The organism is Thiomonas sp. SCN 64-16 (assembly GCF_001725585.1).
GTDB lineage: Bacteria > Pseudomonadota > Gammaproteobacteria > Burkholderiales > Burkholderiaceae_C > Thiomonas > Thiomonas arsenitoxydans.
In genome coordinates, this window is sequence record NZ_MEGQ01000020.1 from 1 (window position 1) to 56,271 (window position 56,271).

At 64.5% G+C, this 56,271-nt stretch carries 55 protein-coding genes and 1 pseudogene (1 of these 56 only partly in view); 27 read left to right on the top strand and 29 right to left on the bottom strand.

Annotated features, from left to right (window positions below):
* Window positions 1–406: 406 nt before the first annotated feature.
* On the bottom strand, window positions 407–844 hold the full coding sequence (locus tag ABT24_RS06900; protein WP_276730459.1) for a hypothetical protein: 438 nt from the start codon (window positions 842–844) through the stop codon (window positions 407–409).
* Here ABT24_RS06900 and ABT24_RS15645 point away from each other — a divergent pair.
* Window positions 843–971: pseudogene (locus ABT24_RS15645) on the top strand (4-hydroxythreonine-4-phosphate dehydrogenase PdxA); the annotation flags it as partial. The gene ABT24_RS06900 and the pseudogene ABT24_RS15645 overlap by 2 nt on opposite strands.
* 136 nt (window positions 972–1,107) lie before the next feature.
* On the opposite strand, the gene ABT24_RS06910 reads toward ABT24_RS15645, so the two are convergent.
* From ABT24_RS06910 to ABT24_RS06940, 7 genes are all read right to left on the bottom strand, one after another.
* Entirely contained in the window at window positions 1,108–1,404 is a 297-nt protein-coding gene (locus ABT24_RS06910) for an ATP-dependent Clp protease adaptor ClpS (protein WP_276730457.1), read from the bottom strand.
* A gap of 38 nt (window positions 1,405–1,442) precedes the next feature.
* Window positions 1,443–2,828, bottom strand: a complete 1,386-nt coding sequence (locus ABT24_RS06915) for a DUF4352 domain-containing protein (protein ID WP_276730455.1) — start codon at window positions 2,826–2,828, stop codon at window positions 1,443–1,445.
* A gap of 97 nt (window positions 2,829–2,925) precedes the next feature.
* Window positions 2,926–3,936 (bottom strand): helix-turn-helix transcriptional regulator, encoded by a 1,011-nt coding sequence (locus tag ABT24_RS06920; protein WP_276730453.1) that lies wholly within the window; start codon window positions 3,934–3,936, stop codon window positions 2,926–2,928.
* Between the two features lie 77 nt (window positions 3,937–4,013).
* Window positions 4,014–4,304 carry a hypothetical protein gene (locus ABT24_RS06925; RefSeq protein WP_276730450.1) on the bottom strand — a complete coding sequence of 97 codons (291 nt, stop codon included), beginning with the start codon at window positions 4,302–4,304 and terminating at the stop codon, window positions 4,014–4,016.
* A 13-nt stretch (window positions 4,305–4,317) separates the two neighbouring features.
* Entirely contained in the window at window positions 4,318–4,986 is a 669-nt protein-coding gene (locus ABT24_RS06930; protein ID WP_276730448.1) for a hypothetical protein, read from the bottom strand.
* Between the two features lie 73 nt (window positions 4,987–5,059).
* Entirely contained in the window at window positions 5,060–6,529 is a 1,470-nt protein-coding gene (locus ABT24_RS06935; RefSeq protein ID WP_276730444.1) for a DUF2779 domain-containing protein, read from the bottom strand.
* Between the two features lie 80 nt (window positions 6,530–6,609).
* Complete coding sequence (locus ABT24_RS06940; RefSeq protein WP_276730439.1) at window positions 6,610–8,727, bottom strand: AAA family ATPase; 2,118 nt, start codon at window positions 8,725–8,727, stop codon at window positions 6,610–6,612.
* A 439-nt stretch (window positions 8,728–9,166) separates the two neighbouring features.
* Here ABT24_RS06940 and ABT24_RS06945 point away from each other — a divergent pair, with 439 nt between their 5' ends.
* From ABT24_RS06945 to ABT24_RS06980, 8 genes are all read left to right on the top strand, one after another.
* Window positions 9,167–10,282, top strand: a complete 1,116-nt coding sequence (locus tag ABT24_RS06945; protein ID WP_276730438.1) for a hypothetical protein — start codon at window positions 9,167–9,169, stop codon at window positions 10,280–10,282.
* A gap of 74 nt (window positions 10,283–10,356) precedes the next feature.
* A complete protein-coding gene (locus tag ABT24_RS06950; protein WP_286737584.1) occupies window positions 10,357–11,190 on the top strand; it encodes a P-loop NTPase family protein in 834 nt (277 codons plus the stop codon).
* An 11-nt stretch (window positions 11,191–11,201) separates the two neighbouring features.
* Window positions 11,202–11,801, top strand: coding sequence for a hypothetical protein (locus tag ABT24_RS06955; protein WP_286737585.1), 600 nt, complete (start codon window positions 11,202–11,204; stop codon window positions 11,799–11,801).
* A 54-nt stretch (window positions 11,802–11,855) separates the two neighbouring features.
* Complete coding sequence (locus tag ABT24_RS06960) at window positions 11,856–12,107, top strand: hypothetical protein (protein WP_276730428.1); 252 nt, start codon at window positions 11,856–11,858, stop codon at window positions 12,105–12,107.
* Between the two features lie 31 nt (window positions 12,108–12,138).
* Window positions 12,139–12,312: a hypothetical protein gene (locus ABT24_RS06965; protein WP_276730425.1), complete on the top strand. Its 174-nt coding sequence runs from the start codon at window positions 12,139–12,141 to the stop codon at window positions 12,310–12,312.
* Window positions 12,309–12,647 carry a hypothetical protein gene (locus ABT24_RS06970; RefSeq protein WP_276730422.1) on the top strand — a complete coding sequence of 113 codons (339 nt, stop codon included), beginning with the start codon at window positions 12,309–12,311 and terminating at the stop codon, window positions 12,645–12,647. Before ABT24_RS06965 ends, ABT24_RS06970 begins: the two co-directional genes overlap by 4 nt.
* A complete protein-coding gene (locus ABT24_RS06975; RefSeq protein ID WP_276730418.1) occupies window positions 12,641–12,967 on the top strand; it encodes a hypothetical protein in 327 nt (108 codons plus the stop codon). Before ABT24_RS06970 ends, ABT24_RS06975 begins: the two co-directional genes overlap by 7 nt.
* A 229-nt stretch (window positions 12,968–13,196) precedes the next feature.
* Window positions 13,197–13,643 carry a pilin gene (locus tag ABT24_RS06980; RefSeq protein WP_276730416.1) on the top strand — a complete coding sequence of 149 codons (447 nt, stop codon included), beginning with the start codon at window positions 13,197–13,199 and terminating at the stop codon, window positions 13,641–13,643.
* A gap of 78 nt (window positions 13,644–13,721) precedes the next feature.
* On the opposite strand, the gene ABT24_RS06985 is transcribed toward ABT24_RS06980, so the two are convergent.
* Genes ABT24_RS06985 through ABT24_RS06995 form a run of 3 tightly spaced genes read right to left on the bottom strand, consistent with a single transcriptional unit; the run spans window position 13,722 to window position 14,633 of the window.
* On the bottom strand, window positions 13,722–14,030 hold the full coding sequence (locus ABT24_RS06985; protein WP_276730413.1) for a hypothetical protein: 309 nt from the start codon (window positions 14,028–14,030) through the stop codon (window positions 13,722–13,724).
* Window positions 14,031–14,043: 13 nt separating this feature from the next.
* Window positions 14,044–14,382, bottom strand: coding sequence for a type II toxin-antitoxin system HicB family antitoxin (locus tag ABT24_RS06990; protein WP_276730409.1), 339 nt, complete (start codon window positions 14,380–14,382; stop codon window positions 14,044–14,046).
* Window positions 14,379–14,633, bottom strand: a complete 255-nt coding sequence (locus tag ABT24_RS06995) for a type II toxin-antitoxin system HicA family toxin (protein ID WP_276730406.1) — start codon at window positions 14,631–14,633, stop codon at window positions 14,379–14,381. The genes ABT24_RS06990 and ABT24_RS06995 overlap by 4 nt, the downstream gene beginning before the upstream one ends.
* A 105-nt stretch (window positions 14,634–14,738) precedes the next feature.
* On the opposite strand from ABT24_RS06995, the gene ABT24_RS07000 reads away from it, so the two are divergent.
* Window positions 14,739–15,980: a carbon-nitrogen hydrolase family protein gene (locus ABT24_RS07000; protein WP_276730404.1), complete on the top strand. Its 1,242-nt coding sequence runs from the start codon at window positions 14,739–14,741 to the stop codon at window positions 15,978–15,980.
* Here ABT24_RS07000 and ABT24_RS07005 read toward each other — a convergent pair.
* From ABT24_RS07005 to rfaE2, 9 genes are all read right to left on the bottom strand, one after another.
* Window positions 15,965–16,495, bottom strand: a complete 531-nt coding sequence (locus ABT24_RS07005; protein WP_276730401.1) for a hypothetical protein — start codon at window positions 16,493–16,495, stop codon at window positions 15,965–15,967. The genes ABT24_RS07000 and ABT24_RS07005 overlap by 16 nt on opposite strands.
* Window positions 16,473–19,415 (bottom strand): hypothetical protein, encoded by a 2,943-nt coding sequence (locus ABT24_RS07010; protein WP_286737586.1) that lies wholly within the window; start codon window positions 19,413–19,415, stop codon window positions 16,473–16,475. Before ABT24_RS07010 ends, ABT24_RS07005 begins: the two co-directional genes overlap by 23 nt.
* A gap of 9 nt (window positions 19,416–19,424) precedes the next feature.
* Window positions 19,425–19,844 (bottom strand): hypothetical protein, encoded by a 420-nt coding sequence (locus ABT24_RS07015; protein WP_276730395.1) that lies wholly within the window; start codon window positions 19,842–19,844, stop codon window positions 19,425–19,427.
* A gap of 88 nt (window positions 19,845–19,932) precedes the next feature.
* Complete coding sequence (locus ABT24_RS07020) at window positions 19,933–20,508, bottom strand: hypothetical protein (RefSeq protein ID WP_276730394.1); 576 nt, start codon at window positions 20,506–20,508, stop codon at window positions 19,933–19,935.
* Window positions 20,509–20,806: 298 nt separating this feature from the next.
* Window positions 20,807–21,190 (bottom strand): hypothetical protein, encoded by a 384-nt coding sequence (locus tag ABT24_RS07025; RefSeq protein ID WP_276730391.1) that lies wholly within the window; start codon window positions 21,188–21,190, stop codon window positions 20,807–20,809.
* 31 nt (window positions 21,191–21,221) lie between these two features.
* Entirely contained in the window at window positions 21,222–21,617 is a 396-nt protein-coding gene (locus tag ABT24_RS07030) for a phage holin family protein (protein ID WP_276730387.1), read from the bottom strand.
* A 12-nt stretch (window positions 21,618–21,629) separates the two neighbouring features.
* Window positions 21,630–21,932, bottom strand: a complete 303-nt coding sequence (locus ABT24_RS07035) for an ElaB/YgaM/YqjD family protein (RefSeq protein ID WP_013106777.1) — start codon at window positions 21,930–21,932, stop codon at window positions 21,630–21,632.
* Between the two features lie 91 nt (window positions 21,933–22,023).
* Window positions 22,024–22,518, bottom strand: coding sequence for an HAD family hydrolase (locus ABT24_RS07040; protein WP_276730384.1), 495 nt, complete (start codon window positions 22,516–22,518; stop codon window positions 22,024–22,026).
* Window positions 22,515–22,991, bottom strand: a complete 477-nt coding sequence (gene rfaE2, locus ABT24_RS07045; protein WP_276730381.1) for a D-glycero-beta-D-manno-heptose 1-phosphate adenylyltransferase — start codon at window positions 22,989–22,991, stop codon at window positions 22,515–22,517. The genes ABT24_RS07040 and rfaE2 overlap by 4 nt, the downstream gene beginning before the upstream one ends.
* Before the next feature lie 164 nt (window positions 22,992–23,155).
* Between rfaE2 and ABT24_RS07050 the strand changes: the two genes are divergently transcribed.
* Window positions 23,156–24,580, top strand: coding sequence for a chloride channel protein (locus ABT24_RS07050; protein ID WP_276730378.1), 1,425 nt, complete (start codon window positions 23,156–23,158; stop codon window positions 24,578–24,580).
* An 8-nt stretch (window positions 24,581–24,588) separates the two neighbouring features.
* Here the strand turns inward: ABT24_RS07050 and ABT24_RS07055 are convergent, their stop codons facing one another.
* On the bottom strand, window positions 24,589–25,566 hold the full coding sequence (locus ABT24_RS07055; RefSeq protein WP_276730376.1) for a MerR family transcriptional regulator: 978 nt from the start codon (window positions 25,564–25,566) through the stop codon (window positions 24,589–24,591).
* 248 nt (window positions 25,567–25,814) lie between these two features.
* Here ABT24_RS07055 and ABT24_RS07060 point away from each other — a divergent pair, with 248 nt between their 5' ends.
* The 11 genes from ABT24_RS07060 to ABT24_RS07110 all read left to right on the top strand — a co-directional run bounded on the left by ABT24_RS07060 (window position 25,815) and on the right by ABT24_RS07110 (window position 35,848).
* A complete protein-coding gene (locus tag ABT24_RS07060) occupies window positions 25,815–26,420 on the top strand; it encodes a glutathione peroxidase (protein ID WP_276730373.1) in 606 nt (201 codons plus the stop codon).
* Window positions 26,421–26,461: 41 nt separating this feature from the next.
* The gene (folE2, locus tag ABT24_RS07065; RefSeq protein WP_276730369.1) at window positions 26,462–27,277 is read left to right on the top strand and encodes a GTP cyclohydrolase FolE2; all 816 of its coding nucleotides are present in this window, start codon (window positions 26,462–26,464) and stop codon (window positions 27,275–27,277) included.
* Between the two features lie 21 nt (window positions 27,278–27,298).
* Window positions 27,299–28,603 (top strand): NAD(P)/FAD-dependent oxidoreductase, encoded by a 1,305-nt coding sequence (locus ABT24_RS07070; protein ID WP_276730366.1) that lies wholly within the window; start codon window positions 27,299–27,301, stop codon window positions 28,601–28,603.
* Window positions 28,600–29,418: a DUF1365 domain-containing protein gene (locus ABT24_RS07075; RefSeq protein WP_276730363.1), complete on the top strand. Its 819-nt coding sequence runs from the start codon at window positions 28,600–28,602 to the stop codon at window positions 29,416–29,418. The genes ABT24_RS07070 and ABT24_RS07075 overlap by 4 nt, the downstream gene beginning before the upstream one ends.
* On the top strand, window positions 29,415–30,686 hold the full coding sequence (locus ABT24_RS07080) for an SAM-dependent methyltransferase (RefSeq protein ID WP_286737591.1): 1,272 nt from the start codon (window positions 29,415–29,417) through the stop codon (window positions 30,684–30,686). The genes ABT24_RS07075 and ABT24_RS07080 overlap by 4 nt, the downstream gene beginning before the upstream one ends.
* Window positions 30,670–31,281 carry a chalcone isomerase family protein gene (locus ABT24_RS07085; RefSeq protein WP_276730355.1) on the top strand — a complete coding sequence of 204 codons (612 nt, stop codon included), beginning with the start codon at window positions 30,670–30,672 and terminating at the stop codon, window positions 31,279–31,281. Before ABT24_RS07080 ends, ABT24_RS07085 begins: the two co-directional genes overlap by 17 nt.
* A complete protein-coding gene (locus ABT24_RS07090; protein ID WP_276730354.1) occupies window positions 31,278–32,618 on the top strand; it encodes an MFS transporter in 1,341 nt (446 codons plus the stop codon). Before ABT24_RS07085 ends, ABT24_RS07090 begins: the two co-directional genes overlap by 4 nt.
* A gap of 15 nt (window positions 32,619–32,633) precedes the next feature.
* On the top strand, window positions 32,634–33,212 hold the full coding sequence (locus ABT24_RS07095) for a DUF3833 domain-containing protein (RefSeq protein ID WP_276730352.1): 579 nt from the start codon (window positions 32,634–32,636) through the stop codon (window positions 33,210–33,212).
* Window positions 33,212–33,979 (top strand): SDR family NAD(P)-dependent oxidoreductase, encoded by a 768-nt coding sequence (locus ABT24_RS07100; protein ID WP_276730348.1) that lies wholly within the window; start codon window positions 33,212–33,214, stop codon window positions 33,977–33,979. Before ABT24_RS07095 ends, ABT24_RS07100 begins: the two co-directional genes overlap by 1 nt.
* Window positions 33,980–34,123: 144 nt before the next feature.
* The gene (locus tag ABT24_RS07105; protein ID WP_276730344.1) at window positions 34,124–35,401 is read left to right on the top strand and encodes a molybdopterin-dependent oxidoreductase; all 1,278 of its coding nucleotides are present in this window, start codon (window positions 34,124–34,126) and stop codon (window positions 35,399–35,401) included.
* 15 nt (window positions 35,402–35,416) lie between these two features.
* Window positions 35,417–35,848, top strand: a complete 432-nt coding sequence (locus ABT24_RS07110) for a sulfide dehydrogenase (RefSeq protein ID WP_276730342.1) — start codon at window positions 35,417–35,419, stop codon at window positions 35,846–35,848.
* A gap of 33 nt (window positions 35,849–35,881) precedes the next feature.
* Here the strand turns inward: ABT24_RS07110 and ABT24_RS07115 are convergent, their stop codons facing one another.
* Window positions 35,882–36,913, bottom strand: coding sequence for an isocitrate/isopropylmalate dehydrogenase family protein (locus tag ABT24_RS07115; protein ID WP_276730339.1), 1,032 nt, complete (start codon window positions 36,911–36,913; stop codon window positions 35,882–35,884).
* Window positions 36,914–37,033: 120 nt separating this feature from the next.
* Here ABT24_RS07115 and ABT24_RS07120 point away from each other — a divergent pair, with 120 nt between their 5' ends.
* Window positions 37,034–37,492: a LapA family protein gene (locus tag ABT24_RS07120; protein WP_276730337.1), complete on the top strand. Its 459-nt coding sequence runs from the start codon at window positions 37,034–37,036 to the stop codon at window positions 37,490–37,492.
* Window positions 37,493–37,547: 55 nt separating this feature from the next.
* Here ABT24_RS07120 and ABT24_RS07125 read toward each other — a convergent pair whose 3' ends face one another.
* A complete protein-coding gene (locus ABT24_RS07125) occupies window positions 37,548–39,911 on the bottom strand; it encodes a thioredoxin domain-containing protein (protein ID WP_276730335.1) in 2,364 nt (787 codons plus the stop codon).
* 5 nt (window positions 39,912–39,916) lie between these two features.
* Window positions 39,917–41,185, bottom strand: coding sequence for a multifunctional CCA addition/repair protein (locus ABT24_RS07130; protein ID WP_276730332.1), 1,269 nt, complete (start codon window positions 41,183–41,185; stop codon window positions 39,917–39,919).
* Between the two features lie 1,065 nt (window positions 41,186–42,250).
* Here ABT24_RS07130 and ABT24_RS07135 point away from each other — a divergent pair.
* Entirely contained in the window at window positions 42,251–44,773 is a 2,523-nt protein-coding gene (locus ABT24_RS07135; protein WP_276730330.1) for a sensor domain-containing protein, read from the top strand.
* Between the two features lie 106 nt (window positions 44,774–44,879).
* On the opposite strand, the gene ABT24_RS07140 is transcribed toward ABT24_RS07135, so the two are convergent.
* The 5 genes from ABT24_RS07140 to ABT24_RS07160 all read right to left on the bottom strand — a co-directional run bounded on the left by ABT24_RS07140 (window position 44,880) and on the right by ABT24_RS07160 (window position 52,761).
* On the bottom strand, window positions 44,880–46,550 hold the full coding sequence (locus tag ABT24_RS07140) for a long-chain-fatty-acid--CoA ligase (RefSeq protein ID WP_276730327.1): 1,671 nt from the start codon (window positions 46,548–46,550) through the stop codon (window positions 44,880–44,882).
* A 109-nt stretch (window positions 46,551–46,659) separates the two neighbouring features.
* Window positions 46,660–48,669: an ATP-dependent helicase gene (locus ABT24_RS07145; protein ID WP_276730325.1), complete on the bottom strand. Its 2,010-nt coding sequence runs from the start codon at window positions 48,667–48,669 to the stop codon at window positions 46,660–46,662.
* Between the two features lie 93 nt (window positions 48,670–48,762).
* Complete coding sequence (locus ABT24_RS07150; protein WP_276730322.1) at window positions 48,763–49,422, bottom strand: glutathione S-transferase family protein; 660 nt, start codon at window positions 49,420–49,422, stop codon at window positions 48,763–48,765.
* Between the two features lie 117 nt (window positions 49,423–49,539).
* Entirely contained in the window at window positions 49,540–50,532 is a 993-nt protein-coding gene (locus ABT24_RS07155; protein WP_276730317.1) for a complex I NDUFA9 subunit family protein, read from the bottom strand.
* Window positions 50,533–50,661: 129 nt separating this feature from the next.
* Window positions 50,662–52,761 carry a lytic transglycosylase domain-containing protein gene (locus tag ABT24_RS07160; RefSeq protein WP_276730314.1) on the bottom strand — a complete coding sequence of 700 codons (2,100 nt, stop codon included), beginning with the start codon at window positions 52,759–52,761 and terminating at the stop codon, window positions 50,662–50,664.
* Window positions 52,762–52,783: 22 nt separating this feature from the next.
* Between ABT24_RS07160 and ABT24_RS07165 the strand changes: the two genes are divergently transcribed.
* The 3 genes from ABT24_RS07165 to ABT24_RS07175 all read left to right on the top strand — a co-directional run.
* On the top strand, window positions 52,784–53,404 hold the full coding sequence (locus ABT24_RS07165; RefSeq protein ID WP_276730311.1) for a 5-formyltetrahydrofolate cyclo-ligase: 621 nt from the start codon (window positions 52,784–52,786) through the stop codon (window positions 53,402–53,404).
* On the top strand, window positions 53,401–55,521 hold the full coding sequence (gene mnmC1, locus ABT24_RS07170; protein WP_276730308.1) for an FAD-dependent 5-carboxymethylaminomethyl-2-thiouridine(34) oxidoreductase MnmC1: 2,121 nt from the start codon (window positions 53,401–53,403) through the stop codon (window positions 55,519–55,521). Before ABT24_RS07165 ends, mnmC1 begins: the two co-directional genes overlap by 4 nt.
* Window positions 55,522–55,625: 104 nt before the next feature.
* On the top strand, window positions 55,626–56,271 hold the 5' portion of the coding sequence (locus ABT24_RS07175) for a transcription factor jumonji JmjC domain-containing protein (RefSeq protein ID WP_276730306.1). Its footprint extends 287 nt past the window's final position; only the first 646 of its 933 coding nucleotides appear in the window; the start codon lies at window positions 55,626–55,628; the stop codon falls past the right edge of the window.

The window sequence follows — 56,271 nt, forward strand, 5'->3', positions numbered from 1 at the left end:
CGCAAAGTGAGGTGAGGCCCAGTGATGCGGTGGCGGCACGTTCGTGCGAGCGGCACTGGGCGGTCTGCTGCTGGTCATTTCGGCGTCTCCGAATGTGTTGGGATACTCGGATATACGCTGGCGCGGCAAAGCGCCGATCAGAACGTCATCGCGTAACCGATGCGGTATTCAGCCGTTTTGATGTGAAGCCCGCCGTCCTGGCTGATCGGCAGGTTCACCAGGCGCGCGCCGACGGTCAGTGCGCCGGGGCCAAAGCGCGTATTCGCATCAAAGCCACCGCTGATTCCAGACGGTTTTCAGCAGCATGTTTACCTTGATGGACCCCGGCCAACGGCGGCACAGCGGACGGAGCCTGTAGGGGACCGGCCGCTGTGCTGCAGTGCCGTTTCAGCGATGGGGGACGTACTCATGGCGCGATCCCCGGCTCTTTTCGCTGTGCAAGGAATGCCTCCAACGTGATCGCGCCGTCTGGGGCGTGCTCCGTGCACCGGGTCATGTGCCCGTGCTTATGCACCAGCGTCCGACCCGGCCTGCCGCACTGGTCACAGATGCGGGCAGACATGGCCTCGGCCATGTAGATCATTCCCCGCTGCGTTTCGTTAGCTTCGCGAGAGTAGAAGCGCAAGGTGCCGAATTTTTCCTTCACCTGACGGGCGACTACCTGCGGTGCATTGTTGTGATCCGTCCAAAATTGCAGGCGCTCGCAGAGGGCGTCGATCAGGTCGAACCAGCCATCGCCACAGGCGATCCCCCAGCACATGCAGGTTTGCATCTGCGAAAGATGCCGCTCGGCGAAGATCAGCGGGTAACTCTGGCACAGCAGCTCATCGAGTTCATTATTCATAGCACTTCCGTTCGTGCGCGCCAGCCCCGATCACGGCACTGCGTTTGACATCGCGGGCCAGGGCATTGCAGACCCCACCAGCCTGCAAACAGCACTGGCGTATGCGCGGCGGCTGGCAGCGGCTCAAGCGTATCCAGATAGGGGCGATGCCTGGATATGCGTGGGGGCAGCAATTGTTCTTGCCCCTGCCTGTGCGCCGCCGAAGGCGTTCTCACCTGGCTACACATTCCGATAACCTGAGCGCGGAAACAGGGAGTGCCGTGTCAAGCATCCCGCACAGAAAACGGCAACTGCTCACACCCCACGTCACTGGCGACCCGCTCGCAGACATGCAGCCTGGCCTCGACCACTTCCCGGCTCGCCGTGAACAAGTCGGCCGTGCCGTCCCGGTGCGCCTGCACGGCAATCTGGCGGCAGATCTGAATGGGGAAGTGCATCGCCTGGCCGAGCACAGCCCAGACTTGCTGGAAACTCACGTCATCAGCGTTGTGGATCACGAGGGTTTTCATCATGGGCCGCTGCAGTTCGACCTCGTTCTTGGTGGCTTCGAGTGGGTTCATCGGGATCTCCTGATCGGTTGAAGGTGTGGTCGCAAGCTTCAGGGCTGCGAGGCGGAATCTGGCGAAAACTGGATGCCCGACATCGGGCAGTTGATGACCCCATGCAACACCACATGCTGGCCAGCAAATTGCTGCAGGATGAGGCTGTCGCCAACCTCAGGGTTCCACAGCATCACATCCTGGACAGCGCCCTCGCCACAGGGCGAGATGAACGGCTGATCGGCATGAAGGTAGGTGTATCGGCCCGCTGCGAACTTGCCATGGCCGATGGCGATCGTGCCCGATAGCGCCATGTCCTTTCCTTCCACGGGCGTCTGTTCTGCCGTCATTGCTGCAGATGTGGATGCAGTTGCCGCGGCCGTCTGCGGCTCAGAGGCGACTGATGCGACAGGCTGTGGTGATGCAGTTGCCACACCGGCAACCGTCTGCGGCGGAAAGCGCACGATCACATCCTGCCCGTCCACATGCACCTGCAACGTCCAGGTGGCTGGATTGAACTGTGCGGTGCTGACTTCGAACACCGCGCCGTCGGTCAGGGTGATGCCGGGATTCACGTCGCTGAGTGCCTTGGCGCTGGCCTGAATCTGCGCGGCATAGAAGCTGGAGGCTTCCAGATCGGCGTCGTAGCGATGCCCCTGCGCGTCGAGCAGATGCAGGCTGGGTACCGCAAACACCGAAATCGGCGCCGACGAGCGGTTGGTGTAGCGCCAGGCCACGGCGACATACTCTGCCCCAGCGGGCGCCTTGCTGGTGAGCAGGTCGCCCACGCTGTGCTTCACCGTAGCGGAGGTGAGGGTGACGTGAAACCGCTGGGTGGCGAAGGTCTCTCCCACTTGAAATGCGGGAGGTGGGGATGACGATGCCGCGGCTGCAGGCATCGATTCTGTTGCCGCAGGCTCCTGTGTTTGCCCGGTTGACGCTACCGTCGTTGGGGTGCTTGAAGCCGTCTGGCTGGCGCGATGCCCCGGTTTGCTCGCAAGCCCGATAGCCACCAGACCCACCACCACGACAGCACCCACCACGCCCAGCATCTTCCCCGGCTTGCCACGCCGCCGCGCGGGGATGGCCGCAGGAGCCAAGGGCGCTCCGACAGGCTCCGGCTTGGCGCCGAGCGCAGCGAGCAGGCCGCCCACCAGCGCCAACACCATGCAGACGGCCACCATGGTGCCGCCCAGAATCGCGCCCCCCAGCGCGCTCAGCGACAGCAACACGCCAGGCGTGCGCGAGCGCGCGCCCAGGCTTACCGCGCCGAAAATGATGGTGAGCAACGCGAAGGCCAGTCCGCCCCAGCCCAGTCCGATGACGGTGTCGGCTCCGCTGGCCTGGAACGCGCCGCCGACCCCGCCGATGAACAAGGTGACCAGCGCGGCGACTACGCTGAACACGCCCCCAATGATGCCCAAGATGCCCCCAGCCTTTTTCATGTAGAACTCCGGTGTTGCGTTCTCCATCAGAACGCTGCCATTGTTCGGGGAGGGTGCGACGCCATACGTCGCAAACCGACGGGCGAAAGAAGGCGGGTCAAACGCCGTAGAGATCAGCCGCGCTCGCAATGCGCACCGCAAGCGCGTCGCGCAGCGCCTTGGGGGCCTGAACCACGACTTCATCAGCATGACTCAACAGCCACCAGTGCAGCTGCCAAGTGTCAGGCACGGTGGCGCGCAGCGTGCGCACCCCGCCGCGCGCAGTGCTGAGGGTCTGGTCAAGGGTCATGGGAGTTTCTTGCAGCAGCGCCGCCAGCGACTCGGTGAGCCGCAAACGCAGTTTGAGCGGCTTGCCGCTGCCGAACTGCAGCGCTCCGGAGGCCATATAGGCCTCCAGATCAAAACCGGGCGGGGGGTGCACTGGGGCTTCGAGCACCTCAACCTGGCGCAGCCGGTGCAGCGCGTACAGGCGCACGTCCGGGTAGTCGAACGCCGAGGCCACCAGATAGCTCACCGGGCCGCGCTGCACCAGGGCCAAGGGGTGCAGAGTCAGCGACTTGGGTTCGCTCCCTCCAGCGCGGAGGTACTGCACCGCCATCGTCACTTCCCGGAGCAAGGCATCCTGCACCCGATCGAGGACTCCCTCTACGAGCTGGGGCGGCAACAGGGGCAGAGCCGCCGGTACGGTGCGCACCTTGTCGGCCCAGCGCGCCGAGGTGTTGTCAGGCGCCAGCGCCGCCAACTTGTTGCGGGCTAGTTGCAGCCGGGGCTCGATGACCTGCAACATCGCGGCTGGCAACAGGGGGCGCAGGGCGTCTTCCACCACGCGCAGCGACAGGGCATCACTCAAACTCAATCCGGGCAGGTCGAGCGACCGCCCAGGCATCCAGTACCAGCCATAAGGGTTGCCCTTGTCGTTGCAGGCAAATCCAAAAAGACCCACCAAATCGTTGAGGTCGCGCTCGATGGTGCGTTTGGAAGTGGCGTATCCGAGTTTGGCGAGCCGGCCGGTCAACTCCGATGCGGTGATGCCAGGTTGACGGGAGGGAAGCAGCTTGAGCAGTTCCCACTGGCGCGCGAGCGTCTGATTAGCGTTGGCCTTGGGCATGGGCTCAAAAAAGATTGGAGGCTCGTGTGACCAGAACCTGGATTCGTCGCCAATGCATGTGCATGCTGGTAAAAGCCTCAAACCGCCGCATGGCCGGGCCGCGCCAGCAGCGCCTGCTCCCGCTGGTATTGGGACTCACGCATTCGGGCTGCAAAGGCCTCGAGTTGATGCTCGATGAAAGCGGTGGCATCCCCCAGCGACGGGGTGAAATACACCGACTCCCGCCCGGCGAACACGTGATAGCCCGAACATATTTCCTCGAAGGTCAACTCGCCGCGCTCGTCACGGCATTCTTCGTAGGAAACGATGGCGTAAATGACGTAGAGCGCGGCGCCGGTGATGGGCTTTAGGGTAGGTTTTATGGCCATCTAAATGATTTAACTATAGAACCTTCGGGCTCATCATATTTTGAAATTTTTGTTTTAATTCTGATTTTTCGAGGATGTATTCCAGGTAGTCCTCAATATCACCATCGGTTGGTGTATTGGGTGTGGCGTCTATTATTTTCTCCAGCTTAAAGCTGCTATAATATGGTTTCATAATAATAAGACCAATACCAAAGCGACCACAGGCTGCTGCCATTTCATCAAGACCCATTAATTCTTGCTCCTTAGCCCACTCTAAAACCACAAATGCTTGATGAGAAAATCTTCTGTGCGAGGCAGACTCAAATGCTGCCTCAACATTCCATCTTCCCCATTGTTTTAACTCGAATGTGGTAATTATGACATTCTTTTTATTAAGTATAGGAAAAGTCTGAACTGACACCTTGGTAATATCGGGGTTAGTCCATTTTCCTCCTCGCCTTAAGGCGCTGGTATCTATAGTTAGCGCGCTTTCATCATTTTCAATTGCCTCGTCTTCAATGATTTTTAGAAAGGGTGCGTATAGGTCTTTTTCTTTAGATACTGATGATGAAAATTCCTTGATTGTATCCTTTTCGTAACCTTTTTTGGTTAGTTGTATCCCCCCGCCCTGTCCCTTGACTTTTTCCGCCAATCCCTGAGTGATCAATTTATTTCTAATATCGTTGTAACGATCGTCTGACATATTAAGGGATGATCTTACATACCGATTCGATGATCGGCCTTGCTCTTTAAGGAGCCACAATATTCTTGCCTCGTCACTTATGCGCGCCATATTTAATATCCTTGAAATTATCTACGATTTGCATCAACGCCTCAGTATCCCGCTCGCAGTACTTGAGGAGTGCTTGCTTTAGAGATTTTCGCTCATTTTTTTGGAAGTCTTGTAACAATATGCGTTCAAAAACCTCCTGCGCCATCGTTCCATTCGTGACTTCGAGGTTGTCATAGGCAAGATCGGGCGCGATGGTCGGCAGTACGGCCTTGAGGGAGGTGGAGCCCATCATGGCGGGGTGGTAGTAATGCTTGCGAAACAGCGGCAGCAAATCGACGATTCGCGCAATCAGCGCGTTGATGCGGGGGGCGAACTCAGGAAAGAGTTCAGCAAGCTCTCGTAGACGGGTTTTCTCGAAGACGTCGTTCCAGACCAGTACGGGTCCGGTGCGACCCACGGCATCCAGCAAGGTGGCGACAAAATCGTGGCGCGGGTCTTGCTGACCCTCGGCCAAGAATTCATGATGGGTGACACGTCCATCGCGGGTTTGCCGATGGCAGGACCACTGGAACACGATCTGCTGATAGGGCCGGGTGCCCGGCCAGATCGGCACGGCGGGGTTGAGGCTCTCGAAGTCCATATAGGTGCGCGGATAGCCCAGGGCGCGCAGGTTCTGCGGCAGCACCGGATCGATCACGGCCTTGCCAGTGCGCGATGCTTTCCAAACCTGCAGATGTCGCGGCTTGCTCAGGCGGCCCTTGGGCACGTCGCGCAGATCGCTATAGCCTTCGGCGCGCAATTGCGCAGGAAGGTTTCCGCCGTAGGGCAGGATGTCGACCGGATAGCCCTCGGTCGGTGGGATGCAATGCCCCGTAAACGGACAGGGGAAAGGATCATTACACTGCGGCCCGGGTTCGATGCGAGGCGCTTTTTTGCTGGTCAGGGTTTTGCGTGCTGCGGCGACCCATTGCGGTATCTCCCCCCGAAGTTCGGCCACCTCCCGGGTGATCTCCTCCTGCCGCAGTAATCCGGCATATTGCTCGTGGCCGGGGTAGACAAATGCGGTGTCAACGACGGCGATGGATTCGGCCGCCAAGGGAATGCCTGCCTGTCGTAGAACCCAACTCTGAATGGCAGCGTCCTCGATGTGATAGTTCTTGAGTGAACTGGACGATTTCACCTCAATCATGTGCCAGCCGCGCGGTAGCGGGGCCAGAACGTCGGCCTGCACCAGTACGCCATCGTGCTCCACGGTAGCCTCGAACAGCACACGCCGGGGCTTGGCGGTCAGAGCTTGGTGGGTTTGGCGCAGGGCTTCGCGCAGATCGTTGACGTCGATCAGCACGCCATCGGGAATCATGTCACGGGCGAGTGTGCCGACAGTATTGCCGACAGCGAATACCGTTTGATTCGCAGAATCGTCCAGCAAATCTGGGCGGTTGATCTGCAGCCAAAGACGCTTGGGACATTGGCGGTGGCTGATGATGCGTGACTTGGACAATCCGGGCGGCATGGTGATTCTCAATGTCGTGTGAGTGCGAGGGAAGATCTGAGGCAGTCAAGAGGGTATCTGTGGGGGAGGAGGCTGCAGCCTCATACAAACCCCACCACGCTTTTGGGTGCATCTTTCATGCTGCATTCATCCGCCAGTGCCCGCACCAGGGCCGCGGAATCTGGCAGGGGCGCGAAGCGGTGACGCCGCGTGACGGCGGCGAAGTCCCCCGGTGTCAGGCTGGGCAGGCGTTTGACCGCACGCTGAGCGCTCTCGGTGCAGTCCAGCCCCAGATCCAGGCAATGCGCTTGCAGCAAGGCTTGGCTTTGCTCCGGGCGCAGATAGTCGAACTTGGCTTTGAGGTCAAAGCGCCGCAGCGCTGCCGGGTCCAGGCCGTCCATCAAATTGGTGGTGGCGATGAACACCCCGTCATACGCTTCCATTTGCGTGAGCATTTCGTTGACCTGGGTGACTTCCCAGGAGCGCAGGGCGCCGCGTCGCTCCTGCAGAAAGCTGTCCACCTCGTCGATGAGCAGCACGGCCCGGGCGGATTGCGCCTCCCGGAAGGCCCGCGCAATGTGTTGTTCGCTCTCGCCCACCCACTTGCTGAGCAGATCAGATGCGCGTTTGACCAGCAGTGGACGTCCCAGCCGCAGCGCCAGCCAGCGGGCATAGGCGGTTTTGCCCGTGCCGGGTGGGCCATACAGGCACAGCCGCGCGCTGCCGACTTGTGCGATGCCGTCGGCCAGTTTGCTCAAGTCGGTGTCGGCATGGACGAAGGCGGGGTCGTAGGTATCCGGCAGGCGGTTGGGATCGCGTGCCTTGACGGGGTGATGACCTTGCGCCTGCAGCGTGTTGTTCACGAGTTGCAGCAGGGCGGCGCTGGCCTGGCCTTCGGGCAGCCGATGTTCGATGGTTTGCAACACCGTGGCCGCGCGGGTGAGCACGGCGGGTGCCAATTCATCGCTCGACGCCAGAGCCTGCAAAGTAGCGCGGTCGGCCCGCTCTCCTACGCAAGCCCAGGCAATTTTCTCGCGCACGGGCAGCGGCGGCACCGGCAGCTCCAGGGCAAAGTCAAAGCGACGGATGAACGCGGGGTCCAGACTGTTCACGGCATTGGTCAGCCAGAACGTCGGTACCGGGTTGCTTTCCAGCGTCTTGTGCATCCAGCCCTTGCGTTCGAGGCCGTGGGTGCCGCGAAAGGTGTCGCTGAACATCGAGGGTTGATGCCCGCCGTGGAATACATCTTCGATTTCGTCGAACAGAATCATTACGCGGCTACGTTCCAGAAAGCGTTGCGCAGCGCGGTAGGCGCGCAGGCGGGCCACGCCGTCAATCGGATCGCCGTCTTCGTCTTCGGTCGAGATTTCATACAGTGCGCAGTCCAGAGACTGGGCCAGGGTGCGGCTGAGTTCGGTTTTGCCGGTGCCCGGCGGGCCATAGAGCAAGATGTTGACCGCAGGGCGATGCTGTGCCTGCGCCTCGATCAGGTAGTTCTGCAGCATCGGCAGGTTCGCGCCCAGATGCGGATAGTCATGCAACTGAAGTGTGGCCGGCTGGCTCGGGATGAGGATGTCGCGCAGCAGTGACAAGGGTTCCGCATCAGGTTCAAGCAGGGCGTCGGCAAAGCGCCCCGAGACCAGGTCCAACTGCGATTTCAGCGTGCCGCGCATCTGGCCGAAGGTGAGCAGACCGCAACGGGCCAGCGCTCCGCGGGGAGACATCGCTGCCTTCACCTCCTGCCCGGGCAGTTGGAGCAATTGCTCCAACGCCCGCTGCGTGTGCGCGATGCTCAGGAGGCCCAGCGCATCGGCCACATCGTCCAACTCTCGGATGGCGTGCAGCATGCAGGCAAATTCGAGAATGCGGCACTCTGTTGCGGTCAGGTCTGCCAGTGTGGCCAGTCGGACCACATTGCTGACCAGCGCCTCGGGAAGCGACGCGTGGTGGATTTGGCGCTCGGCCTGCGTATGCAGCTTGCGGAGCGGGACGATGGCCTGGCGAATCTGCACGTCCCAGGTGGCCGCATCGTCGACGACATCGGGATCGATGCCAATGCGCATCAGCACATCCCGCGGTATGCCGCCGAACTCGCGAGCCAGCCGACCCAGCCCACCCATGGGCACGAGAATGCGCAGCATCCACAGTCGCACGCAAGGGTCAAGGGTGCCGCGGTCGTGCGCGGGCGCGTGATCGAGGCTGGGGCGGCTGTGTCGCATGCTGTTCTCCGGGGGTGTGAGAACATTGTGCGGGGTAATTGCGACAGAATATGTCGCGATAGGGCAATTCTTTGCGCCGGGACTTCGGGGTTGCTCAGGGAAAGGGCTGGGGTGCGACAGCACTGAGGATCAGGGGCAGATTTCCGTTGCCCCCGGTTTTGCGCCGCCGCATCGGGTAGGCGGATGCCGTTGCCTTGTCTTTTGGCGTTCAAGGCGCGGCCGAGAACGCTGCCTTTCGGGTCTCGGGCGGAGCCTGAGCAGGTGGGGACGGGACACAAACGAAGGAAACCAAGCACGCCAGTGCGCAGGTTTTCGAGGCTTGTGGTCACGGCCCCCTACCCTGCACTTACTTCTCTACGACGGCTTTGAATTGTTACGGCTGTCGATTGAATATGTGCGCCTGTCGATACGCCTGTCGGACAACCTTTGAAACCTGTCAGTGCACCTGTCGATTGGATTTGAATTCCTGTCGATTGAATCCGCGCGCCTGTCGATGCGTTTTGAGTTCCTGTCAGATCGCTTTGAATTCCTGTCGGTGCGCTCCTCACTCCTGTCGATTCAAACCGCGCCGGTGTCGTGCCGCCTGTCGATATATCTATGCAAGCCCTTATCCGTGAGGCAATCGATGGACGCACAAGATTTCGAAGATCTGACTGAGAGCATTCGCCAGCGCGCGGACGCGACGCTGACACGGCGGCTGCAAGATCCGCAGCGCTTGTCGCCAGGGTCGCTCGTGCGCGTCCTTTTCCCGGTTATCGAGAAGCATCTGGCGGCTGGGCTGACGCTGGAAGACATCGCCGCGGCCCTGCGGGACGACGGCTTCGCCATCAAAAGAACCCATCTCGTTCGGCATCTGGGCATCATTCACGCCGAAAATGGGCTGTCGCCGCTTCAGCGAGGCGTGAAGTCCGCACCCCAACCCCAAGGGGCAAAGAAAGATGCCGGCGTCGCCCATCCCGCCGTGCACGCATCTCCGCCGCCTCCTGCGCCCGCCGTGAAACAAGCGCCCGCGCCGGCCCCGGCTAGCCCCTCAGCGCCCCCATCACCCGTGCCGTTCCCAGACATCCCGCGCGGCGAGTTGACGCACACGGAGCGCGCGGAGATCGCCAAGAAGTGGATCGACGCCCAATTCGGCGGCCGGCATCCGACCCAGGTCAAACCCGATGAGCTGTCTCCCGAAGCGCAGGTCTGGCTGGAAAAACTATGGGACAAATCCGCGCCCGTGGACCCAAAGACGGGCCAACCGTATGCGTTCAAGCGACTCACCGGCGATGGCCGCCCGACCTACGACGAGCCATGGTGGCCACCGGAGGCGGTTCCGATGGAGAACAGCGAGAAGGGCTACCTGCCGGTGCACGACGCGCAGGCGCGGGATCGGATCAAAAAGTACGGACTGACACTGCGTGCCGACGGGAACAACGTGGTCGTCTTTGACAAGAACGGCAAGTATCAGGTCGGCGGAATCCGACATGACGACACGGCGTGCCTAGCAAGGTCATTGCGCGACATCGATTACTCGATACAGGAGCAGATCAGGAACGGCATCCCCTATTGAAGCGCCGTGCCGCACCCGCGCATATCTGGTTGTGTACCTGACAACTGGAGATCGTGATGATCAAAACCTATTTCGTGGATGGCGACAAGGGCGGCGTGGGCAAGAGCTTCACCGCGCGCGCCCTGGCCGACATGCTGATGCAGTCCGAGCGCTTCAAGCTGCCGCGCCCGATCGGGCGCCTGCTGGTCGTTGATGCGGATGAATCGAATCAGGACGTGTGCGGCAAGGGCGGGTTCATTTCCGAGCGCGTCGGCGATTGCGATGTGTCCATCCTGATGCGCGGCATCGAAACGCCCGAGCAATGGATTTCCGTCGGGGATGAAGTCTTCCGGCTGGTTCAGGACTGGCCGGAAGACGAGGAAAACCGGATCGTGTTTTCGCTGCCAGCCGGGGCCGGTCTGGCGATTGCCCGTGCTGGCGAAGTCACCGAGGTGATGGCGGCGCTGAATGCCGTGCATGTGTGGGTAATCGGCACCGATTATGAGTCGGTACGGCAGTTGCAGGATCGATTCAACCAATTCCCCAAGTTCTACGGCCAGGGGTTTGTCATCCTGAACATGCGCCACGGCACGCGGGACAAGTTTGTGCACTGGAACACGAGTGAGACGCGCACGCAGGCGCTCGCAAACGGTTGGCGCGAAATCGAGATGCCGGTGCTCACCCCCTTCGTGGCGTCCGAGTTGTCGCGCACGCCGCTGCATCACGCCGCGCTCCACGGTGCGGTCAACGGAGGCAAGCGTCTTGGCATGGGGTCCCTGATTGCGGTGAAGACCTTTCGCGGCATCACCGGAGCGCGCCTGGCCGAGATGGAGCAGGAAGCCCTCGGGGAGGAACCGGAGCAACCGGGAGAGCCGGAAGGCCCAGCGCCTGGCGGATTCGCCGTTCATCCCGACAGTGAAGACATCTAAGGAGCGCGCCCATGAGCATCTATTCCGATCTGATCGAGCGCTTCGCGCCGGAGGGCCTGTCCTCGCACCAGCAAGCCGAGATTGACTCGATCCGGCTGGCCCCCCAGTTCGACGACAACGATAGCCAGTGGGGCGTGATCCTGCCGATTTACTTCCTGTCCAACCGCCGCGAGCAGGCCCGTGTCGATCAGGAAGCCCTGCTGCGGGCGATCCAGAACGTCACCACGGGAGGTATTGATGCGGAGAGGCTGGGCAAGCTCATCGGCCCGCACATCGACGCCAGCGACATCGACGTGCCCGCCCCGGAAGTCAACGCCGCCAAGATCGCACAGGCGATCACCAGGGCCACCCTGCCCGCGTTCGAGTCAGCCCTGGCGGACCGGGTGGTGAAGATGGACGCCAAGGAGGCCCACGAGGCGATCCGCGGTGCGGTGTCCGACACGCTGTTTTCGTGGCAGGTCGCCGCCGCGGTTGCTGCGGCGCTGCTGGTTGCGATTGCGGGTTACTGGTGGGGCGGCAAGCAAGTGGAGTGGCGCGATCAGCCTGTCATGCAGCAGATGCAGATGCAGATTCGACAGTTGCAGGCCGAACAGGACAGAGGCAGGCGATGATCCCGTGCCGGTCCGATCCATAACCAAACAACCAAGCTACCGAAGGACCTGGACATGACGCAACAAATAATCAGACCTGCGCGGCTCGGTGATGAGGCGCACCACAGCGTTGCCTTACTCGAGATTCTCGCCGCGTGGTCCTACGGCAATGACATCGCGATCAGCGATGAGGATGCCGACTGGCTTGATGACCAGATCGCCATCGGAATGCTCGATCGGGAGACTCTGCCGCCCGACGTCGCCCAGAGAGTGATGCAAATTCATTCATCCGTCGAGTTGTTGGAACAGCTCATGCAGAGGTTGTGACGGAATTTTGGCAACACAAAGGAGTAACAGCATGGACTCACTCACCGGAAAGATCGCCGCAGCAGCCCTATCTCTGCTGGCCCTGGGGGGCATGGGCACCATGGTTTATGAAGCCTCCCAAACCAACGCCGCCACCGCGGCGATGGTGGCCAAGGCAACCCAGAATGCCGCCCAGGCGGCGCAGCAGCAAGGAGCACAAAAATGAAGGAATTGAGCATTGAACAATGGGGCCGCCTCTTGCTGGCCCTGAGTCAAACCAGCATGGCCAACTTTGTGACCGCGGTTGGCCCTGAGTTTGCCGTCGCCCTGGCCTGGCTGGCCGTGAAGGCGCTGCAATGGGAGATGGATGGGCACATCCCGCTCTTCGGCGAAGGCGATCGTGCCGATGCGCTGTGGTTCGCCCAGCGCCTCGGCATCGACCCCGAGACCGCCGAAATCAGGCTCGCCCCTACACAAGAGGAGGCGCTGGCGATGGTCTGCCAGGGCATTGGAATCGATCAATTCCTGGACGGACTGGTCAAAGAGGAGGCGCCATGCTGATCAAAACCCTTACCCCCGTGGACCTCGGGGAGGTCAAAGACTTTTTCCACCTCGCCACAGCGACCGATGCTGAGGCCCTGTGGCTCGCAGGCAGCGCTCTGTATCAACAAAGCTGCGACTTCCTGCTGGCCCACCCGGCCCGGCTGGCTGGATTGCATGGGGATGAGGTCGCCATGGAGTTCCTTGATGATGTGCTGCGGGATTACATGAAGGGCCAGCCCCCGGCCGCCTGGGAGGATGTCATGCACGCGGCCTGCAGTGCAACGCTCGCCGGGGCGCCGTGGGCGAACCCATTCATGCCGGAGGTACAAAAATGCTGATCAACACCGAGGGGGCGACTCGGCTGTTGGGTCTGTCCAAGACCATGTTGGACCGGGCTCGGGCGGTCAACAATCCTGCCCCTCAGACCCAGCCACCCGCCGCACCAGCCCGGCGCCTGGGGCGCCCTAGACTTATCCCTTGACATTCTCCCCGCCTGCCGTGCCGGGGCGTCTTGCCGTGTGCTCACAGCACACAGCAGCACGTCGCTGCGCTTTACGGAGAGTCAAAATGAAGAAGCAAGTCCAACAGGGTTTCACCCTGATCGAACTGATGATCGTGGTTGCGATCATCGGCATCCTGGCCGCCATCGCCATCCCGATGTACGGCAACTACACCAGCCGCACGCACGCGGCGGCCACCATGTCCGAGCTGAACTCGGTCAAGACGGCCGTTGCGCTGTGCGCCCAGACCAAAGGCACTCTGAGCGCCTGCGGCACCCTGGGTAGCAATGGCCTTCCCGCCGCCATCACCGCAACAGCCAACGTGGTCAACCCGACTCTGGGTGCCAACGGCGTGATCAACGCCACCAGCGCCGCGACGACGTCGGGTGGTGTTGCGCTGACCGTGATCGACACCCCGACTATGGGCTCCACGTCCATGACCTGGGCGAACACGGGCACCATCTGCGACGGCGGCAACCGTGGTGAAGGCTCGGGCGAAGGCGACTGCCCGTGACCGCCAAGGCTTAACCACAGCCCCGCTTCGGCGGGGTTTTTTGTGCGGCGTCACGTTTATTTCATCGCGCGGCGTAGATCATTCCAGTCTGTTCGGATGCGGCCCAGGCCTGCCTGAATCCTGCGGTTGGCCATGCGCGCCAGATCGCCCACCAAAGGAGCGGATCAGGCGCCAGCCTGCGGGCAAGAGGATCGCCCAGGATCGCCAATAGGATCGGAAGAACACCAGCACGGCCCCGGCGCCCAGGATCGCCAGCCACAGGCCGCCCGCATCGCCGAGACGCAGCGCTGCGTCGAACACCCAGGCGGCCAGCGCGAGAGGCCAAAGCAAGAGAATCACGCCCATGGCGTTGCGGAAGTAAGACCAGAACAGCTTGATGGTGGTCACGGGGATCCTTTGATTACCGGTGCGCCGTGGCTGCCGACAGCACTTTGGCGACCCACTTGTTCATGCTCTGCCCCTCGCGCGCAGCAGCCTTGGCCGCCGCCGCATGAATGCTGGGGTCGATCCGCAGCATCAACTTGCCTGACGCTGGCTTTTCTGGCGGCTGTTCTAGCTTGGCGCAGGCCGAGATGTAGTCGTCAATCGCGCAGTGAAACGCCGCCTCGAACTCGGCAACGGACTCTCCGTGAAAGCCGATGATGTCAGCGATGTCCAGCACGCGCCCGACCAGGATTTTGTCATCCGGGTCATAGGTCATGCTCGCCGCATAGCCCTTGTACGTCATGACGTTGTTCATGGGGTCACTCCAATCTTTTCCAGATACTCCCGCACCAGTCTGACGCGGTACCGCAACGCCTCTTTCTCAGGGTGAGGCCGATGAAAATAGGCCCGTAATCCATCCTTTTCGAATGTCACCGATGACCCGCTACCTTCGATGACGCGGCAGCCCACGGCAACAAGCAGCGCCTCGATGCGAGACCATTCCAGGTTGCCATTGACCGGGCTGGAAAAGATCGCGTCAAGCGTCTTCTTTTGCTTGCTGTTCATGCAGACATGATAGCAAAATAAGATAGCACATTCAAGTTAAATTGATAGCAATGAGCCTGCCGCTCGTCGGCATATCCGAGTGTCCATATTCACTTGGAAGCTGCTATGCAGACAGGCCCATCACCATCTTCTATTGCCCCTGCTTCTCGCCATATTGCCATCCTGCTGCCGTCAGTCGCCGGGGTCATCTGGACGTTATCTGATCGCCCCTACGGGGTTCTGGCTTCTGTGCTGCTCATCGTCGGCGTCGCCCTCGCTGACGCCCCCCTGTGGCGATTTCTCGCGGCCTTGGCCTACTTTGCGGCGGGCAGCCGTTGCCTGCCCATGGAGGTTCAACACTTCTATGGCTCTGGCTTGGGGGTCGGCGCTGCGCTTTGGGTTGCGTCGAGCGTGCTGCTGGCCGCGCCCTGGGCGTGGGCGTCGAGCGGATGGCGTGTGGTGGTTGTGTTGCTCGCCGAGGCGCTGCCACCGTTTGGGTTCTTCGGTTGGCTATCGCCGCTGGCCATGGCCGGCGTGCTTTATCCAGGTTGGGGCGTCGTCGGCCTGGCGCTGTGCGCCGCGACGTTCTGGACAGCCGCAACGCTGGTGCGCCCATCATCATCGTTGAATGCCGTCACAGCAGCCATGTTGAGCGCCGTGGCGCTATCCGCTGCATCGGTTTGGGCCAACGCAGCCTACGAGCCGCCTGACCCGCCCGCGGGCTGGATCGGAGTGAACACGCATGTCGGGCGCGAGACCGATGATGTGATGGCCGAGGTCACTCGGAATCAGGAGTGGATCGATCAGGCCGCCGAGGCGGTCGCGCGGGCAGGCAAGCAAGGGGCAAAGAAAAGGCTTGTGATGGTGCTGCCCGAGGACGTGGCCGGCACCTGGGGGCCGGGCACGACGGCGCAGGCGCGGGCGGCGATGCGCCCCGGTGATGTCTGGCTGGTGGGCGCATCGGTGCTGGGCGGGCGGCATTGGGATGGGAGTTATCTGAATGCCGTCGTGGGGCTTGGGCAGCGCGGCGATGCGGTGTTGTTCGCTTCGCCGGTGCCCGTGCCGGGTGGGATGTGGAAGCCGTGGGAAGGGGAGAAGTCCTACACGGCGGCGCACTGGTGGGAGCCGGTGCAGACCATCGCCGGGGTGCGCGTGTGGGCATCGATCTGCTACGACCAGGGCTTGGCTTGGCCGTGGCTGCAGGCGCTTGTGCAGCGGCCTGCCGTGGTGCTGCGGGTATCGAACTATTGGTATGAGCCTGCCGGGGCTCTGGCGCCGCGCATCGCGTCGGCTACGACGGCGGCCTGGGCGAGGCTCATGGGCGCGGCGGTGGTGACGGCGGTGAACAGCGCTCACCACTCCGAGTAGAAGCCCTCGCTGCTGCCTCCAGTCATTTCCTGTAGCCGCTTGTCGCGCCACTTCTGCTGCATGGCGCTCAGCGCTGCGGCGATGGTGTCGTGCCGTTGGAAAAGGATGGGCTGCTCACGTCCGCGCTCCCAGATGGCGACCAGGTAGGCCGGGTCTTTCAGCATCGGCTCGCGCATGTAGAAGAACAAGCCCATCTCCTGCGCCGTCGGCTCGCGCGCTTCCATCATCTCGGCGCGCATCTCTTTGCATGCCTTCGCGGTCTCTGGATCGACCCACTTCTTCTCGCCGATCATACGCAGCCCTTCGTCGCGCACCGTGGCGTTGCGAGCCTTGCGGGGTGTCGTTGAGGCATCGCCTGCGCATACGGCGTGGGCCGCAGGGGCCGATTTGATGTCGTTGTCACCGGCAACCAAGACGGTTCCCAGGTAGGCGTCCAGATAAGCGTACTGATCCGCGCCGGGGTCATTGTGCGTGTGCATCTCGATGTTCCGTTTATCGGTTGGGTTGGGCGCCATGCAATCCGGCGCCTGATCGTCGCAACCCAGCGCCGCTCGGGTTGTTGTAGGGGATATTCGGCTGCCCGGCGGCGCGCAAGGCGGCTGCTGGCGTGTTGTGGCGCTCGCCCTGGGGCGGGCGCTCTCGCTGCGTCCGCCCCCCACCAGGGCTTTGCGGGCCAGTGCCATCGGGGTCGTCGTCCGGGTCATCGCCTTGCGCCAGATCGGCCTCGATCTCGGCGGCCACCTGCAGCAGCATGTCGGCGATTTCGTCGTCTGTTGGGATCAACGATGCGGATGCGCTCGCTGTGTCCAGAGGAAAGGCAAAGGCAGGGGCAAGGAAAGTCTGGCTTTGCGGCTCGGCTCCAGCATCACCGCACTGCGCCGAGTTCCCACTATTAGTGTCTTTATAGGAATTCGGCGCAGTCGTTTCGACGTTCGAGGGGGTGGTTTCAAGGATGGCGCGGGTCTGTGCGACCATCTTTTCTTGCCCCTGCTTTTGGGGTTCGTCGATCTCAGCGGTCTCGACCTGGAGCGCGTCCGCATCGGGTTCGATTACGGTAACTTCTACAGGGATATTGACGGGGGCGGCAACAACCGATTCCATCGGCGCTTCGGTGGGTTGGGCGACGCCCCGGCGCACGCGAGTTGCTGGTGGGATTGTGCCGGCGGCGCGAAGTTCCCGGATGCGCGTGCGGATCGCTTCCGTGGACGCGCTGCGCCGAAGGCCGACCAGCGCGGCGCGCACGCTGCGCTCACTCACGCCGCCGCCAGCCGCGAGCACCATGGCGATCGCGTCGTCCGCGGCCCCAGCATCGACCTTAGGCCCTGGCGCGCTGTTCGGGTTGCGCCGCACGTCGTGAATCGTCACGCCATAGCGGCGCAACGCGGCGTCCATTTCCGGCGTCTGCAGTCCACCCCACAAGGTCACCTGCAGCGGCTCGCAGCCGCGCGGGTGGTTCACCGCCCGGTTGCGCCCAATCGCTTGCGCGAGACCCTGGGCATACTCATCGAGCAGCCAGGCCCGCACTTCGGGCATGAGGGGCATGGGCGGGCCATCGGCATCGGCCTTTTCCTTGTCCATCACCTGATCCCAATCGGGCATCGGGATGCGGCAGTCGATCATGGCGCCACGCACGCAGGCATAGGCGCCCGCGATCGATTCCTTGCTCAGCAGCGGCATACCGACGAGCGCCAGATTCCTGCCACCCCACGAGTCCAGCCCCCGATCGTGTTTGCCGAACCAACCGATTGGCACGCCAGATGCTTCCTCGAATTGCTGCGCGGCGACCTCGGCGGCGCCCTCGGCCTGGTGGGCGTCCCGTGAGTATTTGAGGTAAGCCTTGTGCGTGATGACGGCGCCAGGCTTGCTCATCTTCGGCGCGATCAGATCACGGATTTCCTCGACCCGGGCGCGGGCCTTGATCGGGTAGTCGGCTTTCTGCACGTCGCCTCTGGAGTAGAGGCGCCCGATCATGCGGGCGATGCGCATGTTCTGGCTGGCTGCAGCCTCGTGGATGTGCCCGCCCAGCGATTGGATGAAGAGGCGCATGCTCTGCCCCATGGTGGCGTCGAGGAACATCACGCTGCCTTTGTCCCGTGCCCACTCGATGATGGGACTGGTCTCATAGACGAAGAGGGTGCTCTTTTCCTGCCGGGTTGATCCAGCCTCGCAGTTGCGCGCCAGGGTCGCCAGTGCGCGCAGCGGGATGAGGAAGTCGTCCTCGTCGCGCATGTACCCGACCTTCTCCCACGCGGCTGTGCCAGCGTTCGAAGCCCCAGCCTTGGCGACCTTCCTCTGCAGGTCGATGACGCGCTGGGCGTCTGCACCCAAGGGGATGTCCCCGCCGATCTTGGATGCCAGGTCGCGAAACGTGGCGTCGATCTCGGGGATCAGTTCGCGCATCGCCAGAGCCCCCGCAAGTTCTTCTGCTTCAGCCTGCGTCGGCTCGGCCTTACCTTGCAGCGCGCTGATCTGGCGATCCAGCCGATCGCCTAGGGCGTCGATGCGGTTGCGCCAGACCTTGATGTCGCCTGCTCCAATTTCAACTTCTTGCGCCATCGGGATGTGCTCATCGATGATCACCAGCCGCTGGGTTTCGCGAAGCAGGAAGCCGGTCTCAGGGTCAACCTCGCGCAACATCGCCATCGCTTCAGAGAACGCCTGCGCTGGCGCGACCAGAATCGGCGCAGCCAGTTGATCTGGCAACCCCTTATACAAAAACTGACACGGCGGCACCGTTGATGGGTCGATGCCGTCGATCTTGAAGAACTGCTCAGCGCGCTGGATGCGCGCTTCATCGCGCTTGACGAACTGCAACACCCCCGCATGTCCGTTCGGGCAATTGCGGCACAGACCCTGCGCCGGCCGGTGATTCTGGTCGCCCGCTTTGGAGACTTGAACCAGGCGATAGCAGGCGTGCGCCCCGGGGTCGACCGGCGCTCCGCCGGGCCTCCCTTCGATGGGCTCTCGCCGCCCCTGATACACCACGGCGCCGAGATGCGCGAGGCGCTGGGCGTGCTCCTCGGCTAGTTTGTGGTTGGGCACAAGGATGACGAATGGCAGGCCCTTGGCGTGCGCACGCTCAGCGACCGGGGCGACCCCGTGACTCTTCCCCAGTCCGACTGTCGCCGCCACCCCCATCGGGGGCAGTGGCGTCGGCATCGGCGCGCCCCTACCTCCGTCCTTGCGCGCCTTGCGGTTCGCTTCGCGCACGGCGTCGACCTCTACGATCTTCGCCGCATGCGCGTCAAAATATGACAACATGGCGGCAGACATGGCGGCGCGCGTGGGCTGCAGTTCGGCGTCGCGCTGCGCGATTTGAGATTTGGTTGGTGTTGCCATGGATTGCCCCTGCTGATGCGTGCAGGTGGGTATTGGCAGGGGCGGCAAGACGGGCGCGGCAATGGCCACACCCGCCACATCGAGTGCGGCGCGCATGGGTTGTCCTCACTTGTACTTGCTGCTGTTGCCTTTGCCGCGCGGGCGACCTGGGCGGCGCTGTCCGCTCGTTGCTGCTGCAGGGGCAGGGGCTGGCTGCAGTTGGCTTATCGGCCAGGCCGAGGTCACCGGCTCCACTGGCGCGGGGCGCGCCGGGCGGGCGGCGGCCAGTGCCTCGATGTGCGCATCAACATCTGCGCTGCGCCAAATGGCGCGGCGCTTCTGACCAAATCCAGCCAGCGGCGAGCGCGGTGGGATGATGGGATCGCCGCGGCGCTCCATGGCTGGGATCGAGGCGGGGGACAGGCCGAGCCGTTCGCCCAGTCCCTTGATGTCGACGTGGCCCACTGGAATCCGGGCCAGGCTGCCGGCGGGCCGGCCACCCCGCGCGGGCGTTGCGTTTTTTTGATTTTTGGTCTGAGTTTGCATCTCTGCACCTATGGGTGCAGCCTCGCCAGGAGGAAGGGACGCTTGGTCGGCCGCGCGGGTTTGGCGGGCTGACTTTTGAACTGCTTTGTCACCCGCGCGGGACGCGGGCGGCTTGAGGGCGCTGGGCCAGGATGCGTGGAGTAAGGCAGAGATGCGGTGCGCCGCAGGAATCAACGACCTCCGCGCGTCGCCGCTCCTGCATGGCGGTAGATGCGGCGAGTTCAGCTTGCAGGGCAAGCAGCAAGCCCTTCAGCGCGGCGGCGATGGACTCTTTTTTCCATCCTTCCAGCACTGCAGCGGCTGCGCGCAGCTTCGCGATCAAATCCAGCTTGATTTTTTGGACGAGAGTGAGGATTGGCATGAAGAACCCAGCCAGTCCCAGTATCGTCCACATAAGAAGCAGTGGTGCGTGGACAGCATGCCCCGAGGCTGCTTGCCATGAAAACAGCGCCAGCAACCCACACAGCACCGCAATCAACAGAACCAAAGGCGCGGCAAACACCCAGCGATCCCGTTTGATGTCGCCTTTGGTTTTTGCTACCGCTCGCCTAGTCGCTTGCATGATGCGAACACTATAGCGTGTTTTTCTATGTGCACCAAAATTCTTTTGTGTTGTGACTTGATTACAACACTCTACAATGAGATTTTCCCCTTTTTTTGCCACTACTTGCGCCCGCTAGACGCGTCGGACTTTTCGATTTCTGGTTCGATTTTGGTTCACTCAATGAACCAAAAAGCAACTACAAAGAATCATTGAAGAATTACAAGAAACACCCATAAACCATTGTTATTTAAAAGATTTATTGTTGTCGATCAGACAGATCAATAGCTTGAAAAAGCTTGATTTTTGGACTCTTAATCCGTAGGTCGACAGTTCGAGCCTGTCACAACCCACCAAGTCAAAAAAACGGCCCGGAGCAATCCGGGCCGTTTTCGTTTTTCGGTCAGCCGCTTTGAGACTTTCAACCGGCGCGGTCTTTGCGCAGAAACCGCGTGATGCCGTAGATCGCGCCGCCAGCCAGGCCCAGTTTCAGGAGGCGCCCGAGCAGCAAGCGCGAAAGACGCCTGCGCAGCAGCATCGAGACGACGGAGCCCATGATGGAGCCAACGTAGGGGTGGCTGCGGGTAAAGCGAAAAAGACCCAGCACCGAACTGGCCGGGTTGAGCGCACCAAGCACCGAGCCGGAGAGAGCGGCCTTGATCAACCGAGCCGGCTGCGCCCGCTCGCGAAACTGCTCCGCCGCCTGCACGAACTCAACGCGCTCGACGGCGATGCGCGCCACCAAAAGCTGCTTGCGTACCGAGGTCGGCAACTGCTTGGTGAAGTCGGCTGAAGGCTGAGTCATGGCCATGGTGCGACAGTGCAGGAAACGCAGGTCAGGCTCGGGAGCGCCACACTGCGGCGTCTTTGGCCAGTTCGGCGCGGGTAGCAGCAAAGGGCACAGGGGCGTGCCGGATGGCGGCGCGGATGCGGTAGACACCATACGCGGCCACGGCGATGTAGAACAGGCAGAGCAAAGCCAGCACCAGCCAATGGCTGCGATCCCAGAACAGAATGACGAGCAGCGCGGTGAGGCTGCCAACGGCGAGCAGGCCGAACAGCATGGCCACCGCGCCGAGCACGATCAGCGCCACCAGGCGCTGGCGCTCTTCGGCCAACTCGATGCTGGCGAGCTCGATGCGGCTTTGCAATAGCGCAGCCGCGCTGCTGAGCAAACGCTGACCGGCCGCGCCCAGGCCTTCGGACTGTCCGGGTTGCGCGTCTTTGGCCATGAGCTGACGAAATCAGCGGCTGCGATTGATCAGCAGGCCCACGGCCAGGCCCAGGGCTGCGGCCATGCCGATGGCCTTCCAGGGGTGGTCGTGCACATAGTCGTCGGTGGCCTGAGCCGCGGCCTTGCTGCGCTCGACCACGGCGTCCTGCAGGTCTTGCGCTTTCTCGGCGGCTTGACGCAGCAGTTTCATGCCGCGGCGCTGCAGTTCAGCGGCTTGCTCGCCACTGCTGGCTGCAGCCTGTTTGAGCAGATCTTCTGCGTGGTCGATCACGAGCGCGACATCGGATTTGATCTCTTGGACTGACTTGGTCATGGTGGACTCCTGAATGGAAAAAACGTGAAACGCTGCGAAACATGTTAGCCCGCAATGCAGCGCCGCAGTTGACGCACTGCAAACACATCGCTCAAGGGCGCAAGGCGGCGATCAGGCGCTGGGGCTGCAAAAACAAGTCGAGGGCAGCGTGAATGTCGGGAGCGACGAGTTGCGCGGCCGCCAGCGTGAGCCCATGAGTGCATTCCGGCCCGAGCACGGCGATGCCCAGGGTGGCGGCTCGCAGCATGTCCACATCGTTGCGTCCGTTGCCCAGGGCGGCCACGCCGCCGCCTTCGGCCAGCAGGGTGCGCACGCGAGCGGTTTTGTCAGCGCCGGTGAGCACGACGGCGTGACGTACCGGCAGGCCCGCAAGCGTCCGCGCGACCGTGCCGTAGGTGTCTCCGGTCAGCACCTCGATCTCCAGGATCCGGCTCAGCGCGCTCAGGCGTTCGGCCACACCGGCGATCAGCGCGCCGTTGCAGGCGAGGGTGCCGTTGAAGTCGATCAGCAGGTGGCGCAGACTCAGCGTGTCGGCGCCGGGAATGGCAACGGCCAGCCCGGGCAAAGCAGCGCGGGCAAGCGTCATGACGACTCCCGGATACGCTGCACCAGCGCGGTGGTCGAACGTCCCTCGACAAAGGGAATGGCCACCGAGCGGCCGCCCCAGGTCTGCACCAGCGCGGTCTCGGCCAGCGTGGCCATGTCGTAATCGCCGCCTTTGACATACACATCAGGGTGCACGCGCTCGATCAGGTTCAAGGGCATGCTCTCTTCGAACAGCGTGACGAGGCTGACGCTTTCCAGCGCGGCGAGCACGGCGGCGCGGTCGTCCTGCGCGTTGAGCGGGCGCTCCGGCCCTTTGCCCAGCAGGCGCACCGAAGCGTCGGAGTTCAGCCCCAGCACCAGGCTGCCCCCCAGTGCGCGGGCGGCGGCCAGGTACACCACATGACCCCGGTGCAGGATATCGAATACGCCATTGGTAAACACCAGCGGCCGCGGCAAGGCGGCCAGCCGCGCTTCAAGGTGCTCTGAAGCCACGATTTTTTCAAGAAAATGCATGGACCAAAGCTTAGCGGCTGCGCGTGCCGCTAGATTCTGCAGGCGCGTTCACTTTTGTTCACGCCTGCGCCAAACGGAAGTCGATATGATTTTGATCAATCTATTTCCATCCATTCATCGATTGACCTGCATGTCGGGCGCTTCGAGAAAGTGAGTCTGTTGCCGTGACCTCCGCATTGTTCGGCCGACTGCGCCTGTTTTGGCGGAACATCGATCCGATGGTGCCCATGACGCTGGTCGGCGCTGCGGTGGGTTTCATCGCTGCGATCGCGGTTGAGGGATTCCGCCAGGCCATGTACGCGGTCATGCGCCTTTACACCGAACAAGAACATCTCGTGGCCGCCGCCGCGGGGCTGCCGCTCTGGGCGCGGGTGGTCATCCCCACAGTAGGCGCCACGCTAGGAGGCTTGATCATGTGGGCCGGGCACCGCTGGATCAAGCGTCCGCGCGGGCCGGAATACATGGAGGCGGTGCTAGTGGGCGATGGTCGGTTGCCTCTAGGCCCCAACCTCACGCGCACGCTGTCGTCTCTGGTCGGGGTGAGCAGCGGCATCACCATCGGCCGCGAGGGCACCATGATCCAGTTCGCGGCGCTGGTGTCGTCTTTGTTGGGCCGCATCGGCAAGACGGATGCGGCGCATCGTCGGCTCATCGTGGCGTGTGGGGCGGCCGCTGGTTTCGCCGGGGCGTATCACGCGCCGATCGCGGGCACGCTGTTCGTTGCCGAAATCATTCTGGGCGGTCTGGCGCTGCGTGAAATCGCAGCCGTGCTGGTCGCCGCGGTGATGGGCGAACTCACCACTCAGGCGCTGTTCGCCACCGGGCCGCTATACCTGTCTCACGCCATCCCGGTGGTGGGGTTTTCTGACCTGGTCGATGCCGTGTTCATCGGCGTGATCGCCGGGCTGCTCGGGCCCGCCTTCCTGTGGCTGCTCGACACGGCACGCAAGCGCTATCAGCCGCTGATCAATTTTCTACCGCTGCGCATGGGGCTGATGGGCCTGCTCATCGGCCTGCTGTCGATGATCCGCCCGGAGGTCTGGGGCAATGGCTACAGCGTGGTGCAATCCATGTTGGTCGATCACTGGGCGCTGTCCACCCTGGTGTTGGTGTTCGTGCTGCGCATCATTGCGGTGACGGCGGCGAGCGCGGCCGGCATTCCGGGCGGCGTGCTCACGCCCACGCTGATGCTCGGCGGCGCCATCGGCCTGATGGTGCAGCACACCCTGCTGCTAGGTGACGCCACGCACGCGCAGGCCTTGTGGGTGCTGGTGGGCATGGGCAGTCTGCTGGCGGCCACCACACATGCGCCGGCGATGTCGGCCATCATGGTGTTCGAGATCACGCGCAATTACAACGTGGTGCTGGCCGCCATGCCGGCCTGCGTGGTGGCCTCGGTGATAGGCAGCCTGCTGCGCGAGCGCTCGGTGTATGCCGAAGCCCTGGGACTGAAGGAGGGCGCCAGCGGCCGTACCTCGCTGTTCGACGCCATCACCGGGCGCCAGCACGCCGTCTCCAGAGCGTCGGCTGGCGACAGCGAAGCGCCGCCGCCGCTTAATCCGCGCGAGGTCGATCAGTCGCGCGATTAGGGTTTGGATCAGAAACCGCTCACGCGGTGCCGTTCGCGCCAGTCGTGAACGCTATGCGCCAAGTCCGTTAAAGCCGCGGTCACCCGCACGCCCTCGGGCAGACGTTTGCGCAGCGCCGGATTGGAGCCGCCCGCCCACAGCTCGACGGCACGCGGCAGACGGTCGCGCAGTTCGGCCAGGGCGTCGAACACCTGCGCGGCCTGCAGCAGGGAAGAGAAACTCAGCACCAGCACATCGGCCGCGTGCGCCTGAGCGGCCATGAGCATATTGCCCAGCGGCAGTTGCGCGCCGAGCTGAACGCAGCGGCAACCCTCCAGCGCCAGCATGGCTTCGGCCATGAGCAGACCCAGCACATGCGGCTCCTGCGGCACGGTGGTCATCAACACTTTGGGACGCGACTGCGCCGCTTCACCCAGCGGAATGGCGTCGATGGCGGTGCGCAGCACGCGCTGAATGACCTCGGAATACAGGTGCTCTTCAAACACCTCCAGTTCGCCTCGCATCCACGCCTGCCCCACGCCGGAATTGAGCGGAGCGACCACTTCAGTGACAAATCGGCTGATGCCCATGCGCATCGCGTCTTGCAGCAGCGCACGCCGCAACAGTTCGGCATCGTGCCGTTTGAGCAGCGCGAGGTAGGCGTGCACTTCGGCGCTTTCCGTCGGCATTTGCTCGCTTGCCGACGCAGCGGCGGCATCGGGCGAAATCTCGGCCGAGCTGCGGCCGCGCGCCAAGGCATCGAGTTCGTCGATCGGCAGTGCCACAACCTGCGCGGGACGGTGCCCGCCGTCGAGCAAACGCTTGATGACCCGCAGGCGCTCGACCTGATCGAGCGGATAGAGCCGGTCGCCCGACGCATCTCGGTGGGGCTGAGGAAAACCGTAGCGCCGCTCCCAGACCCGCAGCGTGTCCTTGCCGATGCCGGTGTCGCGCTCGACGGCGGCAATGCTGAGTTGCAAGGCGGTATTCACGGTGCGGTCATTCATCGGAAAGATCGTCGTCTTGGACAAAGCATTTCGATTTGCATTTCTTTGCTTGTCCAGCAGTAGGTAGAGAAGTTGGATCCAAGGTTGAATCCATTAGCGCTTTCTCAGCGTAACAGTATGGTAAGCCGTCTGACCCCAGACTGATAACCCTACTTATGTCTAGGACAAATTTGAAAATACTTGGTGTCGAAGTTGAACTCAAGCATCATTGTCCTAGACAAACACCCACCCGTCTACAGGAGTTGTCCATGCACCGCACTATGCTTAACCCGATCTCTCGCTTCGCAACAGCCGCGCTGCTCGCGCTTGGCGCCCAGCTGTTCAGCCCGTCCGCGTCCGCAGCTCAGTCGGCGCCCGCAGCGTCGGCCACCTGCCCTGCCCTGCTCAACCAGACCTTCCCCCGCCTTCAAGACGACAAGCCCGAAAGCCTTTGCCAATACGCGGGCAAAGTCATCCTCGTGGTCAACACGGCCAGCTATTGCGGCTTCACCCCGCAATACAAGGGGCTGGAGGCGCTGTACCGCGAGTACGGCAAGCAGGGCCTGGTGGTGCTGGGCTTTCCGTCCAACGATTTCCATCAGGAAATGGATAACAACGCCAAGATCGCCGCGTTCTGCAAGGACACCTACAACGTGCAATTCCCGATGTTCGCGCCCTCGCACGTCACTGAGCCCAAGCCGAACGCGCTGTTCGAACAGCTCATCCTCGCCACCGGCGATCAGCCCAAGTGGAACTTTTACAAATACCTGATCGGCCGCGACGGCAAGGTCGTGGGCGTCTATCCCAGCCTGGTCTCGCCAGACAACAAAGACTTTGTTGCCAAGATCAAGACTCTGCTCGCGCAGAAGCCCTGAGTTATTTCTCCTCCCCCGCCACCGCCACAGAAAGGCCCGCCATGAACGCCCCGGAAAAACTGTTTGCCCAGGCTGCCGCAGCCACCCTGCCCGATGTGCAGGCCACGCCTGACCGCCGCAATATCTCCATTCAGCAAGTGGGTGTGCGCGGTGTGCGCTATCCCGTACAGATTCGCTCAGCGCAGGGCGTGCAGCCCAGCGTGGGCACCTTCGAGATGACGGTGGCGCTGCCGCCCGAAGTGAAGGGCACGCATATGTCGCGCTTCATCGAAATGCTCGAAGCGCATCGCGAGCCGCTGGACGCCCAGCAACTCGGCGTGTTGCTGCAGCACATGCTGACTCGCCTACAGGCCAGCGAAGGCGCCATCACCGCGCAGTTCACCTACTTTGCCCGCAAGACCGCGCCGGTGTCGGGCGTGGAGAGCCTGATGGATTACGAAGTCACCCTGCACGCGGCGCAAAAGGCGGGCGCGCTGACGCTCACGCAGAGGGTGCAGGTGCCGGTCACCAGCCTGTGCCCCTGCTCCAAGGAAATCTCCAATTACGGCGCGCACAACCAGCGCTCGCATGTCACCATCGGCGCCACGCTGCGCGGTGAAATGGGGCTGGACGAGCAGATTCGCATCGCCGAGACGGCGGCCTCGTGCGAACTCTGGGGCCTGCTCAAGCGTCCCGACGAAAAGTACGTCACCGAGCGCGCCTACGACCATCCCAAGTTCGTCGAAGACCTGGTGCGCGATGTCGCCGTGGCGCTGGAGCGCGATGAGCGCGTGGCCGCCTACACCGTGGAATCGGAGAATTTTGAATCCATCCACAACCATTCGGCGTATGCCTTGGTAGAAGGCCGCAAAACCTAACGCGGCCAGGGAGCCAAAACCATGCGCATAGCCATCATTGGAACGGGAATCTCAGGCCTCGGGGCGGCGTGGGCCTTGCGCCATCGGGCGCAGATCACGCTGTTCGAGGCCGGTTCGCACTTTGGCGGCCACACCCACACGGTGGATGTCGATCTGCCCGGCGAAGTGCCTTTCGCCGTGGACACGGGTTTTCTGGTGCTCAACGAGCTCACCTATCCCAAGCTGCAGGCGCTGTTCGCCGAGCTGGACGTGCCGCTGGCGACCTCCGACATGTCGTTCTCGGTGCAGACCCCGCTGCCCGACGGCAACACGCTGGAATGGAGCGGCTCCAACCTGAACACGGTTTTCGCCCAGCGCCGCAACCTGACCCGACCGTCCTTCTGGCGGATGCTGCGCGACATCCTGCGTTTCAACCGCGAGGCCACGGCGCTGGCGCGCAAACCCGATGCCGAGCTCGACCTCAACCAGACCGTGGGCGACTACCTGCGTCGCGAAGGCTATAGCGATTCGTTTCTGCACTGGTATCTGCTGCCGATGACCGCCTGCATCTGGTCGTGCCCACCGGGGCAGATGCTCGACTTTCCGCTGGCCACGCTGGTGCGCTTCTGCGACAACCACGGCCTGCTGCAGGTCAACAACCGGCCGCAATGGTTCACCGTGCGCGGCGGCGCGCGGCAGTATGTGCAGAAAATGCTCGCCCAACTGCCCGACGCGCGTCTGCGCACTCCCGTGCAGCGGGTGGTGCGGCATGACAACGGGGTTGAACTGCACACGACAGGCGGCGCCATTTGGTTCGACGAAGTGATCTTCGCCTGCCACAGCGATCAGGCCCTCGCGCTGATCGACTCCCCCAGCCCGGCCGAGCGCGAAGTGCTCGGGGCCATCCGCTACCAACCCAACCGTGCGCTACTGCACACCGACACCCGCTTGTTGCCACAGGCGCGCCAGGCCTGGGCCGCGTGGAATTACGAAAGCACGGTAGACGCCCGCACCGAACAGCCCACCGTCTGCCTGCACTACCTGCTCAACAAGCTGCAGCCCCTGCCCACGCAACGCCCCATCGTGGTGTCGCTCAACCCGCTGCGCGAGCCCGCCGAGCACACCGTGCTGCGCGAGATCAGCTACGCCCATCCGATCTTCGACCAAGCGGCGATCGACGCCCAACAGCGCGTGCCCGAACTGCAAGGCCAGCGGCACAGCTACTTCTGCGGGGCCTGGTGCGGCTACGGCTTTCATGAAGATGGTCTGAAATCGGGCTACGCCGCGGCGCAAGCCCTGCTGACCCATGTGGACGCGCAGCCCGCCGACCGCGCTCTGGCCGCATGAAAGCCAGCGCCATGTCTACCGCTGCATCGCCCCACCCGCACCAGCCGCTCATCGGCAGCGGCCCGGTACGCCACCGCCGCCTGCGCCCGGCGGTGCATGCGTTCAGCTACCGAGCCATGTTTCTGCTGTTGCCCATGCGCAGTCTGGCGCGCGACCCGGCGCTGCTGCCCATCGCCCGCAACCGCTTTGGCGCGATGAGCTTTTTCGATACCGACCACGGCGACGGCGGCAGCGACAGCCTGGCCTGGCTGCAAGACCTGCTTGCAACGCAAGACATCCTCGACGCCGATGGCGAAATCTGGCTGCAGACCTTTCCGCGCATCTGGGGCTATGTGTTCAAGCCGGTGAGCCTGTGGCTGTGCGAACGCGCCGACGGCAGCCTGCGCTGCGCCGTGGCCGAGGTCAACAACACCTTCGGCGAACGGCACTGCTACATCCTCACCCCACCGGCGGGCGAGCGCAGCCTGCAATGGGGCGCCGAATATCGCGCCAGCAAGGTGTTCCACGTCTCGCCGTTCTGCACCGTGGAGGGCGGCTACCGCTTCCGATTCATGCGTAGCACGGGCGCGGGCACCGACCGCATGCTTCTGCGCATCGACCATGACGACGCCCAGGGCCCGCTGATCGAAACCAGCATCAGCGGCGTCCTGCAGCCGCTCACCGCCGCCCGCGCCCGCATGGCCCTGCTGCGTCACCCCATGCACAGCTTCGGCGTCATTGCGCGCATCCACTGGCAAGCCTTCAAGCTCTGGCGCAAACGCGTGCCGTTTCATTCCAAGCCCCTTCCTCCTGACCATTTCGCGAGCCGATCATGAACGCCAGCGACCGCAGCCTGTCACCGCTCTCTCTCGACCCGACCCTCGCCGCAGGGCAAGCCCACAAGCCGCGCAAACCCCCGCTGGCCGCGCGCGGCGTGCTGCGGCTGCTGGAACGCCTGCAGATTGGCCGCCTCGATTTTCACGGCCCGGATGGCGTCTGGCGGCACTTCGGCCAAGACGACAACGGCCCGCATGCCGAAGTCGCGCTGCACGACTGGGCCGTCATGGGCGAAGTCCTCAAGCGCGGCGACATTGCCTTTGCCGAAGCCTGGATGCGCCGCGCCTGGGACACGCCCGATCTGCCCGCGCTGCTCAAGCTGCTGGTGGCCAACCGCGAGATCATCGCCCGCGCGCTGCATGGCAGCCTGTTGGGTCGGCTGCCCGACCGCATCCGCCATCTTCTGCGCCGCAACAGCCGCGCCGGAAGCCGCGACAACATCCACGCGCATTACGACATCGGCAACGCCTTCTATCAGCTCTGGCTCGACCCGAGCATGACCTACTCCAGCGCCCTGTTCAACGGCGACCCCGCGCAGACGCTGGAACAGGCGCAGGCCGCCAAGTACGCCCGCGTGCTCGACCAACTGCAACTCCAGCCGGGCGCGCGGGTGCTGGAAATCGGCTGCGGCTGGGGCGGCTTGGCCGAAGTCGGTGCGCAGCGCGGGCTGCGCCTCGACGGCATCACCCTGTCCGCCGAGCAGCTGGCCTACGCCCGCGCCCGGCTCGCCCAGGCCTCGCCGCAGCCCCGGCTTGAACTGTGCGACTACCGCGATCTCGACCGCATCGCCCCGCCAGACGGCTATGACGGCATCGCCTCCATCGAAATGTTCGAGGCCGTGGGCGAGGCTTACTGGCCCGGCTTTTTCCGCACCGTGGCGCGTCAACTCAAACCCGGCGCGCGCGCCTGCATCCAGACCATCACCATCGCCGACGATCTGTTCGACGACTACCGGCGCGGTACCAACTTCATCCAGCGCTACATCTTCCCCGGAGGCATGCTGCCTTCGCGCCGCGCTTTCATCGCGCAAGCCAAGGCCGCAGGGCTGGAGGTCGTCGAAGAACTGGCCTTCGGCGCCGACTACGCCCACACCCTGGCGCTATGGCGCGAACGCTTCACCGCCCAGCTCGAAGCGGTGAAGGCCCAGGGTTTCGACGACCGCTTCCTACGGCTGTGGACCTTCTATCTCGCCTACTGCGAGGCGGGTTTCAGCCAGGGCTCAACCAACGTATGGCAGTTCACCTTGCGCCATGCCCGCACGCACTGAAACCAACTTGCACGGGCTGTCACGCCGTGCGGTGTTGCTGGCCGTAGCCGCCTCGGCGCTGCCCCTGCGTGCGCGGGCACAAGCGTCTGCGGGCGTTCCAAGTGAAGTCAGCGCCGCGATTTCGCAGGCCCGGCGCGCGGGCAGCGGCGACTTTCGCTACTTCGGTTTTCTGGTCTATCACGCCACGCTCTGGGTCGGCCCGCAAGGCTTGGGCGCTGAACTGGGCGAGACGCCCTTCGCCCTGCAATTGCGCTACGCCCGCAGCCTCAAGGGCGCCGACATCGCGGCGCGCTCCGAGGAGGAGATGCGCAAACTCGGTGAAGGCACGCCGCAGCAACGCGCCGCCTGGCTGCAAGCCATGCAACGGCTTTTTCCCGACGTGACCGACGGCGACACCCTCACCGGCGTGTTCACCCCCGCGGGCGCCCTGCCTGCGCAGACCCGCTTTTACTTCAACGGCGCGTTGCGCGGCGCCGAAAAAGGCGTGGCCTTCGCCCGTGCGTTTTTCTCCATCTGGCTGTCGCCGCAAACCCCCGCCCCCGGGCTGCGCCGCGATCTGTTGGCCAATCTGGGCGAACAGTCCACTCGGCCATGAACGCGCCGCCCGCCGTCTTACCCGCCGCAGCGGCTGCACTCACGCCCGCCGCCGCGCCGCTGCACGCCCTGGCGTTGTTGCGCTACGGCGCGCCCAGTCTGGCGTTTGCCTTCGTCGCCCTGCCGCTTTACGTCTATCTGCCGGAGCATTACGCCACGCGTTATGCGGTGCCGCTGGGCTATCTCGGCGGCGTACTGCTGCTCACCCGTTTTACCGACGCGCTGTTCGACCCCTGGCTGGGGCGGCTGGCCGATCATCTGCTGCGGCGCGGATGGGCCAAACCTGCGCTGCTCGCGGCCTGCGCGCTGATGTTCGCGGGGTTTGCCGCATTGTTCGCGCTGCCCGCGCTGCTTCCCTTTGCTGCGGGCGAATGGCGCTTCACCCTGCTGTTCATCGCGGCGCTGCTGCTGACCTATCTGGGGTTCAGCGCCGCGTCCATCGTGCATCAGGCCTGGGGCGCCACCCTGGGCGCCGACGAGGCACAGCTCGCCCGCACCGTGGCCTGGCGCGAAGGGCTGGGCTTGGCCGGGGTACTGCTCGCGGCCGTCGTGCCGCAGCTCGGTGGCGCGACTGCGCTGGTCGCGGTCTTCGCCGTCGCCCTGATCCTCAGCCTGGCGCTGCTGCGGCGCGCGCCTGACCCCGCGCCCCACCATGCCGTCGCCCACGCCAAACTGCATTGGCGCACCCTGCTGGCGCCGCTGCACAACCGGCGCTTCGTGGCCCTGCTCGCAGTGTTCGTCACCAGCGGCATCGCCGCCGCCATTCCGGCCACGCTGGTGCTGTTTTTCATCCGCGACCGGCTCGATGCGGCGGCGCTGTCGGGCGCGTATCTGTTCGCCTATTTCGCCGCGGCCGGGCTGCTGGTGCCGATCTGGCTGCGCGCGGTGCGGCGCTGGGGCGCGGCGCGCTGCTGGCTGCTGGGCATGGGGCTGGCGGTAGCGGCTTTCGTCTGGGCGGCGCTGCTGCAGCCGGGCGATCGCTGGGGCTATGCGCTGGTGGTGGTGCTGTCGGGCGCGGCGCTCGGGCCCGATCTGGTGATGCCGCCCGCGCTGCTCGCCGGGGTGATCCGCGCAGGCGGCCACGGCAACCGGCTCGAAGGGAGTTACTTCGGCGTGTGGAACTTTGCGACCAAGCTGAACCTCGCACTGGCTGCCGGGCTGGCTTTGCCGCTGCTGGCGCTGTTCGGCTACCGACCGGGCACGCTGGAAACCGGTGTGCTGCCCCCGCTGGTGGTGGCGTACTGCCTGTTACCGTCTTTGCTCAAGCTCGTGTCTGCCGGGCTGCTTTGGCAATTTTTTGTTCGCGGTCGGTCAGGCCCGGCCGCGTTTGCTTCCTGAATGGAGAGTCTTCCCATGTCGTTCAAATCTGCTTTGCACTCCTGGATGTCATTTCGTCGCGGCTGGCTGCTGGCCGCGGTGCTGGGCATCAGTCTGCTGTCGGGCTGCGCCAGCGTCACGCCGCTGGCTTATCGGGGTCAGACGCCCACGTTCGATCTCAAGCAGTATTTCAACGGCCGGCTCACCGCGGTGGGCATTGTGTTCGACCGCTCGGGCAAGATGACGCGGCGCTTTCATGTGACCATCGACGCCTCCTGGAAGGGCGACGTGGGCACGCTGGACGAACACTTTGTCTACAACGATGGCGCCAAGCAGGAGCGCATCTGGACCATCCGCGAGCTGCCCGAGAAAGACGGCGAGAAGCGCTACATCGGCACCGCGGGCGATGTGATCAGCGAGGCCATCGGCCGCGCGGCGGGCAATGCGCTGAACTGGCACTACACCCTGGCGCTGCCGGTGGATGGCACGGTCTACAACGTGCAGTTCGACGACTGGATGTATTTGATGGACGATCATGTGCTGCTCAACCATTCGGTCATCACCAAGTTCGGCTTCAAGGTGGGCAGCGTGTTCCTGTCGTTTTACAAGCCCTGATGACCATGCCACTCAACCCGCGCATCACGGGCTGGAAGGAACGGCGCGTCTGGGTGATCGGTGCGTCCACCGGCATCGGCCGCGCCACCGCCGTCGCGCTGTTGCAGCGCGGCGCGCGGGTGGCGGTGTCGGCGCGCAATGCGCAGGCTCTGCAGCAGATCGACGGCGCCCTGCCCCTGCCACTCGACGCGACCGATGCGCAGGCCCTGCGCGCCGCGATGCAAAGTCTGCAGCGCGATTGGGGCGGCCTCGATCTGCTGCTCTACTGCGCCGGCACCTACCGCCCTATGCGTGCCACCGAATTCGATCTGGCCAGCGCCTTGCAGCATGACGATGTGAACTACCGCGGTGCGCTGCACGCCCTCGATGCCGCGCTGCCGGTGTTAAACGCCCAACGCGCGGGCCATATCGCCCTGGTCAGCAGCGTGGCCGGCTTTGGCGGGCTGCCGCAGGCGCTGGCCTATGGGCCGACCAAGGCCGCGCTGATCAATCTCGCCGAAACGCTTTACCTCGATCTGCACCCGCTGGGCATCGGTGTGCATGTCATCAACCCCGGCTTTGTGGAAACGCCGCTCACTGCGCAGAACACCTTCGCCATGCCCGCCCTCATCACCCCGGAACAGGCGGCCGCCGCCATCCTCGCCGGACTGGAAGCGGGCCGCTTCGACATCCACTTTCCGCGCCGCTTCACCCTGTGGCTCAAGCTGCTGCGGCTGCTGCCGCGCGGGCTGTATTTCCGCATTGTCAGCCGCTTCACCGGGCTCTGAACGCAGCGGCGAGCGCGACCCGCCGCCATGCTCCCGCCTGTATGAAAACACGCATGACCTCAGGGTGAAGACACGTTAGATTCGTGTCCAAAAGCAACGGCCACGCCCCCCCATCGCGCGATGGCCCAACCCGAGGAGAACTTGATGGATCGCACCTTGCATCGTCGCGAGTGGCTGACGCTGGCCGCCGCGAGCACTGCGGCTTTGATCGCGCGCCCGGCTTGGGCCGTGGTCGCAGCACAGGCCGAAACCCCGCTGCAAAGCTTCACCGGACCTGGCGCCAATCCGTTCTGGAACAGCGTGGGGCCGTATGTGACCTACCCGCAGAAGTCGCCGCTGCTGCGCCTGACCGACCGCCCGATTCAGCTCGAAACCCCGCGGGCCTATTTCCGCAGCGTCATCACGCCCAACGAGGCGTTCTATGTGCGCTATCACTTGCCCGACATTCCCAACGCCATCGACCTCAAGACCTGGCGTCTGGAACTCACCGGCAACTTCAAGAGGCCGCTGCAGTTCAGTTTCGATCAGCTCTTGCGCGAGTTCCGCAGCGTGGACATTGCCGCGGTGAACCAATGCTCGGGCAATTCTCGTAGCTACTTTCAGCCGCGCGTGCCCGGCGGGCAGTGGGGCAACGGCGCGATGGGCAATGCCATGTGGACGGGCGTGCGCCTGCGCGACGTGCTGGCCCGCGCCGGTATCGAAAAGGGCACGGTGCAGATACAGTTCGAAGGTCTCGACCACGGACCGGGCCCCGAGGGCAAAGGATCGCACCGCTTTCTCAAGTCGTGGGACGTACACGAGCCCATTCTCGATGAAGCCATCATCGCCTACGCCATGAACGGCGAGCCGCTGCCCATGCTCAACGGCTTTCCGGTGCGGCTGGTCATGCCGGGCAAGTTCGCCACGTACTGGACCAAGCACCTCACCCACATCCGCGCGCTCACCACGCCGGACACCAACTTCTGGATGTACCCGGCCTATCAGATTCCGGACACCCCCAACGGCAGCACCACGCCGGAAGAACTCAAAGCGGGCAAGGTCAAGCTGGTGCCCATCGGTCATGTGAACATGCCGGTGCGCTCCTTCATCATCGACCCGGACGACAGCGCCCCCGTGGTACACGGCCTGTCCACGGTGATCCGCGGCATTGCCTTCAGCGGCATGGGCGGCATCCGCAAGGTCGAGGTGTCGACCGACGGCGGCCAGACCTGGAAAGCGGCCAAGCTCGGGCGCGATCTCGGCCGCTATTCGTTCCGCGAGTTTGAACTGGCGTGGAAGCCCGATCTACCCGGCTTGCAGACGCTGGCGGTGCGCGCCACCGACACCGCCGGGCACGTGCAGCCCGACAGCGGGGTGTGGAACCCCGGCGGCTATTTGTGGAACAAGATCGAGCGCCAACAAGTGCTGGTGCTCGACGCCTGATCGAAAGGACACGCCATGCAAAAAACCCTCACCCTCGCTGCCGCCACTGGGCTGGCGTTGTTGACCCTGGCCCTGCCATCGGCACTGGCCGAAACCCCGCGTCCCGGACTGCTGAGCGCCGGCGACTATGCCACTGGCCCGCTGGGCTCGGAACTGCAGCCTGGGCGCGTGCAGCCGGGCAATGGCGCGGTGTATCGGGTGGGCAAGTGGCCCACATACACCGCAGAGCTGGCCGCAGGGCCCGGGCGCGACGCCACGCTGGGCAACTGCAGCATGTGCCACAGCGTGACCTACATCACCCAGCAGCCCCCGCTGCCCGCGGCGACGTGGGAAGCCGAGGTGCACAAGATGATCAAGGCTTTCGGCGCGCCCATCCAGGAAGCGACGGCCAAGGAAATCATCACCTACCTGCAGACGCACTACACGCCAGAAACCCGCAAGGAGTGAAAGTGCAGTTGGACTGCGCGTTACCGCGCGTCGTCAGCCGTTCTTGATGCGGCTGACGATGGCGTCGGTAAAGCGCTGGGTATTGGCCCGCCCACCCAGATCGCCGGTGCGGATGTTGTCGACATTCAGCGTGTCGGAAATCGCCTGACGCAGGCGGTTGGCTTTGTCGTGCAGATCGACATGGTCGAGCATGAGGGCAGCGGCCAGCATCAATGCGATGGGGTTGGCGATGCCCTTGCCCGCGATGTCAGGCGCAGAGCCATGCACCGCCTCGAAAATGGCTGCATCTTCCCCGATGTTGGCGCCGGGCGCCATGCCCAGTCCACCCACCAGCCCTGCGGCCAGATCCGACAGAATGTCGCCGAACAGATTGGTGGTCACCAGGGTGTCGAACTGCCACGGGTTGATCACCAGCTTCATGCAGCAGGCATCGACGATCACGTCGTCGAGCGCGATCTGGTCGGCGTACTTCTCCTTGTGCAGCATATAGGCCGTTTCTAGAAAGATGCCGGTGAGCGCCTTCATGATGTTGGCCTTGTGCACCACCGTGACCTTTTTGCGCCCCAGCGCGATGGCGGTGCGGAAGGTGTAGTCGAGGATGTTGCGCGCGCCCTGCCGCGTGTTCACCCCGGTGGCAATAGCCACGGCGTGCGGGTCGCCGTCGATCGGGATGTAGTGCTCGTAGCCCATATACAGGCCTTCGACGTTCTCACGAAACACCAGCAAATCGATGTTGTCATAGCGCCCGCCGGGAATCAGCGTCTTGGTCGGGCGCATATTGGCGTAGAGCTTGAAGGCCTCGCGCAGGCGCACATTGCTGGAGCGATAGCCGCCGCCCGAGGGCGTTTCCAGCGGCCCCTTGAGCGCCAGTCGCGTGGTGCGGATGCTGGCCAGGGTAGCCGCGGGCAGCGGATCGCCCGCGGTCTTCACCCCGCCCAGGCCCGCCACCTGCGCGTCCCAGTCGAAGGGATCGCCCAGCGCGTCGAGCGCGGCCAGGGTGGCCTCCATGATTTCGGGGCCGATGCCGTCTCCGGCGATCAGGGTGGCGGGAATGCTGGGGGTCATCGAAGTCTCCGTTGATGGGGCGCTGATTCAGCAAGCAAGGTGCGTGCCGCAACGCATGATTGCTAGGGCGGGTGTAGACCCTAAACTGTAGCGAACGCATTCGACAACAAGGGAGCGAACATGAATTTGCGCAGCGGCCTGGTCATCCTGGTGATCGTGCTCATCGCCATCTTTTCCGCACTGAACTGGAGCGTGCTGATGGCGCCCACCGAACTATCGCTGGGCTTCACCACGGCGAAGGCGCCGCTGGGGCTGATCATGCTCGGGCTCATCGTGGCGCTGGCGGCGGTGTTCCTGATTTACATCGTGGTGCTACAGGCCGGGATGATGAGCGAATCGCGCCGCGTCGCCAAGGAGCTCAAGGCCCAGCGCGAACTGGCCGACAAGGCCGAAGCCTCCCGCTTCGACGAGTTGCGCCAGTTGCACAGCACCGACATGGACAAGCTGCTGGCCCGCATCGACCAACTCGACCGCGAATTGCGCAGCGCCATCGAGGCCAATGCCAACGGCCTGAGCGCCGCTCTGGGCGAAATCGACGACCGCCTGCAACGCACGGGCACGCCGCGGCTGATGGGGTGACCACTCCCCCTCCCAACCTCCCCCACTGCGTGGATGATGAGTAAAAACTGGCGCGCTACTCCCTCCCCATTTGTGGGGAGGGCTGGGGTGGGGAGGATGTCGGCGCGGAGATTGGCATCACGCTAGGCGCCAGACAGGTTGTGGCATTACAGGCCTGCACCCGCAGCGCCAGCGCGGCACGCTGAGCGGGCGTCAGGGCGGGTAGATCCAACGTCACCCGCCCTTCCCACACAGCAATGCCCTGAGGTGCGAAAGCCGGACGAAACAGCAGCGGCGGCGGATAGCGCACCCCCGGCAGCGGCTGGCCGCCAACCAGCACGGTGGCGGCGATCAGATTCGGCTCGGAAGCCGGGTTCGCGTTGATGTGAAACCCCGGTGCGATGTGCAATTGCAGCCGGTCGCTCGCCGACCATTTCACTTGGACCTGATCGGAGGAACACGCGCCTTGCGGCAGACCCGAGCAGTCTGCAGGCCGGATGCGAGCTATCTGCTGCGGCGACGCAAACACCGCTCGCCCCGCAACACTACCCAGCGTCTGCAACAGATCGGGCCAATCGAGCGGGCGCGCCTGCACTTGCAGCGCCAGGGGCCGCAGCGCGCGGCGCGCCGCATCAGCCCAATGCGCCTGCCCGGTGCGCTGCGCCAGTTCGACCAGCACGGCAATGGCCGCGCTCTGCCCCGAAGGCCGATGCACATCGCCCTGCAAGGGCGTGGGGAAGGGCAAGGCATCGGATGTGGGCGCCGAACGCAGGCTGCCATCTGGCGCGGCAAACCGCTGCAGCATGGCCGCGGCCAGATCGCTGGCGCGCTGGCTCCAGCGCGCATCGTGCTGCACACTGGCGAGGGTGAGATAGGCGCGGGCAAGCTCGGCGTAATCGTCGAGAAAACCGGGATTACCGACGTGCCCGCCCGCCCATTGATGCACCAGCAGACGCTGATGCGCCTTCCAGGCGTGCTGCCACTCCCAGTCGGCCGCGCGCACGGCGGCCTCAGTCAGCGCGCGGTCGTCCAGCACCTGTCCCGCCTGAGCCAGCGCGCGGATGGCCATCGCGTTGTCGGCGGTGACGATCTTGTCGTCGCGCCGTGGCTGGGGGCGATGGTTGCGCGCGGCCAGCAGGGCGCGGCGCTGCGGCGCGAGTTGTTCCAGCCGCGCGACCCACTGCCCCTGCTGCAGCAGGTGCTCGGCCACGTCGCGCCGCTGGCGCAGCACGCCGGATTCGCTTCCCGGGTGCACGGGCGTCAGCGCGTAGAGCGCAAACCACGCCTGCGCCTGCCACGGGCCGAGCACGCCGTCGATCTGCGCCGTCGTCCACAGATCGGTGGCGCCTTCCACCCCGCCGGTTTCGGCGGCGATGGCCGTGGCGAACACGCCCTGGGGCAGGCGCAGATCGCGCAACAAAAAGCCTGCAGTGCGCTGCGCCGTCCAGCGCAGGTCGGGCCGCCGGGTCTGCGCGTAGGCCCGCGCATAGACCGCGAGCAACTGCGCGTTGTCCGCCAGCATCATCTCGAAATGCGGCACCGACCAGCCGGGATCGACGGCGTAGCGGCGAAAACCGCCGCCGAGCTGATCCATCAGCCCGCCCTGCGCCATAGCCTGCAGCGTGAACACCGCGGCATGCGTCGCTTTCGGCTCGCCCGCGCCGCCATACGCCAACAGCCAGGCCAGCAGCGGCGGCTGCGGAAAACGCGCGGCAGAAGTGGCTGAGGCGAAGCCGCCGTCGAACGTGTCGAAGCGGTGAAGCGCCTCGGTCTGCGCGGTCTGCGTCCAGGCCGCAGGGTCGATCGGCGCCGAGGCATCGCCCGCAATGGCCGCAGCTTGCATGGCCTGCGCGATCTGCGCGGCGATGCGCTTGACCTCGGCCGGATGCTGCGTCCAGTTCTTGTGCAAGGTCGCGAGCAGGGTGGGAAAGCCCTCCTGCTGCGCCGTGGCCTTGGGCGGGAAGTAGCTGCCGATGTAGAACGGCTGCAGATCGGGGGTGAGGAAAACGTTGTTCGGCCAGCCGCTGTCGCGCGTCATGAGTTGCCGCGCCAGCATGTAGATGTGGTCGATGTCGGGCCGCTGTTCGCGGTCGACCAGCACGTTGACGAACCAGCGGTTCATCAACGCGGCGATCTGCGGGTTGCGGTAAAGCTCGCGCTGCGCCACATGGCACCAGTAGCAGGCGGAGTAACCGATGGACAGATAGATGGGCTTGTTCTCGCGCCTCGCCTTGTCCAGCGCCTGCGGCCCCCACGGGTACCAGTCCACCGGGTCATGGGCGTGTTCCAGCAGATAGGGATCGTGCGAATCCGCGAGATGATTGGTGCGCGGCGACGCCGCCTGCGCGGTCACGCCCCCGGCGAAAAGGAAGCAAAGCGCCGCGCCGCGCAACCACGCGATCCAGCCCATGCGGCCCGATGGATGATGCTGCGACACCATCGCGTTCAGCCTGCCATAAGGGGTGGCAGTCGCAGCGCTACAGCCTGCTCGCGTGCGGCCTGCACCGCCTGCGCAATCGCCGTGGCCTTGCCGCCGGATTGCGTCACTTGCTGCGCAATTGCCCCCGCGTCCACGCCCTGCGCCGCATCCAGTGCAGCCAGCAGGCGCGCGCGTTGCGGATACGGTTGCTGCGGAAAATCGCCGCCGCGTCCGCGATGATCGGCTTCGCAGGCCAGCAGCGCCTGCGCGAATCGCTCCGGTCGCCGCAAGGCATCGCAGCGCTGCAGCAGACGTAAGGTCGCCGCAGCGTCCAGCCCCGGGCAGCGGTGGATGTTGCCGTGCTCGGCAGCGACCACCGCGGCCAGCTCGGCGCAGTCGGTGGGCACACGCAGTCTGTGCGCCACTTCGGCCGCCAGCGCCACGCTGCGCTGCTCGTGGCCAATGTGGCGCGGCAGCACGTCCTTCGGGGTCGTACCCTTGCCCAGGTCGTGCATCAGACAGGCCCAGCGCACTGCCAGCGGGGCGTCGAGTGCAACCGCCGCCTGCAACACCAGCATGACGTGCACGCCGGTGTCGATCTCGGGGTGATAGTCGGCCCGCTGCGGCACGCCCCACAGGCGGTCTAGCTCCGGCAGCAACCGCGCGAGCGCGCCGCAATCGCGCAGCACCGCGAACAGGCGCTGCGGCTGCGGCTCCATCAGGCCGCGCACCAGTTCCTGCCACACCCGCTCGGGCACCAGCGCGTCCACCTCTCCCGCATGCACCATGTGGCGCATCAAGTCCATGGTTTCGGGGGCGACGGAAAAATCGCCGAAGCGCGCGGCGAACCGCGCCAGCCGCAGAATGCGCACCGGGTCTTCCGCAAACGCCGCCGAGACATGCCGCAACACCCGCGCCTGCAGATCGCGTTGGCCGCCGTAGGGATCGATAAGCGTGCCATCCGCCGCGCGCGCCATGGCGTTGATGGTGAGGTCGCGGCGCAACAAATCTTCCTCCAGCGTGACCTCGGGCGCCGCCTGCACGACAAAGCCCCGATAGCCCGGCGCCGTCTTGCGCTCGGTGCGCGCCAGGGCGTATTCCTCGCGGGTTTGCGGATGCAGAAACACCGGAAAGTCGCGCCCCACCGGCAGAAACCCAGCATCGATCATCTGCTGCGCCGTAGCCCCCACCACCACCCAGTCGCGGTCCCCATGCGGACGCCCCAGCAAGGCATCACGCACCGCACCGCCCACGACAAAGGACCGACCGGGAGGATGAACGACAGAAGAAGTCATGCCGGTCAGTGTAAAAGCCCGCGGCAGAATGGAAACAGGCCGCGCGAGGCGGCCTGTAGAGCATGATTCAAGAGCAATCTCAAACTACGGAGTCGCAGTTCGTGTGGCGCTCCAAGTTCCACTGGTACCAGCGCTTGTGTTCGTCCAGGAACCGCCAGCAGATGTCGTTGTCCCAATATTGAATGCGCCCGTGTAGGTGGCACCCGCCGAGGTTGAGCCTTTAAAACTCCCATCTGGAGACAAGGTACCCCAGAGAGTGAAACTATTCGATGCGCTGACTTGTGAAACACAGTTCGATGCCGACGAACTTATCACCGCATTGCCATCTTTATCCACGATGACGCCGTTGGTGTTCAAAATGACGGTGCATGTACCGTAGTCTCCGGTCGTCAACGACGAGTTGTATTTCGCCGTCCAGGTTCCCGCGTAGGGAGCGGTTAAGGTTGTCGTACCTGGACTGCATGTACCAACGACCGTGCCCCCTCCCACAGGAGCCGTCACGATCGCTGTGGAACCACCGCAGTTGCTCAGCGACAACTCGGCGGAACCGCCACTGGATGTTGCATCGCTCGACGAAGCGCATACTTGGCCGTTATTGGGATTGATGGCCGTGGGGAAGACATTCGGTACCGGGCTACCGTCTTTCTGCGTGACGTTAACCGTCGTGCAATCAGCCGTGCACTGCGCTGCGGTCGATCCTCCACCCCCACCCCCACCACACCCCGCCAGAAGCGCCACCAGGCCCAACACGGCCACATGCCGGTAGTTCCACATCACGTTTTTCATACCCCCTCCGATTATGTTTTTCAATGAACTGAATCGCCCAACCCTCCTGCTTGGCGGCGATGTGGATGAAATTGTCCAACTTTCGAACAGCCAATTTTTCCGGCGTTTCAAAAATTGACACATTTCGCCAAATCCTCCGCAGCTTACCGCTGCTACGCTGCTTCGCTTAGACTTTACAAAGTCGCAAACAACGACAAACAGCGATATGAGCCCGGTCATCGAAATTCGTATTGAATAGTGACCGTTCCTCTTCATTTTTCTGCAGGAACATCCCGGCATATGGGGCAAGAAACACAAGCGCGAGTTGCCGACTCCTGGTGCGAGGACATTGCACAGTGGGCGGAGCATTTGCCGCTGATGGCCGCTTGTTTCGATGCGCACAGCCACTTGTTGTATTGCAATACGGCGTATGCGAACTGGCTGGGCAAGACCCCGGCGGAACTGCTGGGCAAGTCGCTGGATGCCTTGGTTCCGCATGAAACGCTGGTCACCTTCACGCAACACATTGCCGCCGTGCTGCGCGGCGAGATCGCGCAGTACGAACGCCAGGGGCATCACGCAGGACGCCAGGCGAAAAGATGGCTGCGGGTGCGGCTGGTGCCTTTTCCGCCAGGTGAACAAGGCGCGGTACTCGGCTATTTCTGCTTCATGCAGGACACCACCCGACTGCATGCCAGCGACACCTCGCTCGACCTGCTGCGCACCAGTCCGGGGCTGACCGTCTGGGAACTCGATCTGCAGACCGGGCAATTGCACGCCGAGCAGAACTGGCTCGACGAGGCGCACCGGCATGAGCCCAAGACCTTCACCATTCCGGAATGGATGGGCCATGTGGCGCCAGCCGATCTGCCCGCGCTGGAACAGGCGATTGCGCGCATCAGTGCCCCCGATGGTTTTGTGCAGACGGTCGAGACCCGCTTCATCCGCGTGGACGGCAGCACAGTGACCACCATGAACCACGGCATGGTGCGCGAGCGCGGGCCCGATGGCGTCGCCACGCGCATCTTCGGCCTGACCTGGGATATCACCGAGTTGCGGCAAACGCAGACCCGGCTGCAGCGCAGCGAGAGCCGCTTTCGCATGCTGGCGGAGTTGTCGAGCGAGTGGTTCTGGGAGTCCGACCCCAACGATGTCCTGATCTACATCACCCGCAGCTCGCGCCGCGCTAGCGAGTCTCCTCTGGCAACGCTCAATCTGGTGGGGCACAACCTCAATTCGCTCTATCCGGGGCAGGAGTTTTCACCGGAATGGGCGCAGTTGCGCTTTCTCATGGAAGAACATGAAGAGGTGCGCGATCTCATCGTGCCATTCCGCCTCGGGCCGGATCAGGCCTTGCTATGGTGGCGTATCGACGCCTCGCCGATGATCGACCATCTCGGTCTGTTTCAGGGTTACCGCGGCGTGGTGCGCGACGTCACCAAGGCGCACCAAGCCGAAGAAAAACTCGAACTCGCCGCCTATCGCGATACGCTCACCGGCCTGGCCAACCGCACCCTGTTCGAAAAGCATGTGGAAGACGCTATTGCCGTCACCCCGCCGGGGCAGAGCTTCGCGGTGCTCTTCATCGACCTCGACCGTTTCAAGCTGATCAACGACGCGCTGGGCCACGCCGTCGGCGACAAGGTCCTGGTGGAAACCGCGCAGCGCCTGGTGCAGCTCGCCCGGCCTAACAACACCGCCGCGCGCTTTGGCGGCGACGAATTCCTCATCCTGGCCCGCGACGCGCATGACGCCGCGCAGGCCCTGCGCATGGCCATGCTGGTGCAGCAGTCGCTCGGCGAGCCCATGCACCATGCCGAGCGCACCCTGCAGACCACCGCGAGCATCGGGGTAGCGGTGTTCCCGCAGCACGGCCGCACCACGGCCGAACTGCTGGGCCGCGCGGATGCGGCGATGCATGAGTCCAAGATGCTGGGGCGCAATCGCGTGGAGTCGTTCTCGGTGGCGTTGCAGTCGCGCATCGAACGCCGCTCGCAACTGGAAGAAGAGCTGCGCGCGGCCATTGCCAACCGGCGCTTCGAGGTGCATTTCCAGCCCATTTGGTCACGCAAGCAAAACGTGCTGCTGCACGACGACTCCGCTACGCTGGAGATCCTGCGCGGCGCCTACGAGATCGCTGGGGTCGAGGCCCTGGCGCGTTGGACGCGCGGCAACGGCGAGCGCGTGCAGCCCGACGAGTTCATCACCATTCTGGCCGACTGCGGCCTGCTCGACAGCTTCGGCCCGGTGATGATGTCCGTCGCCCTGGAGGGCTTCGCGCGCCTGCGCAAGGAACAAGGCTTCACCGGCACCATGGCCTACAACGTGTCGCCGCGACAACTGCATGTGAACGCCTGCGTGTCCTGCATCTTCGACATGGCGGCCAGTTTCGACGTGCCACGCGACAAGCTGGTACTCGAACTCACCGAAAACGTGGAAATCGAGCATAACCCCGACCTGCTCTCGGTGTTCGAGCAATTCCGCCAGATGGGCGTGCAACTCTCGCTCGACGACTTCGGCGTGGGCTATTCCAACCTCGGCTATCTCACCCGCCTGCCGGTGTCGCAGATCAAGATCGACCGCGCCATTGCCTCGGGCGTGAGCACCGACCGCTTCAAAGCCGCCATCGCCCGCGCCACCCTCACCATGGCCAAGACCCTCAACCTGGAAGTGGTGGCCGAGGGCGTGGAAACCGTCGCCGACCTGCTGTGGATGGAGCGCGCGGGCTGCCCGATGATTCAGGGCTGGGTATTCTCCCGCGCCCTCAATCTGCAGCAGACCCTGAACCTGCTGCGCGACCTGCGCACCCAGCAAACCCACTGACGCCCGCCACACCCAGGACAGGAACACGCCGCCGCCGCAGGGCCGCCCCAAGGCGGCGGCAGCCCCCTCGGGGGGCAGCGCAGGCGAAGCCGAAGCGTGGGGGCTCCTACTCCGGCCGCAGCTCCCGCCGCAGAATCTTGCCGACCGGCGTCTTGGGCAGTTCGCCGCGGAACTCGATGAACTTGGGCCGCTTGTAGCCGGTGAGTTGCTCATGCAGGAAATCGCGCAGTTGCGCTTCAGTCAGCGCCGGATCTTTTTTCACCACGAACAGCTTGACCGCCTCGCCGGAATTCGCGTCAGGCACGCCTACCGCGGCGGCTTCGAGCACGCCGGGATGCATCACCGCCACGCCCTCGATCTCGTTGGGATAGACGTTGAAGCCCGACACCAGAATCATGTCCTTCTTGCGGTCGATGATTTTCACGAAGCCCCGCGCATCGATCTCGCCGATATCGCCGGTGCGTAAAAAGCCGTCGGCGGTAAAGGTGCTGGCGGATTCTTCCGGGCGGTTCCAGTAGCCGCGCATCACCTGCGGCCCGCGCAAGGCGATTTCACCGGGCAGGCCGGGCGCGACTTCGCGGCCGTTGTCGTCCACCAGTTGCAACTCGGTGGACGGAATCGGCATACCGATGGTGCCGCTGTAGCGGTCGGTATCGGTGGGGTTGCAGATGGCCGAGGGCGAGGTTTCAGACAGGCCGTAGCCCTCGCAAATGGGGCAGCCGGTGCGCTCCAGCCAGCGCTTGGCCACGGCCTCCTGCACCGCCATGCCGCCGCCCAGGCACATTTTCAACGCCTTCCAGTTCACCGTGTCGAAGTCCGGGTGGTTGAGCAGGCCGTTGAACAACGTGTTCACCGCCGGGAAAGAGTGCACCTCGTACTTCGCCAGTTCCTTCAGCGTGGCCGGTAAGTCGCGCGGGTTGGGGATGAGAATCATCATGCCGCCCTCGTGGGCGCTGAGCATCATGATCACGGTGAAGGCGAAGATGTGATAGAGCGGCAGCGCGCAGATGGTGTTGAGTTGCTTTCCAGCAGGCAGCTTGCCCAGCGCCGGGGCATACCAGGCGGCGGACTGCACGATGTTGGCGACGATATTGCGGTGAGTGAGCGTGGCGCCCTTGGCCACGCCGGTGGTGCCTCCGGTGTATTGCAGCAGGGCCACGTCTTCCGCCCCCACCTGCGGCGGACTGAAGGACAAGCCAGACCCTTGACCGAGCGCCGCCTTCCAGGCCACATGGCCCGGCAGCGACCAGCGCGGCACCAGCCGCTTTTTGTGCCGCACCACATAGTTGACGATGACGCCCAGCGGAAAACCCAGGGTTTCGCCCATATTCGCCACGATCACGTGACGCACCGCGGTGCGGTCGATGACCTGCTGCAGGGTATGGGCGAAGTTTTCGAGGATGACGATGGCCACCGCCCCGCTGTCCTTGAGCTGGTGTTCGAGTTCGCGCGGGGTGTAGAGCGGGTTGACGTTGACCACCACCAGCCCGGCGCGCAGCACCGCGGCGACCGCCACCGGATATTGCGGCACATTGGGCATCATGATCGCCACGCGGTCGCCCTTGTGCAGCCCCAGCGATTGCAGATAAGCCGCCAACGCCGTGCTTTGCGCCTCCCACTGCGCGTAAGTCGTCTTGTGCCCCATGAAGGCGTAAGCGGGGCGCTCGGCGTAGGCCTTGAAGCTGCGCCCCAGCAGCGCTCCAACATTGGAAAAAATGTCCGGGTCGATGTCCGCAGGCACGCCTGCGGGATAGTTCGCCAGCCAGATCCGCTCCATGAACTGTCTCCTGCTTTGTTTTGAATGCAGCGCAACGGAAAAAAGCACGCCCGTTCGATTTCGAGAACATAGCCGATTCGGGGCGATTCGGCTAGGGGCTGCGCCCTGATCAAGTTTTCGCTTCAGCCTCAGCAGCGGCAGCGCTTTCCTCGGCCGCCGCCGCGCCCAGTCGGCTGCGCAGGGCGGCGATGCGCGCCATGGCGGCGTCCTTGTTGCTGGTCTTGGGCTGCCCGGTCTGCATTTCCCCGATGAAGCGGCTGGGGCTGCGTCCCGCCGCGCCGCGCCCCTGCTTGCGTTTCTGGCACCAACTCAGCACCAGGGTCTGGCGCGCGCGGGTCACGCCCACATACATCAGGCGGCGTTCTTCTTCCAGCGTAGAGTCGGTCAGCGGCCGGTCGTCGGTGAAAAACGGCAGCAGACCTTCCTCGCAGCCGGCCAGCACCACATGCGGCCACTCCAGTCCTTTGGCGGCGTGCAGGGTGCACAGGGTCACGGCGTCGCGCTGGTCGCCGCGCTCCTGCAACTGGGTGATGAGCGAAATGGTCTGGGCGATCTGCGTGAGGCCGACCTTGTCTTCTTCGGCCTTGCGCTCGATCCAGCCGCAGAAGTCGTCCACGTTCTTCCAGCGCTGTTCGGCCTCGCGTGGGTTGTCGCTGTGCTCTTCCAGCCAGGCGCGAAAGCCGATGGTTTCGAGCATCTCGCGCAGCAACTCGCCGGCCGGGGCGGTGCGGGCGCGCCACTCGATGTCGTGCAGCAGGCGGCCAAACTCACGCAGATGATCGGCGGGGCGCGCGCCCACCGCGGCAGGCATGGAGTCACGGAACAGCGCCTCGAACATCGACACTTTCCACTGCCCGGCGAAGGTGCTCAGCGCCGCCAGGGTTTGCGGCCCGATACCCCGGCGCGGCGTGGTGACGGCGCGCAAAAAGGCGGGATCGTCGTCCGGGTTGGCCAGCAGCCGCAGATAGGCGCAGACGTCGTTGATCTCGGCGCGGTCGAAAAAGCTCTGCCCGCCGCTGACCACATAGGGAATGTTGGCGCGGCGTAGCGCCTGCTCCAGCGGACGCGACTGGTGATTGGCGCGGTAGAGCACGGCGATGTGCGCCAGTTCGGCATTGCGCCCGCTGCGCAGCGCCTGGATGCGCGCGGCCACCATCTGCGCCTCTTCGTCTTCATTCTGCGCCGCGCGCACCTCCACCGCCTCGCCCTCGCCATGCTCGCTCCACAGACTCTTGGGGTAGAGCTTGGGGTTGCTCTGAATGATGGCGTTGGCCGCGCGCAGAATGGCGTTGGTCGAGCGGTAGTTCTGCTCCAGCTTGATGACTTCGAGCGTGGGCCAGTCGGTCTGCAGGCGGCGCAGATTGTCCAGCGTGGCGCCGCGCCAGCCGTAGATGCTCTGGTCGTCGTCGCCCACTGCGGTAAATCGCCCTTTGTCGCCCACCAGCAGACGCAGCAGGTCGTACTGCGCGGCGTTGGTGTCCTGGTATTCGTCCACCAGCAGATAGCGCAGCTTGTTCTGCCAGTGCTCGCGCACGTCAGCATGCTGCTGCAACAGGGTGACGGGCAGCCAGATCAGGTCGTCGAAATCGACCGCCTGATAGGCCTGCAGCATGTCGGCATAACGCGCGTAAACCTTGGCCGCCACGCGCTCGTCGTCGTTCTCGGCCACGCGCGCCGCCGCTTCGGGCGTGAGCATGGCGTTTTTCCACAAGCTGATGGTCCACTGCCAGCGCCGCGCCTGGGCGTTATCGGTGGTGGCCCCGGCATCGCGCAACAGGCCGGTGACGTCGTCGGCCGCGAGGATGGAGAACTTCGGCTTGAGCCCCAGCGCCTGCCCGCTTTCGCGCAACATGCGCACGCCCAAAGCGTGGAAGGTGGAGATGGCGAGCTTGCTGGCCACGCCGCGCTTGTCCACCAGTTGCGCCGCACGCTCACGCATTTCGGCTGCCGCCTTGTTGGTGAAGGTGATGGCCGCGATCTGATCGGGCTCAAGCCCAGCGCGCAGCAGCCGCCCGATCTTGTGCGTAATGACCCGCGTCTTACCGCTGCCCGCCCCGGCGATGACGAGGCAAGGCCCGGACAGATGGGCGACGGCACGTTCCTGGGCAGCGTTGAGCATGAGGCAGTTGAAGACGCAAAGCGGTGGAGTCTAGCCGCTCATGGAGCCGCTCATCGAGCCGCGACGACTGCTGCGGCCACATGCTCAAACGGCCTACTCGGGTTTGCTTCGATAGGGTTCATCCGCAGGCAGAAAAACATGCTCGGCGCGTGCCTCCTCGGCCCACTTGGCCACCGCCGGATGGGCGGCGACATCCTGCACATAACGCCAGGCCCAGTCCGGCAGCGTGGGGCGGTAGGTGACAAAACGCATGCAGACCGGGGCGTAGAACGCATCGACCAGGCCGAATGCGCCGAAGAGGAAGGGGCCGCCGCTGGTCTGCAGCGCGCCTTGCCACATGCGCAGGATCTGGTCGATGTCGCGCTGCACGGCCGTATTCCAGCCCCGCCCCGGCAGATCGGCCTCGATGTTCATCACCATGTGCTCGCGCAAGGCGCCAAAGCCGCTGTGCATGCTGGCGCACAGGCAGCGAGCCAGCGCCCGCTCGGCCACGTCGCGCGGCCAGAGTGCAAGCTCCGGAAAACGCTCGGCCAAGTATTCGCCGATGGCCAGCGAGTCCCAGATGCGCAGATCGCCGTCTTCGAGCACCGGTACCTTCGCCACGGGCGAGAGGGGCGACAACTGCGCGGCAAACTCGGGCGTGTCGAGCCAGTGCTGGCGTTCTTCGAAGGGAATGCCAAACGCGGTCATCGCCACCCAGGAGCGCATGGACCAGGACGAATAATTTTTGTTGCCGATGTGCAGGATGAACATGACGGACCTTCGCGCGGGAGAGAAAGGCCGCCATTGTCCCGCCCGGCCCCGCGCTTTCCAAACCGTTTTTTCGCATGGCCGCCATGCGGCCGGCGCATGGTGGATGCCCTTGGAAAATCAGCGCCCCGCAGTCGCCCGCATCGGCCCGTATTCCGACTCCTGATACTTCGGGTCGAGGTAGGTGGGTGCGATGGCCTCCAAAGACTCGGGGTGCGGCACGCCGAGCTCCGGCGCGAAGCCGGGCAGGGCCCCGCTGCATACACTGTCGACCTTCATCGAGTCGAGGTTGTCACGGCTCATCACCGGCTCGCCCGGGGCGAGTTCCATCATCAGCGCCTGCAACCGCCCCAGCGCATCAGGCAGGGGGATGATGCTGCGCCCTCTGCCGCCGCCCACCCGCGCCCACTGGCCGGAAAGCCGCACCAGTTCGGCCAAGGTATAGGTGCCCGGGCCACAAAGTTCGTAAGTCTGGCCGAGGGTTTCACGCGCCTGCGGGCCCACGAGGCTGCTGGCAAAAGCCGTGACCACGTCGCCGACATACACCGGGGCAAAACGGGTCTTCGCCCCGGCCAGCGGCACGACCGGAAACACCCGCTGCAGCTTGGCGAAGGTATTGAGAAAGTTGTCTTCGGGGCCGAACACCACCGAGGGCCGAAAAATAGTGAGGTCGATCCCGGCCTGCGCCTTGAGCGCCGCCTCGCCGTCGCCTTTGGAGCGCAGATACATCGACGGCCCGTTGGAATCGGCCCCGAGCGCGCTCATGTGCACCACGCGGCGCACGCCCTGCTGCGCGCAGGCGGCGGCGATGCGGCGCGGCAAATCGACATGCGCGCGGGCGAAGTCGGCCCCGTAGGGCTGGCCGCGCCTGCCTTGCAGAATGCCCACGAGGTTGACCACGGCGTCGCGCCCGGCCACCAGTTTGGCCAGCTTGGCGTCATCATGCACATCGATCTCGACCACATCGACCAGCGGCAGTTGCACCAGATGACGGGCGCGCTGACGGCGGCGGGTGGGTACGGTGACGAAATGATTGGCCAGCGACAGGGCGTTGACCAGGCGGCTGCCAATGAAACCGCTGCCGCCGATGACGAGAATGTTCTGCTGCTGCATGAGAGTTCCTGAAAGATCGCGACAGGGCAAAGTGTGCCAGAACCCCGCCGGAAGGGGAATGCGCCGCATCAAGCCCCGGCACCCCGTGTTGCCGCTCAAGGAAACGTGGGGGCGCTCAGTGCGGATTGCTCAGGGCCGATTGCCTTGATTGCTCGCCAGCATGGCGTCGGGCGAGCCCACATCGCCCAGTCTGGCTTTGAGCGACTGCGGCTTGCCGCTGAGGATGGCGGCGTACACCGTGGCGTTGGCCAGCACGCGTTTGACGTAATCGCGGGTTTCGGGAATGGGTATGTTTTCGGCGAAGATGGCGCCGGGCAGCAGCGGCTGATCGGGCAGGCCCATATTGCGCCAGCGCAGCGGCCGCCCCGGCCCGGCGTTGTAGCCCGCGGCGGCCAGCGCCTCGGAGCCATCGAACTGCTGCAGCAGCCCGCCGAGGTAGGCGCTGCCGAGTTGCACATTCACCCCCACGTCGGCGATCTGGTCGTGGCTGTAATCGGTCAGGCCGATTTTGCGCGCCACCAGTTTGGCGGTGGCCGGCATGAGTTGCATCAGCCCCGAAGCGCCCACCCACGACTTGATGTTGGCGATAAAGCGCGACTCCTGCCGGATCAGGCCGTAGAGAAAAGCCTCGTTCACGTCTTCGGCCGCAGAGGCTTTGGCGATGGCTTCACGGTAAGGCATGGCGTAGCGCTGGGCAATATCCACCCCGCCAGTCACCCGTTCGCTGGTGTTGATGCAGCGATCCCAGAGCTGTTGCTGGCAGGCCAGTTCGGCTGCGCCCTGCATTTGCTGGTTGTCGAGCCCGCGTAGGGAAAAATTCCATTCGCGCACGGCCTCATTGCGCAGGTCGATGCTGAACAAGGCCAGCGAGCGCTGCAGCCCCGGCCGCGCCGCTTGCTGCGCAACGACCGACAATGGCGCCGGGGGCAGGGAAGCCGGCAGGCTGACCTTCATGCCCAGCGCGTCGGTGGCGAGCTGGCCGTAAAAATCCCAGGGATTCGCCACCTCGGCCAGCAGCGCGCGGCCCTCGATCGGGTGGCCGAGTTTTTCGAGCGCGCGGGCGTGCCAGTAGCGCCAAGACAGATCTTTGTCGCCCTGATCGATCAGCGTGCGCGTGGCGCTGCGCACCAGCGGCCAGTCTTGCGCGCGCAGCGCGGCGCGCACCTGCCATTCGAGCACCGTGGTCGAAGGCACAAAGGCCGGATCGGCCTGGCCCATGCGGGCATACCAGCGGGCGGCTTCGGGTTGCAAATTGAGCGCGGCCGACAGACCGATGCGTCCCCAGATCTGGGCCCGGTCTCGCGCGGGCAGCGCGGAGAAATTGTCTTGCAGCAGGCGTGCGGCCTGCCCTGGATCTTGCCGCGCCATGCTCAGCAGCGCCAGCACCAGATATTGCCGCTGATCGGCGTTGGCGATCGCCGCAGACGGCCCCCGCCGCACCACACCCAGCAGGTAGCGCACTGCGTCGGCGTCGGTCTGCGCCAGAATGCGCCAGCTCCCCGTCGGCAGAAAGGGCGCGAGCAGATCGCGCGCCTGCTTGGCGCGGCCGTCTTCGTAAAACCGGCGCATACGCTGCCACAGCATTTCGCGCGGCATGGCGCCGTCTTGCAGCAGCGCGCTGGCCGCACTGTTGCAGCCCACGCCGCCATAGCGCTGATCCATCCACAGCTTGAACACCTGCGCCGTCACGTCGGCATGCTGGGTGACGAACTGGCTCTGCAGGTCGTAGCACTGCACCTGCGGGTCGTCGCGCATGATGAAGTGCGGATAGACGCGGTTGAAATCGGTCCAGTCTTCGCGCTTGCCCAGCTCTAACAGCCAGTCGTTGCGCAGACGGTCGAGCACATAAGTGTGCGGATAGGCGCGGGCGAAGGCGTCGAAATCGGCTTGCGTGGCTTCGGAGAGCGTGGGCTTGATCGCCCAGTAAGCCACCCAGGGTTCGAGCAGCGTGCCCTTGAGTTGCCGCAGGGCATCGAGCGCGGGCTGCGGGTCGCCGCGCTGCGAGGCCTTTTGCGCGGCCAGCAGCAACTGCGCCTGATCGAGCGGAATGACGGGCATGGCCGGCATGACCACCGGCGCCGCACTCACGCTGGCCTGCGCAGCGGGCGCCGCCGCACGGGCGGCGATGGGCGCAGACTGCGCCATCGCCAGCGGTGTGAGCACACTCAGACCCAGCACGCCGAAACAACGCGCGAAGCGGCGCAAAATAAGCGGCAACAACCGATTCATTCTCATAGGACGTCAGCTTACCGTGAACCCGCCCCTGTACGACCCATTGTCCCCAGAGACCGATCAGCAATTGCGCCCCAATCTGCGGCGCGAACTGATCGCCAAACGCCAGGCCCTGCCCGACCTGGAACGCCGCGATGCCGAGCTGACCGAGCGCCTGCTGCAGGTGCTCGACGCCCTGGAGCCCGAAACCCTCGGCGCCTACCGCGCCACCCGCGGCGAGTTCGACCCCATGCCTGCCGTCACCCAATGGCTGGCGGCGCACCCGGAATGCACCCTCGCCCTGCCCCGTGTCAATGAAGCCACCAAGGAAATGACCTTCTTCGCTTGGGCGCCGGGCGAGCCGCTGCGTCCTGGCCCCTACGGCATCGCCGAACCCACGGGCGAGGCCGTGCTAAACCCCACCACCCTGCTCGTCCCCTGCGTGGGCTTTGCCGACGTCGGGCTGCGTCTGGGCTATGGCGGTGGCTATTACGACCGCTACCTGGCCGGGCGCGAAGAGGTTTACACCGTGGGCCTGAGCTATGCCTGCTGCGAGCTGCACCAGCTCGACATGCAGCCGCACGACCAGCTCATGGACTTGGTGCTGACCGAAGACGGCCTGTACGGCCTGGACGCGCTCTCGCTCACCCTGGTCGATTGAAGCCCAAGGTCGATCCGCTGCTGGAATACGCCGAAGTCGCCCGCGACGCCAGCGGCCAGGCGTCCAGCCCGCGCTACGGCGACATCTACGCCAGCCGCGCCGGCGCGCTCGGACAGGCGCGCGGCGTTTACCTGCAGGGCTGCGGCCTGCTCGACACCCCGCCGCGCTGGGCGGGCCGCGAGCAGTTCACCGTGCTGGAAACCGGCTTCGGTCTCGGGGTGAACTTTCTCGCCACCTGGGCGGCGTGGCGCGCCGACCCGCAGCGCTGCGCCCGGCTCGACTACGTCAGCCTGGAACTTCACCCGGTGCGCGCCGCCGATCTGCTGCGCCATGCCCCGCCCGAATTGCAAGCGCTCGCCGTGGAACTGGCCGCGCAATGGCCCGCTCCGGTACGCGGTCTGCACCGCATCCTTCTTGATGCGAACAGGCTGGACGCCCCCCACGCTCCGGCTGCGCTGCCCGCCGGGGAACCCATCCCCACCCCAACCCTCCCCACAAGTGGAGAGGGAGTAACCACGCCTCCCCCACCTCGTGGGGGAGCTTGGGAGGGGGAGTTGCCCGCCTTGGAGCAGTCCGGCGGCGGGGTGCATCTGCTGCTGGCCTTTGGCGATGCCGCCGAACTCGCGCCCAAACTCAAGCTGGCCGCCGACGCGCTCTACCTCGACGGCTTCGCGCCCGCGCGCAACCCCGCCATGTGGACGCCCGAGCTCTTCCGCGCCCTCGCCCGCCTGGTCAAGCCCGGCGCCCGCGCGGCCAGCTACACCGTGGCGCATGCCGTGCAAAAAGGACTGGAGCAGGCCGGCTTCACCATCGAACTGCAACCCGGCTGGGGCGGCAAGCGGCAGCGCCTGCAAGCCACCTTCAACCCCTGCTGGAAGCGCACCCGCCACACCCTGCCCGCACCCTGGCCCGCAGCGCTGCCGCGGCATGCCGTGGTCATCGGCGCCGGTCTCAGCGGCGCCGCCTGCGCCCATGCCTTGGCGCAGCGCGGCTGGACGGTCGAAGTCCTCGAATCCGGCCCGCACCCCGCGGGCGGCGGCTCGGCCATGCCCGCAGGTCTGGCGCATTTTCAGCCCTCGGCAGACGACAACCTGCTCTCGCGCCTCACCCGCGTCGGCATGGCCGCATTGCGCCGCGCGCTGCTACCCGATTCGGGCGACCTCGCGCAATTCGGTCCGGCCACCCTCACCCCCGCCGACGCCGCCGACGAAAAGCGCATGCAAGACTGGCGCTCAAGCGTGCACCTGCCCGCCGAAATGGCGCAATGGAACGAAGTCGGCTGGCAAGTGGACAGCGCCGTGCTCGCCAATCAGGCCCTGTGCGCGGCTTGGCTCGACTCCCCGCGCATCACCCTGCGCTGCAACACCCAGGCGGCTCGGCTGCAACGCGACGGCAGCACTTGGCGCGTGCTCGACGCCGCCGGGCAAGCGCTAGCCCACGCGCCGCTGGTGGTCCTCGCGAGCGCGCTGCAAACCCCGGCGCTGCTGGCCGCCAGCGGGCTGATTCCCAGCCCCGACTGGCTGCCCCTGCACCCCTTGCGCGGCCAGGCGCAGGCGCTGCCCGCCCGCCTCTGGCCCGCGCTGCAAGGGCTTGCGCAGCCGTGGATGGGTAGCGGTTATGTGCTGCGCCTGCCGCGCGCGGCGGCGCGCCTGCTGCAAGAGTCTGGCGAGCAAGACTGGCTGTTGATCGGCGCTACCTTTGAAACCGAAGACCAGCCCCTCACCCCCGAACAAGCCTGGGCGCACAACCGCGCGGGCCTGAGCGCGCTCACCGCCTCGCCGCCCCTGCCCGAACACACTGCCGCGCTGCGCCACTTTGTCGGCACGCGCGCAGCCAGCACCGACCGTCTGCCCTACTGCGGCCCCGTCGCCGATCTCGCGCCGCTGCTGGCCGACCCCCAGCGCGCCGCCGGCAAACAATTGCACGAACTCCCCCGCCTGCCGGGCTTGGTCGTGTGCACGGGCATGGGCTCGCGCGGCCTCACCCTTGCCCCGCTGCTGGCCGAAACCCTGCTTGCCCAGATCGAAGGCACGCCGCTGCCCCTCGAAACCGACCTGGCCGACAGCATCGACCCCGCCCGCACGGCCTTGCGGCGCCTGCGCCACGCACAAACGTAGCCGCCTGATTGAGCCAGAGCCCCCTCGTGGCGCCCCGGATGGACAACGCCCCGGTGCGTTTGTAAAGTGCGACAAAACACTTTCTCTACTCCCGGGAGGCTTTCATGCTGGGTGAATTCGTCAGTGCCGAGCAGTACGCCCGCCTGCTGCAACGCGGGCAACAAGACAGCGAAGGCTGGCTGCAGTTCGACCCGGCGCAAATGCAAAGCCACTACAACCGCCACCCTTTTCTGCTGCAGCATCGGCTGAACCAGCACCCGATGTTCGACATCGAACCTTTGTTCGATTTGGCCCGCCGCCATCCGGCCAACAAGGTGTCGTTCCGCCGCGGCGACATTGCGCCCGATGCCGACTTCGAAGCCTCTTTTGTCCGCACGGATACGGAGCTGACGCTCGACCATTTGCTGACGCACTTCGAGCCCTTGCACGGCTATATCTGCATCAGCAACCCCGAGCAGGATGCGATTTACCGGCCGCAGATCGAGAGCTTGCTGGCGGAGATCACCGCGCACACGCACCCGCTCGACCCGCACATCACCTGGTACTCGACCTATGTGTTCATCTCGGCGCAAGGCGCCGTTACGCCGTATCACATGGATCGGGAGATGAATTTTCTGCTGCAGATTCGCGGCGAAAAGACCGCCGATCTGTGGAGTCAGACCGACCCGCTCATCATGAGCCCGGCGCAGAAAGACCGGCTGCTGGCCTACGAGGGCACGCGGCCGCCCTACAAACCGGAGTTCGAGCAGC

Coding starts and splice junctions, on each gene's coding strand:
- ABT24_RS06900 (WP_276730459.1), bottom strand. CDS start 844: ATGAATAATGAACTCGATGAGCTGCTGTGCCAGAGTTACCCGCTGATC.
- ABT24_RS06910 (WP_276730457.1), bottom strand. CDS start 1,404: ATGAACCCACTCGAAGCCACCAAGAACGAGGTCGAACTGCAGCGGCCC.
- ABT24_RS06915 (WP_276730455.1), bottom strand. CDS start 2,828: ATGAAAAAGGCTGGGGGCATCTTGGGCATCATTGGGGGCGTGTTCAGC.
- ABT24_RS06920 (WP_276730453.1), bottom strand. CDS start 3,936: ATGCCCAAGGCCAACGCTAATCAGACGCTCGCGCGCCAGTGGGAACTG.
- ABT24_RS06925 (WP_276730450.1), bottom strand. CDS start 4,304: ATGGCCATAAAACCTACCCTAAAGCCCATCACCGGCGCCGCGCTCTAC.
- ABT24_RS06930 (WP_276730448.1), bottom strand. CDS start 4,986: ATGTCAGACGATCGTTACAACGATATTAGAAATAAATTGATCACTCAG.
- ABT24_RS06935 (WP_276730444.1), bottom strand. CDS start 6,529: ATGCCGCCCGGATTGTCCAAGTCACGCATCATCAGCCACCGCCAATGT.
- ABT24_RS06940 (WP_276730439.1), bottom strand. CDS start 8,727: ATGCGACACAGCCGCCCCAGCCTCGATCACGCGCCCGCGCACGACCGC.
- ABT24_RS06955 (WP_286737585.1), top strand. CDS start 11,202: ATGAGCATCTATTCCGATCTGATCGAGCGCTTCGCGCCGGAGGGCCTG.
- ABT24_RS06960 (WP_276730428.1), top strand. CDS start 11,856: ATGACGCAACAAATAATCAGACCTGCGCGGCTCGGTGATGAGGCGCAC.
- ABT24_RS06965 (WP_276730425.1), top strand. CDS start 12,139: ATGGACTCACTCACCGGAAAGATCGCCGCAGCAGCCCTATCTCTGCTG.
- ABT24_RS06970 (WP_276730422.1), top strand. CDS start 12,309: ATGAAGGAATTGAGCATTGAACAATGGGGCCGCCTCTTGCTGGCCCTG.
- ABT24_RS06975 (WP_276730418.1), top strand. CDS start 12,641: ATGCTGATCAAAACCCTTACCCCCGTGGACCTCGGGGAGGTCAAAGAC.
- ABT24_RS06980 (WP_276730416.1), top strand. CDS start 13,197: ATGAAGAAGCAAGTCCAACAGGGTTTCACCCTGATCGAACTGATGATC.
- ABT24_RS06990 (WP_276730409.1), bottom strand. CDS start 14,382: ATGAACAACGTCATGACGTACAAGGGCTATGCGGCGAGCATGACCTAT.
- ABT24_RS06995 (WP_276730406.1), bottom strand. CDS start 14,633: ATGAACAGCAAGCAAAAGAAGACGCTTGACGCGATCTTTTCCAGCCCG.
- ABT24_RS07000 (WP_276730404.1), top strand. CDS start 14,739: ATGCAGACAGGCCCATCACCATCTTCTATTGCCCCTGCTTCTCGCCAT.
- ABT24_RS07005 (WP_276730401.1), bottom strand. CDS start 16,495: ATGGCGCCCAACCCAACCGATAAACGGAACATCGAGATGCACACGCAC.
- ABT24_RS07010 (WP_286737586.1), bottom strand. CDS start 19,415: ATGCGCGCCGCACTCGATGTGGCGGGTGTGGCCATTGCCGCGCCCGTC.
- ABT24_RS07015 (WP_276730395.1), bottom strand. CDS start 19,844: ATGCAAACTCAGACCAAAAATCAAAAAAACGCAACGCCCGCGCGGGGT.
- ABT24_RS07025 (WP_276730391.1), bottom strand. CDS start 21,190: ATGACTCAGCCTTCAGCCGACTTCACCAAGCAGTTGCCGACCTCGGTA.
- ABT24_RS07030 (WP_276730387.1), bottom strand. CDS start 21,617: ATGGCCAAAGACGCGCAACCCGGACAGTCCGAAGGCCTGGGCGCGGCC.
- ABT24_RS07035 (WP_013106777.1), bottom strand. CDS start 21,932: ATGACCAAGTCAGTCCAAGAGATCAAATCCGATGTCGCGCTCGTGATC.
- ABT24_RS07040 (WP_276730384.1), bottom strand. CDS start 22,518: ATGACGCTTGCCCGCGCTGCTTTGCCCGGGCTGGCCGTTGCCATTCCC.
- rfaE2 (WP_276730381.1), bottom strand. CDS start 22,991: ATGCATTTTCTTGAAAAAATCGTGGCTTCAGAGCACCTTGAAGCGCGG.
- ABT24_RS07055 (WP_276730376.1), bottom strand. CDS start 25,566: ATGAATGACCGCACCGTGAATACCGCCTTGCAACTCAGCATTGCCGCC.
- ABT24_RS07060 (WP_276730373.1), top strand. CDS start 25,815: ATGCACCGCACTATGCTTAACCCGATCTCTCGCTTCGCAACAGCCGCG.
- folE2 (WP_276730369.1), top strand. CDS start 26,462: ATGAACGCCCCGGAAAAACTGTTTGCCCAGGCTGCCGCAGCCACCCTG.
- ABT24_RS07070 (WP_276730366.1), top strand. CDS start 27,299: ATGCGCATAGCCATCATTGGAACGGGAATCTCAGGCCTCGGGGCGGCG.
- ABT24_RS07075 (WP_276730363.1), top strand. CDS start 28,600: ATGAAAGCCAGCGCCATGTCTACCGCTGCATCGCCCCACCCGCACCAG.
- ABT24_RS07080 (WP_286737591.1), top strand. CDS start 29,415: ATGAACGCCAGCGACCGCAGCCTGTCACCGCTCTCTCTCGACCCGACC.
- ABT24_RS07085 (WP_276730355.1), top strand. CDS start 30,670: ATGCCCGCACGCACTGAAACCAACTTGCACGGGCTGTCACGCCGTGCG.
- ABT24_RS07090 (WP_276730354.1), top strand. CDS start 31,278: ATGAACGCGCCGCCCGCCGTCTTACCCGCCGCAGCGGCTGCACTCACG.
- ABT24_RS07095 (WP_276730352.1), top strand. CDS start 32,634: ATGTCGTTCAAATCTGCTTTGCACTCCTGGATGTCATTTCGTCGCGGC.
- ABT24_RS07100 (WP_276730348.1), top strand. CDS start 33,212: ATGACCATGCCACTCAACCCGCGCATCACGGGCTGGAAGGAACGGCGC.
- ABT24_RS07105 (WP_276730344.1), top strand. CDS start 34,124: ATGGATCGCACCTTGCATCGTCGCGAGTGGCTGACGCTGGCCGCCGCG.
- ABT24_RS07110 (WP_276730342.1), top strand. CDS start 35,417: ATGCAAAAAACCCTCACCCTCGCTGCCGCCACTGGGCTGGCGTTGTTG.
- ABT24_RS07115 (WP_276730339.1), bottom strand. CDS start 36,913: ATGACCCCCAGCATTCCCGCCACCCTGATCGCCGGAGACGGCATCGGC.
- ABT24_RS07120 (WP_276730337.1), top strand. CDS start 37,034: ATGAATTTGCGCAGCGGCCTGGTCATCCTGGTGATCGTGCTCATCGCC.
- ABT24_RS07125 (WP_276730335.1), bottom strand. CDS start 39,911: ATGGTGTCGCAGCATCATCCATCGGGCCGCATGGGCTGGATCGCGTGG.
- ABT24_RS07130 (WP_276730332.1), bottom strand. CDS start 41,185: ATGACTTCTTCTGTCGTTCATCCTCCCGGTCGGTCCTTTGTCGTGGGC.
- ABT24_RS07135 (WP_276730330.1), top strand. CDS start 42,251: ATGGGGCAAGAAACACAAGCGCGAGTTGCCGACTCCTGGTGCGAGGAC.
- ABT24_RS07140 (WP_276730327.1), bottom strand. CDS start 46,550: ATGGAGCGGATCTGGCTGGCGAACTATCCCGCAGGCGTGCCTGCGGAC.
- ABT24_RS07145 (WP_276730325.1), bottom strand. CDS start 48,669: ATGCTCAACGCTGCCCAGGAACGTGCCGTCGCCCATCTGTCCGGGCCT.
- ABT24_RS07150 (WP_276730322.1), bottom strand. CDS start 49,422: ATGTTCATCCTGCACATCGGCAACAAAAATTATTCGTCCTGGTCCATG.
- ABT24_RS07155 (WP_276730317.1), bottom strand. CDS start 50,532: ATGCAGCAGCAGAACATTCTCGTCATCGGCGGCAGCGGTTTCATTGGC.
- ABT24_RS07160 (WP_276730314.1), bottom strand. CDS start 52,761: ATGAATCGGTTGTTGCCGCTTATTTTGCGCCGCTTCGCGCGTTGTTTC.